33 protein-coding genes and 1 pseudogene are annotated in these 47,170 nt (G+C 57.5%); 15 read left to right on the forward strand and 19 right to left on the reverse strand.

Annotation, left to right across the window (positions count from 1 at the left end):
- Positions 1-107: 107 nt before the first annotated feature.
- From JZX87_RS28460 to JZX87_RS28470, 3 genes are all read left to right on the forward strand, one after another.
- Positions 108-1,169: an RHE_PE00001 family protein gene (locus JZX87_RS28460; protein ID WP_206829177.1), complete on the forward strand. Its 1,062-nt coding sequence runs from the start codon at positions 108-110 to the stop codon at positions 1,167-1,169.
- Between the two features lie 105 nt (positions 1,170-1,274).
- Positions 1,275-2,222: an aminotransferase gene (locus JZX87_RS28465; RefSeq protein ID WP_206829178.1), complete on the forward strand. Its 948-nt coding sequence runs from the start codon at positions 1,275-1,277 to the stop codon at positions 2,220-2,222.
- A 9-nt stretch (positions 2,223-2,231) separates the two neighbouring features.
- On the forward strand, positions 2,232-5,843 hold the full coding sequence (locus JZX87_RS28470; RefSeq protein WP_286195151.1) for a DEAD/DEAH box helicase: 3,612 nt from the start codon (positions 2,232-2,234) through the stop codon (positions 5,841-5,843).
- Between the two features lie 93 nt (positions 5,844-5,936).
- Here the strand turns inward: JZX87_RS28470 and JZX87_RS28475 are convergent, their stop codons facing one another.
- The 6 genes from JZX87_RS28475 to JZX87_RS28500 form a co-directional block, all read right to left on the reverse strand.
- Positions 5,937-9,104 carry a UvrD-helicase domain-containing protein gene (locus JZX87_RS28475; RefSeq protein ID WP_206829180.1) on the reverse strand — a complete coding sequence of 1,056 codons (3,168 nt, stop codon included), beginning with the start codon at positions 9,102-9,104 and terminating at the stop codon, positions 5,937-5,939.
- Entirely contained in the window at positions 9,101-11,770 is a 2,670-nt protein-coding gene (locus JZX87_RS28480; RefSeq protein ID WP_206829183.1) for a PD-(D/E)XK nuclease family protein, read from the reverse strand. Before JZX87_RS28480 ends, JZX87_RS28475 begins: the two co-directional genes overlap by 4 nt.
- Before the next feature lie 338 nt (positions 11,771-12,108).
- Positions 12,109-12,843, reverse strand: coding sequence for a DUF6602 domain-containing protein (locus JZX87_RS28485; protein WP_206829185.1), 735 nt, complete (start codon positions 12,841-12,843; stop codon positions 12,109-12,111).
- Positions 12,840-13,784 (reverse strand): AAA family ATPase, encoded by a 945-nt coding sequence (locus JZX87_RS28490; RefSeq protein ID WP_286195152.1) that lies wholly within the window; start codon positions 13,782-13,784, stop codon positions 12,840-12,842. Before JZX87_RS28490 ends, JZX87_RS28485 begins: the two co-directional genes overlap by 4 nt.
- An 8-nt stretch (positions 13,785-13,792) precedes the next feature.
- Positions 13,793-14,305, reverse strand: a complete 513-nt coding sequence (locus tag JZX87_RS28495; RefSeq protein ID WP_210349139.1) for an HORMA-1 domain-containing protein — start codon at positions 14,303-14,305, stop codon at positions 13,793-13,795.
- An 8-nt stretch (positions 14,306-14,313) separates the two neighbouring features.
- Entirely contained in the window at positions 14,314-15,279 is a 966-nt protein-coding gene (locus JZX87_RS28500) for a CBASS oligonucleotide cyclase (protein ID WP_206829191.1), read from the reverse strand.
- A gap of 116 nt (positions 15,280-15,395) precedes the next feature.
- On the opposite strand from JZX87_RS28500, the gene JZX87_RS28505 reads away from it, so the two are divergent.
- On the forward strand, positions 15,396-16,289 hold the full coding sequence (locus JZX87_RS28505; protein ID WP_033184384.1) for a helix-turn-helix transcriptional regulator: 894 nt from the start codon (positions 15,396-15,398) through the stop codon (positions 16,287-16,289).
- A gap of 111 nt (positions 16,290-16,400) precedes the next feature.
- Here the strand turns inward: JZX87_RS28505 and JZX87_RS28510 are convergent, their stop codons facing one another.
- On the reverse strand, positions 16,401-17,288 hold the full coding sequence (locus tag JZX87_RS28510; protein ID WP_206829192.1) for a hypothetical protein: 888 nt from the start codon (positions 17,286-17,288) through the stop codon (positions 16,401-16,403).
- Positions 17,285-18,556 carry an AAA family ATPase gene (locus JZX87_RS28515; protein WP_206829194.1) on the reverse strand — a complete coding sequence of 424 codons (1,272 nt, stop codon included), beginning with the start codon at positions 18,554-18,556 and terminating at the stop codon, positions 17,285-17,287. Before JZX87_RS28515 ends, JZX87_RS28510 begins: the two co-directional genes overlap by 4 nt.
- 116 nt (positions 18,557-18,672) lie before the next feature.
- Here JZX87_RS28515 and JZX87_RS28520 point away from each other — a divergent pair, with 116 nt between their 5' ends.
- The 3 genes from JZX87_RS28520 (at position 18,673) to JZX87_RS28530 (ending at position 21,592) form a co-directional block, all read left to right on the forward strand.
- Positions 18,673-19,779 (forward strand): T6SS phospholipase effector Tle1-like catalytic domain-containing protein, encoded by a 1,107-nt coding sequence (locus tag JZX87_RS28520; RefSeq protein WP_206829196.1) that lies wholly within the window; start codon positions 18,673-18,675, stop codon positions 19,777-19,779.
- A gap of 92 nt (positions 19,780-19,871) precedes the next feature.
- Complete coding sequence (locus JZX87_RS28525) at positions 19,872-20,675, forward strand: hypothetical protein (protein ID WP_206829198.1); 804 nt, start codon at positions 19,872-19,874, stop codon at positions 20,673-20,675.
- Positions 20,672-21,592 (forward strand): hypothetical protein, encoded by a 921-nt coding sequence (locus tag JZX87_RS28530; RefSeq protein ID WP_206829200.1) that lies wholly within the window; start codon positions 20,672-20,674, stop codon positions 21,590-21,592. Before JZX87_RS28525 ends, JZX87_RS28530 begins: the two co-directional genes overlap by 4 nt.
- Positions 21,593-21,644: 52 nt before the next feature.
- On the opposite strand, the gene JZX87_RS28535 is transcribed toward JZX87_RS28530, so the two are convergent.
- Entirely contained in the window at positions 21,645-23,039 is a 1,395-nt protein-coding gene (locus JZX87_RS28535) for an AbiJ-related protein (RefSeq protein ID WP_286195153.1), read from the reverse strand.
- Between the two features lie 436 nt (positions 23,040-23,475).
- Here JZX87_RS28535 and JZX87_RS28540 point away from each other — a divergent pair, with 436 nt between their 5' ends.
- The gene (locus JZX87_RS28540) at positions 23,476-24,456 is read left to right on the forward strand and encodes a 3'-5' exonuclease (RefSeq protein ID WP_206829202.1); all 981 of its coding nucleotides are present in this window, start codon (positions 23,476-23,478) and stop codon (positions 24,454-24,456) included.
- A 92-nt stretch (positions 24,457-24,548) separates the two neighbouring features.
- Here JZX87_RS28540 and JZX87_RS28545 read toward each other — a convergent pair whose 3' ends face one another.
- The 5 genes from JZX87_RS28545 to JZX87_RS31630 form a co-directional block, all read right to left on the reverse strand.
- Entirely contained in the window at positions 24,549-27,512 is a 2,964-nt protein-coding gene (locus JZX87_RS28545) for a C-terminal helicase domain-containing protein (RefSeq protein WP_206829204.1), read from the reverse strand.
- A complete protein-coding gene (locus JZX87_RS28550; RefSeq protein WP_206829206.1) occupies positions 27,509-29,317 on the reverse strand; it encodes a phospholipase D family protein in 1,809 nt (602 codons plus the stop codon). The genes JZX87_RS28545 and JZX87_RS28550 overlap by 4 nt, the downstream gene beginning before the upstream one ends.
- A complete protein-coding gene (locus tag JZX87_RS28555; protein WP_206829207.1) occupies positions 29,314-30,510 on the reverse strand; it encodes a DUF6361 family protein in 1,197 nt (398 codons plus the stop codon). The genes JZX87_RS28550 and JZX87_RS28555 overlap by 4 nt, the downstream gene beginning before the upstream one ends.
- A 517-nt stretch (positions 30,511-31,027) precedes the next feature.
- Entirely contained in the window at positions 31,028-31,651 is a 624-nt protein-coding gene (locus JZX87_RS28560) for a plasmid pRiA4b ORF-3 family protein (RefSeq protein ID WP_206829209.1), read from the reverse strand.
- Between the two features lie 31 nt (positions 31,652-31,682).
- A complete protein-coding gene (locus JZX87_RS31630) occupies positions 31,683-31,901 on the reverse strand; it encodes a hypothetical protein (RefSeq protein ID WP_286195154.1) in 219 nt (72 codons plus the stop codon).
- A gap of 106 nt (positions 31,902-32,007) precedes the next feature.
- On the opposite strand from JZX87_RS31630, the gene JZX87_RS31635 reads away from it, so the two are divergent.
- Positions 32,008-32,328 (forward strand): hypothetical protein, encoded by a 321-nt coding sequence (locus JZX87_RS31635; protein ID WP_286195155.1) that lies wholly within the window; start codon positions 32,008-32,010, stop codon positions 32,326-32,328.
- A gap of 519 nt (positions 32,329-32,847) precedes the next feature.
- On the opposite strand, the gene JZX87_RS31955 is transcribed toward JZX87_RS31635, so the two are convergent.
- Positions 32,848-33,018: an NUDIX domain-containing protein gene (locus JZX87_RS31955; RefSeq protein WP_404946470.1), complete on the reverse strand. Its 171-nt coding sequence runs from the start codon at positions 33,016-33,018 to the stop codon at positions 32,848-32,850.
- 202 nt (positions 33,019-33,220) lie between these two features.
- Here JZX87_RS31955 and JZX87_RS28575 point away from each other — a divergent pair, with 202 nt between their 5' ends.
- The gene (locus JZX87_RS28575; RefSeq protein WP_210349140.1) at positions 33,221-34,672 is read left to right on the forward strand and encodes a CYTH and CHAD domain-containing protein; all 1,452 of its coding nucleotides are present in this window, start codon (positions 33,221-33,223) and stop codon (positions 34,670-34,672) included.
- A gap of 495 nt (positions 34,673-35,167) precedes the next feature.
- Here JZX87_RS28575 and JZX87_RS28580 read toward each other — a convergent pair whose 3' ends face one another.
- Both JZX87_RS28580 and JZX87_RS28585 read right to left on the reverse strand, forming a co-directional pair.
- A complete protein-coding gene (locus tag JZX87_RS28580; protein ID WP_206829213.1) occupies positions 35,168-35,527 on the reverse strand; it encodes a hypothetical protein in 360 nt (119 codons plus the stop codon).
- 42 nt (positions 35,528-35,569) lie between these two features.
- A complete protein-coding gene (locus JZX87_RS28585) occupies positions 35,570-36,022 on the reverse strand; it encodes a DUF995 domain-containing protein (RefSeq protein ID WP_206829215.1) in 453 nt (150 codons plus the stop codon).
- A gap of 457 nt (positions 36,023-36,479) precedes the next feature.
- Between JZX87_RS28585 and JZX87_RS28590 the strand changes: the two genes are divergently transcribed.
- From JZX87_RS28590 to JZX87_RS28610, 5 genes are all read left to right on the forward strand, one after another.
- Positions 36,480-37,391, forward strand: a complete 912-nt coding sequence (locus JZX87_RS28590) for a helix-turn-helix transcriptional regulator (RefSeq protein WP_206829217.1) — start codon at positions 36,480-36,482, stop codon at positions 37,389-37,391.
- Positions 37,392-37,554: 163 nt separating this feature from the next.
- Positions 37,555-38,304, forward strand: coding sequence for a polysaccharide lyase family 20 protein (locus tag JZX87_RS28595; protein WP_206829219.1), 750 nt, complete (start codon positions 37,555-37,557; stop codon positions 38,302-38,304).
- A 570-nt stretch (positions 38,305-38,874) separates the two neighbouring features.
- Positions 38,875-39,918, forward strand: coding sequence for a helix-turn-helix domain-containing protein (locus JZX87_RS28600; protein ID WP_206829221.1), 1,044 nt, complete (start codon positions 38,875-38,877; stop codon positions 39,916-39,918).
- Between the two features lie 486 nt (positions 39,919-40,404).
- Positions 40,405-41,034 carry an outer membrane protein gene (locus JZX87_RS28605; protein WP_206829223.1) on the forward strand — a complete coding sequence of 210 codons (630 nt, stop codon included), beginning with the start codon at positions 40,405-40,407 and terminating at the stop codon, positions 41,032-41,034.
- A gap of 307 nt (positions 41,035-41,341) precedes the next feature.
- Positions 41,342-45,532, forward strand: coding sequence for an autotransporter domain-containing protein (locus JZX87_RS28610; RefSeq protein WP_206829225.1), 4,191 nt, complete (start codon positions 41,342-41,344; stop codon positions 45,530-45,532).
- A gap of 164 nt (positions 45,533-45,696) precedes the next feature.
- Here the strand turns inward: JZX87_RS28610 and JZX87_RS28615 are convergent, their stop codons facing one another.
- Positions 45,697-46,794 carry a LysR substrate-binding domain-containing protein gene (locus JZX87_RS28615; protein WP_206829227.1) on the reverse strand — a complete coding sequence of 366 codons (1,098 nt, stop codon included), beginning with the start codon at positions 46,792-46,794 and terminating at the stop codon, positions 45,697-45,699.
- A gap of 186 nt (positions 46,795-46,980) precedes the next feature.
- Positions 46,981-47,094: pseudogene (locus JZX87_RS32110) on the reverse strand (IS630 family transposase); the annotation flags it as partial.
- Between the last annotated feature and the right edge of the window lie 76 nt (positions 47,095-47,170).

Consider the following 47,170-nt stretch of genomic DNA (forward strand, 5'->3'; position numbering starts at 1 on the left):
CGCTTCGTCATGAAAGAAGAATCTCATGATTTGCAGAAAACGGGAATCCCTCCTGCCACCGGATTTGCTCCAGTTACCTGTTGCGGCCGATTTCGGACGTGGGCTCAATGTTGACCCGTCTCGATGAGCGCATTGCCAGTTCGCCGGTCGGCGAAGGATGGATCGAGCGCACCCATTTCACCGACGCCTGCGCCTCGCTGTGGATCGACGGCGAACTGGTTCATCTCGAAGACCTCGTCCTGCATGACGCCACGAAGGATATTCGCACGCCCACCCACGAGCTGACAATCGCCCGCGACGTTTTGAAAACCCGCCGGCGCATCGCCGCGCAGCTACCCGGCTGGGCTTTATCCGCCGACGGCCTCCGCAGCTTGCGCGGCCTGGCAGCGACGGTGGCGTCGGATGGCACCGCGACGAGCAGTGAAACCGCGCCGGCTGTCGACGAGGTTGCCGGAGGAGGGGAGAGGGACGAGGTCGAAGATGGTGTAGGCCCGCTCGACGCCGAATTCGCCGCCATTGATGTGGTGCTGGCTCGCGCCGACGCCGCGATCAAGCAGGCAAAACTGCCCGGCCGCGCCGGAGCCTCGGAAAAGGACCCGCTCGTCTATGATCTCGACTGGGACGAGGACGAGCGGCTGGAAGAATGGCGCGGCGTGTTGCGGCAGACGCAAGACCTACCCGCAGTGCTGCAGGCGGTAGTCGCCCTCGATGCCTGGAATGATTTATCCGTGCTGCAGCATGCACCATGGCTCGGTCGGCTTCTCGCCGCATCGATCCTGCGTCAAGCCGGACTGACGACGGCGGTCCATCTGGCCGCCTTCAATTTCGGCCTGAAAGCCATTCCGGTCGATCGGCGCCGGCATCGCGACCGCGAAACCCGGCTGCTGGCCATTCTCGGCGGCATCATCGCCGCCGCAGAGCTCGGACTGAAGGAACATGACCGTCTGCTGCTTGCGCGAAAAATGATGGAGCGCCGGCTGGTCGGGAAACGCATATCGTCAAAGCTGCCGGAACTGATCGAGTTGGTGATCTCGCGGCCGCTGTTATCGGCTGGGATGATCGCGAAGGAGCTCGAGGTCACGCCGCGGGCGGCACTTCGGATCGTCGAGGAGCTGGGCCTGTGGGAGATGACGGGGAGGGGGAGGTTTCGGGCGTGGGGGGTGTTGTAACGACCAAATGCGATAAACGCTCCGGCCTTTTTCAGGCCGGCGTAGTTGTGGAGTTTGTAGCTGTTCTCGTGTAACTCCAGAGTTGCAACTTCCTGTCGAGATATCATGCATAAACAAGCACCGCCAAACGCGACATTGAACAAATGGCTCACCAGCTATCCCGCGTCGACAAAGGGTTACGGTCACATCCTGCTGGAACAAATCGTTCCGGGCGACGCAACGATACGGGAGGGGTTGCGTCCCTATTTTGAGTCTGCACATTCGGATGCGCGTCAGTACTTTCATGGCTATGCGGGGATGAGCCTCCATCCGGATGCCGGTGCTCCGGGATTCAACGCGAAATATCCAAACTGCCTTCCCCCGAAGGCAAGGCGAGGCGTGTTCGGAGAGGTGATGTCGGGGCTGATGACCGAGGCGCTGGACTTCGTCGGCCATCACCAGTGGGTCGTCCCGGTCTTTCTCTTCCGCAACCAGGAAGACGCAAGGCAGTATATCTATGTTCTGTCGCGTGACACCCTTCGCACAAGAGAGATTCTCGGCCGCAAGGGCGACGACTTCATCGGCATCGTCGTCAACGACGACGGCTCGGTCAGCCGTTTCATTGCCGGCGAAGCCAAATGGCGCAAGCAATGGATCCCGTCCGTTCTCGACGAGGTCATGCTTGGCAAGAAGGTCGAGGTGCCGAAAAAGTCCGGTAACCTTGTCCATGATGGCAAGGGTGTCTGGTTCGAGATCAACCGCGCCCTCGATGTGCCGATTGGCGTCAAACAGCTGCAGGACATCCTCCAGGAGTTGGCGCCCGATGAATACGCCGACGTTATACTCTCCCTGGACAGGATCCAGCAGTTGGAAAATCCGGCGCCATCCCAGCGTACCGATCTTATTCTCCTGGTTGGGGGCAGCGCCGCCGGGCGTAGCGCGGGACAACCGCTGCTAGAACGGGGAAACAAACCCGTCCAGCACCAGAAGAACAGAGACCTTCAAGTCGTAGAAGTCATCTTGTCCGACGGCGATGCACTGATTGACGCGCTTTATGACAGTCTGTGGACCTGAGGGACATTCATGCCGATCACCGATCCAGAACGCATAGCAATCGCAACACGGACTCGGAACGCCATCGGCCAAGATCAGCTCCTGACACCGAGGCAGGCGAGGGCTTTCGTCAGGGCGATACAGACCACATGGGATGTCGAGACCATCTATTGGTCGCAAAGCGATTCCGCAGAAACCTTGGCGGAGGCCTACAGGCTCATCCATGCCGGCGGGGTGCTTCAGTCGGTCGCGGGCGGAAACCAGATGGACGCGAGCCTTGCTTTCCGCCGGGCCGGCGAGCTGTTCGAATGGCTGGCCCGTTCGAACGATAGCCTAGCTGAAGTCGTGCCGCTGGCACTGTTTGCGGCGGGATCCTACCAGCTGGGTGGGTTGCCTGCGATGGCAGCGGGGCTTTTACGGCAGGTAAAGTCGAATGACGACGGCATTCTCCTCTTCGCCGACTTCCTCAGTGCCGATTTCGACCGCGTGCTTGAAAGGGTTGCCGCCTTCTGGAACGCCAATCCTCAAGCGACCGTGCCGGACGCGTCCAACGCGTTTTTCAAGGAAGATATAGACTCCGATCTCGCGTGGTTGACGACGCTCGAGCTGATCAGGTCGGTCGGCCTCGCGGCTGACAGCCTGCGCCGGGGCCAGTTCGACAGGCTGGAAGCTGCAATGACGCATCTTCGCCAGGTCGAGCGCTTTCTAGTGCGCCTCGCCCCCGAAGATGTCGCGACGCTGGCTTTCTTCATCCGGTCCGCCTGCGAGCGTTATGCCAAGGCCACGATCTATCAGCCTCTTCGGCGATTGGCCGCAATGCGTCCGGGGCATTTGGACTATTTGGACGGTTTTGCCAGGCGGCAATATGCCAGAGGACGCGGGGTGCTCTGGCAATCACAACATCAGGGCATCGAGCGGCTGCTACAAAACTCCTCCTTCGCCCTGTGCACGCCAACCGGATCGGGAAAAACGCTCGTCGCAAATCTGGCAATCGTAAAAGAGCTACTTTTGCGGGGCGACGGCCATCTGGCGCCGCTTGCCCTCTATATCGTTCCCTCTCGCGCGCTCGCTGGCGAGGTCGAGTCAAAACTCACTGGCGAACTCGGCCGCGAATTCGTCGTCACTGGGCTCTACGGCGGCGCCGACTGGGGCATCACCGACGCATGGCTCACAGCCGATACGCCGACCGTGCTTATTGCCACCGTCGAAAAAGCCGATGCGCTGATGCGCTACCTTGGACCCATGCTACTTGCGCGGTTGAAGCTCCTCTTGGTGGATGAGGCCCACCAAGTCGTCATTGAAAATACGGTTTATGCCCAGGAAGCACTGGCGGGACATACCAGCCGCGCGGCACGGCTCGAGGCCTTCATTTCCAGGCTTTTGGCCCGCAAGCCAGATGTGGTCAGGATTGCCCTAACGGCCGTCGCGGGCGGGGCAGCGGGCCCGGTCGCTCGATGGATCGAAGGGAATTCGACCGCTGAGGCAGTCGGGTCCTATTACCGCAGCTCGAGGCAGGCGATCGGCACATTCGAAGTTCGCCCGGGCGCTGCCCCGGAAATCCTCTTCGACATGCTCAATGACCGCGTTCTCGCGGTGAGAGGCAGAGATGCGAATGTCTATATGCGACTTCGAATTGCGCCGATGCCACAGGCACCGGCGGTGGTCAGGGGTAGCCTCAACCACAATACGCAATTGGCGGTCTTGTGGACGGCGCTTCACCTGACCGATAGTGACCGGCGTATCCTCGTCTCTGTGTCACAAAGCCCAGAGGACACTATCAAATGGTATGCAGACGCTTTTGCATTAAAGGGGTGGGACGCGGCGCCCGCTTTCGTGCCGCCGGTGGAAGGCTCGGACGTTGAGCTGTTTAAGTCTGCAAGAATGGTCTGCGCCGACTATTGCGGCCAGGATTCCCACGAGTTGAAATTACTTGAGAGGGGGATAGCGACCAACCACGGTCAGATGCCGCAGCGCCTCAGGCGCATGATGGTTGCCCTGATCGAGCGTTCGATCTGCCGGATAACCGTGGCAACGGCCACTTTAACCGAAGGCGTCAACCTGCCCTTTGATCTGATCTTCTTGCCGTCGGTGATGAGAAGCTCCTTCGATGTCGCCACGCGAACGCGAACCGAACATCCGATGTCAACGGCGGAGTTTCGCAATCTCGCCGGCCGCGCCGGCCGCCCTGGCGCCGCCAAGGGAATGGAAGGCATGACACTAGTTGCGCTTCCTGTGGCGGAATCAACCACGGCTCCAGGTCAGCGCCAGATGCAGCGTAATCAGATCGGCGCGCGTCGGGCGGAATACGACAATCTCCTTGGAGGTTTGATTGCCGACGCTGCAGGCGGCGGCGAACATCACAGTCCGCTCGCGGTGCTGATGCGTTCGATATGGCAGCGATCGTTGCAGCTCGGCCTCGTGACTTCTGCCGACTTTTTGACCTGGCTGGAAGGTGCTGTGCCGCAGGAACTGTCCGGCGAGGCCGGGACCGCCTCGCCTTCCGCGACAGCTCGACTAGCAGATAGTATCGACGAGCTGGATGGCATCATCCTGTCCGCGATCGAAGAGCTGCAGGCAATCGACCCGGTCCAGTTGACACAAGCGCAGATCGAGGCGGCTTTAGCCAAGGTTTGGCAGAACACCTTCGCCAGGGTGGCCTCGGCCTATGAGAACTGGATGGAAGTAGCCTTCATCCAGAGGGGCAGAGGTTTAGTCGCGACGGTTTATCCCGACGCGTCGGAGCGAAGGGTGCTCTACAGCTTCGGCTATACACCTTGCATTGGCCGGCGCTTTCGCCCCGCGGCAGAAAAGTTGCTGGACATATTACACTATGCCGATGGCTATGGCGGCATGCAGGACGACGATCGCCTGGCCTTGTTCCGGCAGATGGGCGACGTCATCGCCGACGACCGGGGTTTTGGCTTTGCCGTGCGCGACACGGTGATCGGTCGCGCGCTTTACGCCCGATGGCACGAGGTTCTGGCATGGTGGATGTCTGCTAACGATGCTCCGCAGCCGCCAACCGACGATCTTCGCGCGTGGCAGACCTTCGTCGCGGATAATCTAGAATTCCGTCTTGCGGTTGCCATCGGCGCCGCCGTTGCCCAGCGCTGGACTGAAGAAAACCCCGATCCTTTCGCGACCCCTGCCCTCAACACGTGGAAAGAAACGGCCGATCTCCCGTGGTTCGCATTCTGGGCAAAGGAATTGCTGCGCTGGGGGACACTCGATCCGTTTGTGGCGTTCGCCTTGTCGCAGGGCATCGCTCGCTCCCGCGATGACGCCATCCCGCTGAGACAGGAGTTCTTGGACTGGATGGATGATCGCCATGAGCCAGCGGCGGACGACGAGGATCTGATCGATCCGCGGAATTTCCTCGAGTGGTCGCGCAGCAGGCGAAAAAGCCCGACCGACCGAGTGGTAACCCGATCGCTGCAAGCCGGTCTGTCCGGTACTACCGGCGCAAACGGAAAATACTCCGTCATCCCTATCCGGGTTGCCGATGGCCTACGCTGGATCGATCCGGCCGGCTTCGAGTTGGCGGTGTCGACAGACAGCCCGACCATGCTAGGCCCTGACATTTACGGCCAAGATTTCGATCTCCTGACCGGCAAAGGGACCGAGATTGTGAGAGTGTTTTAGGTCAAGATTCAAAGGTCGGCGCATTGTCGCCACGCCGATATCCCTTCACCGGGATGGGCGGTGATCACAAGAATTGTAGCGTGCCCGTCACCTTTACTCTAGCTCGATACGGGTCATAACTGCTGCAATCGGCTGATGGATCCAGTATTCGAAGTGGCCTTTGCCAGTGATCCGTTGGATTGCCCGGGCGTAGAGGTTCACCTGTCCGGCAAATTCGCGCAGCCGCAACTCGTCCAACCCTACCGATCCCGGAAAGCTCTTATGATCGATGATCGCAAATCCGTCGCCAATGTCGATCAGAAGATCGAGGCGGCCGCCGACGATTTGGAGGCCGTCCACGGCATGGATAGGCCATTCCTTCAATTGGGTGGCGCTTCCGAACCGGCGCGTGATGAAAGACTGCAATCGATCCGAGATCGCGACGGTGTCAGCGGCACTTAATTGTGGAACGCCCCAGCGGGCAAGAGTGGCGGCAGCGCGCTGCGTACGCATTGCCGTTTGCGCGTCTGGATTGTCTGCGGCGAGAAACCGATGAACGGCTTCGCCAAGCATCTGAAGATCGGGATGTCCCACCAAGGGAATGCGATCGCCGATGGTTTCTGTTTCTGCAATCGTGACCTGCGCGCCGGATAGGACGGCGTCGCTGGGTCGAATCCTGAGAGGCGGGTAAGCTGTGGATGTTGCAGCCGGTCTCACATATTCCTGCGGCGGCTTGCTGCGTGACTGCGGCGTCGGCAGGGCCTCGGGAGAGGGACGGCTAGTAAACCTTTCTACCCCCACGCTGATGGTATCTCCGGCATCCCTTACGAGCGGCACGCCTTCATCGCTTTGCAGTTCATCGAGCCACGGCTGGGCACCGCCGGTACTCGTCAAAACCAGATAGTCGCGGGCGCGAGTGAGTCCGACATAGAGAAGGCGTGTCCGCTCCCGGCGCTCTTCTGCGAGCGCCGATATACCTTCAGGGCTCACTGGCGCCCACACGTCCAGACCAACGTCCTTCTGTTGCTCCCCGTATGGCCAAGGCCAGAACCGCAAGACGCGCGTTGCAAGAGGGGAACTCCAGTCCGGCGCGCTTTCGTTCTCGGCAACCATGCCGAACGGAGAACCCTTGGCCAATGCATCGAGCTCGGTCAATAAGACGATCGGCCATTCAAGACCTTTGGCCGCATGATAGGTCATGATGTTCACGGCATCTGGATGCCGGCTTTGCGGCTGGCGAGCGTCGTCGCGCGACATGATCCACGCGCAGGCGCCAGTTAAGGTTGACGCCTGTCGCTCAGCACGTTGTTCGTCTTGATAGGCCTCGACCAGGCCGCGGAGAGCTTCCAAGTTCTGAAGCCGCTGCTCGGCATTACCCCAACTGAGGAGCGTGTCAATGATTGTCGGCGCATGGAGTAGTGCATCAAAAACCTCCACTGGCGTGAGCTGAAGCGCTCGGTCGCGGATCTCGATCAGCGCGTCGACAAAAGGAACCCGCGCGATCAGCCCGGCTTTTGCGTCGTTATCAAAAATAGCGGCGAACCAATCATTGTTGTCAGTCGCAAGCCTGGCAAGTTCGGCGAGTGCGAGTGTATCGCTACCGTCGGCGATCCATCGGAACGCGGCGAGCGCGAGTTCGATCTCGGGCTGAGCAAGGAGTCCCGATCGCTCCACCGCGACCCGGACGCCATGTTCTGATAAAGCCAAAGCGAGCTCGCCGACCTGTTGATTTCCGCGACACAGGACCGCGATGTCGCCACCACGGGACTTTCGCGGCCAGCCACCTTTTCCCGAGACGGGCCACTCAGCGGGTTTGGCAAGTAGTCCGGCGATCTGGGCCGCTAGCATTGCGGTGCGGTCATCCTTTTTCTTGCCCGTCATTGGCCAGAATGACAGGCCAGGTGGTGTGTCCGTATTCTCGGTCCGCTCGCATCCGTCGAACCTGATTTCTTCATCCTTCATGCCGACCCGCGCCATATTTGGCGTGATCGCCGCGTTGACGAAGTCGGCAAGCTGTGGGCGGGTGCGGTAGGAGCGACGTAGATAGCCCGTGATGCCGCCTGTGGCTTGGGTGATGGCAGCGGAGGCGGCAATAGTTAGCGCGGGGTCGGCGTCGCGGAAGCCGTAGATCGATTGCTTGGGATCGCCGACCCACAGATTGCGTTTGGCGATTTGCGATAAGGCGGTGAAGATTGCGATTTGGATCGGGCTCGAATCCTGAAACTCGTCAACGAAGACCGCGCCGATTAGTTCGCGAAGGCGCTCCTCGTTTGCCGGATTGGTGATGATGTCCAGCGTAAGCATTTCCTGATCGACGAAGTCGAGGAGACCACGTTCGCGTTTATAATTGGCATACGCGCTGATGCATTTGGCTGCGCAATCGAAGATCAACGCGATATAACGCTCGATATCAGCCCTCAGGCCCGGATGTTTTGGATGGGCGGATGCAGCCGCGATCACATCCGCAAAGAGCGATGCATCCGTTTTGGTCGCTCCGAGTTTGGCGAGTTTCGCCCATTCAGGCCAAGATATCCGCTCTCCGCCATGCAGGGTGCGGACAGCCTTCTCAACAGTCGGGACATCCTTTGTTAGTGTCCCGCTTTTCAAGCTGGCCCGGTTCTTCTCGATATTGAACATACAGGCCTCAATAGCTGATGCGAGCGCAGCGTCTGTAGCCTCCGTTGTCTGACCGGATGTCTCGAGTGGCAGGAGCGCGATCAGGCTGGCGCTTGACCGGGCTGCACAATGGGTGAGGCGTTCTTTCGGAATACCGTTTGAACGCGCCAGATCAACTGCACGCCGAACGTCGTCCTGCCAGCCACGGATTGTTCGGCCATGTGCCGAATAGCTTCGTGCTTGAATACCAAAACGTTCCGCAATCTCTGAGATCGCAGGGCCACATTCCTCCATCACCAACCCGGATGCCCTTCCGAAAATCGAAGACTGTCGGTCCTCAGCTATGACCTCCGAGATTGGCGATCGTCCGAGCTCGAAAGCGAATTCCGAGATCAACGCGCCGCAAACTGAGTTCACCGTGCCTATCCGGGCAGACAGCATCGCGGAGGCAAGCTCTGGCCGACCCCTGTCGATCAATGTGGCTCGAATGCGACCTGCAAGTTCGGCAGCTGCTTTCTTGGTAAAAGTGGTCGCGAGAATCCTGTGCGGAGCTGTGCCAGCACAAACCTCCGTGACAATGTCCTGCACGAGCCGGTACGTTTTGCCGGTGCCAGCACTGGCAATCGTTGTGTCAACTCGGTTTTGTGACGTCGTGTCTTCTGTCATGCGATAGCCCTAACCCGACAGAGCGTTGAATAGTCGCAACGCTCGCAGTGCACCTCACGCGCTATGGTAAGATCGCTTGGGAGCAAGTTCGCCACCCCTTCCACACCCGTTGCGAGAATCTGCCCGCCTTCGGTCACAGATCGCCAGCTCCTCCAGGCGGCGATGATCGCCGTCCAGGTATCCGGCAACGACCTGTTGCCCTGAACAAGGCGGCCACTAAGACCGCTCCCCTCCAGTGTCGCAAACTGGCGCTGGTTCAGAAGGAAGTAGCCTGCACGATAGGGCTGATCTCCGGCAACGAGTGCTCCATAACTGGCCAACTGGACGGCGCCGCCATTGGCGAGTTCATCGACGCGTGTCCGATCGCTGCGGGTCCATTTGAGATCGACGATCACGGCTTGTCCCATTTGGTCACGGGTAATGAGATCAACTGCACCTCGCATGGAAAGCACGGCTTCAAATGTCCCGCTGACCTGTTGTTCCGTTGCCTCGACGGTTAGATGATTGTCAACCAGGCATCGTGCCAGGCTAGCCATCGCAGCTGGCAGCCGCCTGCGCGCGAAATTGAGCTCCTCGGCAAATTCTGGATGCCGTAGCGGGGCCGCGAGCTGATCAATCTTACTTTCAAGGAACGAGGTTGTTTGTTGCGCGGCGGAAGTGGGATCGGGCGGGACACCAGGCACGAAGATATCGCGGGCGATAGCATGCGCGAGATTACCAAGAAGCTGATTTGCGTCGGGGATTGAGCGAACTCGACCTGCCCTAAGCCTTGCGACGTGTCGGAGGGCCCACATAAGCTGGCAGGATAACAGGCTTTCCAGCGAGGTTGCCGATTGAGTAGCTTCCGCTAGGCGCGTGTTGAAGTTTGCCGGGGTTGGCCAGGAAAATTTTGCTTGCGGGAGAAGCGCCGGGGCAATCGCATGCCTTCCAATCACCGTATCGCCGATACTGATCTCGGAAGCGCGCAGCGCTGTTTCAAGCTGGAGAACCGTGCCGACCTTATCGAGCGCCGGCTTCAGGCGGTGTGCCAGCGGATGTAAACTGTCCTCGGCATCGCTGTCGAGCCCGGCAGCGATCAGGAGAACGGAGCGGCGCGCGTTCAAGATAGCGCGCTCCCAAGCGGCGCTCGCTGCGCGTGCCCCCATCGCCATATCGTCGGCGGGACAGTCCGCGGACGCAAGTTCCTGTTTTTCGCGCTCGCTCCACGGTGAACGTAAGGACCCTTCCCGCGTAGCGCCAAAATTCCACCAGACCACCGTGGAAACAGGTGCCCAGATGGAGCCTGGATGCGGTACGCTCCGCCAGCTAGCGGCTTCTGCCCGCGCGTTCGGATTGGCTTCGCCGAGATCGAGGGCCTGGTCAATGATGCGTTCGACAAGAAGCCGGGGCAACCGGTCTCGACCCAGCGCCGCTAGCGCTGCCCGGACCTCACCTGCAAGGATGGAGGTGGCGGAGTACAGAAAATCATTGGTCATGGCGTATCTGCGTGAAGCCCAGACCGCAACCCGGTCACAGATCGCCAATGCCTGTTGGAGAGGGATGCCAAGAATTGGGTCGGCGGTCTGAGGTTCGGCCCATTCCCGCCAGCGTGAAAGCCGCCGATTGGCAGCCTCAAGCTCGCCGGTCTCGCCCTGTGCCCTGAGACGTTCGTTCTGGTCAATCTTGGTCCAGGCTTCTTCCCATTCGATCCCTCCTCGGCCTGGAGCCTGTTCAAGCGCTGCGGCCAAATGCCAAGCCGCGCGCGGAGAGACGGGCGAATTGGGGAAAACCAGGAGCTCCATCAGCGCGCGCGGGTCGAATGGTGCCCAGACGATCTTGAAAGCAAGTAGCAGAAGTTGCAGCGATCCCCGATGGATCGAGGACCGGCTGCGGCCTGCGCGCGGCGCACCGGCGCCGGCCAGTCCATGGTCGAGAAGATCCGTGTCGCCGTCCTGTGAGACGAGCGCAATCGTGGTGTTCCCCGTCTGGTTGGCAAACCATTGCCCGACAATTTCGGCGGCGAGCGGCTTGCTGGCCGACGATGCCACCGTCACGCTACCGTCTGCCCCTTCCAACGTTCCGCTTGAGTTGAGCATCCATCGCTGTAGCTTTCCGAGCGACGTCTCTACCGGGGCCGCGGCGGTCGACTTGATCGCCTCCATCACACAACCGAGATTGCTAAGCCGTTCAAGGAGACGGCGAAGTGGCGACGGACATAAATCGATTGGATCGATTAGTCTTATTCGGGTAAGCGGACGCATGCTGGATGCCGCCAGTTCGTTGATGATGGCGGCGATCCGATCGGACAGACCGGACGGCAGCTCGATGGCTGCCCGAGACGCGGCAGCGAGGTTGCTTAGCCGTGGCTCTCGCCAGGTCTGGTCATGCTGCCATCCAAACCCGATCAGTTCGTCGCGCCATCCAAGTAGTGTTTGCGCGGTAGACCACGGATCCATTTGAAGGGACGAGGTCCAGAAGTAGTCTCCATCGAGGCTCTCTAAGGTCGCTTGGAACGATGCGATTCTGACGACCTGCGGCTTACGCGGACCCCCGATGCCCAGTATCGTCTCCAGCGTATCGACCAGACCGGCCGGTCCAAGCACAGGTTGTCCCATAGAGCCGCCGCCATCACCACCATGATCCGGGACGGAGCCAGCGTCAGCCCAAAGTCCAAATACGATGTCCATGAAATTCGTTCCCCCAGAGGCAACATGTCATATTAAGCGATGGTGTTTCAATAGAATGCAATCAAAGGTCGTCGCTTTTTAGCCAATCTGGATCCGTCCAGGTCTGAAGTTTAGATTATCCCTAGAACGAGCGTGGCAGCTTATCCCCAAAACATCGGACACCAGACTTACGCCACCCAGCAATGAGAGCACGCTCCCTTCTAGCCGCAATGCCGGAGCCGTGAAAAATCAGCGCATATTCTGCAAATTTATCGCCCTTAGGTCTAATCGTTGAAGTCTTTCCTCTCCAAGTAAAAAAGGGTGACCGAAGTGCCCGATGATGTCTATTGGCAACGGCCTTAGGTAGGTAAATCAACATCAAGCCAACGCGCATATGCCCGGATGTCAATCATAGGAACTGTGGCTTTTTCCTGCAGTCGAGCAATCAGCTCAAAGAGGAATGCAGTTGCGGGCTTTCGCATAGGGGTGAGCATGTCGGCCCCTTCCAGATCGCGAGCAAAGATGCCGTGCGCTGCCACGCAGCCTAGATCGAGCCGGTCAGCTTCGCTGCCGTCAGTCAGCGCACTGGAGAGCGCTACGCCGAGTCCGGGTGACCAGTCGCTCTCCAGCGTCAACAAACCTCCGATAATATTCTGCAGCGGCTTGGCTGGGTATGTGCCACCCGCATGAGGAATAGGAAGGCTCGTGCGATGCAGAGATCGGACACTCGCAACTTTCTTGCGGGCATATGCGACTTGTTCTGCATTGATAGATTGCTTGGCCTCAAAGACCGCATACACGCTCTCCGCGGGAATGACGGTTTGCCCCTGAAAAGAGAAGATAAAGGGCGAATATTGGCGATCGAAGACGACCACGTCGATTTGGTCGCTGAATGCTCCGGTGCTGTCGACGACATGGGCAGATGCTGCCTGATAACGCATAGGCAGATAAGTTTGCATCATCTCAAGCCAGACAGCTTCACTGGCGTCGCCCTTCGTTCCTGGATGGCCGAAAGCCTTTCGGGCACGCCCTAGTCGCTCCTGAATGTCGTCATGCAGCTCTGAAAGGAGCGTTTGGATAGACCAAGTGCTCATCGGGTAACCTCTGTTGCTGCGACCTCATCGCGAAAAGCTGGCGTCGGATGCATCGCCTTTGCGATCTGCAGTGCGCGTCCTCCCTCAACCGGCTTGTGCGGGTAAGCATCAAGCGCGATTGCCGGCAGGAGGCGTTGGGTTAGGTCTGAAAACGTAAAACCGGGAGCATCTCCCGTTGCCCCAGTCGCCAACACCAGCATCTGCAACTGGCTTGCGGTGATTCCAAGCGGGCCGAGACGAAGCGAAAGGATGTGCTGTCGCTGCTCGTTGCTGGGACGAGCAAAAGCTAATATGTCCGCAGCTCGGCGACGTACCGCGGGATCGAGGGCATTGAGGCGATTCGTACACATGATCACCGCTGCAGGAAGCCGAAGATTCGCAAGGCGGTCGATACCCCGGATGAATGCGTTGACGCCAGCGCGATCCTCATGGTGCATCTGCGAGGATTCACGTGACTGTGCAAGGGCGTCGGCTTCATCGACTAGAAGGATGATGCCGCCTTTGGCTTTTCGATCTCCCCTGAGCTTGCTTGCCGCCTGAACCGTGTGCTCGAATGCCGCGGAAAGCAGCTGTGTCATTTCACCGACACGGCCCTGGCCGCGTGTGGCCAGACTGAGTGGAAACAAGGTGATCTCAATGTCTTCCTGGCGCGCTACCGCGTCTCCGATAGTCTCGGCGAGCTCGGTCTTGCCCGAGCCCACGTCCCCTGCGAGGACAACAAGTGGCGGGCGACGTAAGATGACATCAAGCAAGGCACGCGCTTCAGCTGCATGAAAACGGGCAGCCCACTTTTCGAGCCCCTGCGGATTGACCATGAGGCCAAGGATTTTGGCCAGGCGAGATTTTTGGTCATCGAGACCGACTAGTCGCGCGAGCCGCTCCTGAGGCTCGAAGTCAGGGTAAGTTTGACGTCGCTCAAAAAGCTCGTCCAGTCCGGGCATGTTTTGCATCAGTAGCTCCTTACGCATGAGCGATCGAGTGCCCGACCGCCAGCAGAATAGGTGTGATCGGAGGCGAGATATCCATTTACCGGCGGCTCAGTTCCGGTGGAGCGCTGAAAGGGAAGCGAGCTTTTAAAGGCATCGCGATCCCCTTGAGGCAGAGCAAAAAACGCGTCGGTGTAATTCATGAAGCTGGTGAATGAGGCGTTTGATACATCTTTCCCGGGGCGAATTTTGCCGGGATCATCATCATTCGCCATTCCGTTAGCGAGATCGCGCGCCGTGTACTTAAGCGTCGGTTCAATCCATGAACCGTCGCGCTTGAAACCATAGGTGACAGACGACAGATAGCCAGCCTTCATCATAGCGACGGCTTCAGCCTCATAGTCGGCAATGGTCTGGTCAGTTGGCTTACCGTAGAGGCGTTGAATGCGTTTTAGGTCCGTCGCGATCTTAGCCGCCATATGACGCGCATGAGTAACGGTGAATGTAGCACTTTCTGTGTAACTATAGCTGGACATCACCGCCCTCAAAACTGAAACGTGGAACCAAAGACCTTCTGCCAGTAGCCGACGGTCAGTTGCTTGTTAGGAGCCGCTAACGCGGCGTCGATTGCATCGCCTGCGTCCAGTGCGGCATCCACGATGTCTTCCATGTTGCCGCTGGTATAGAGTCGCGAAACGTTATTTAGTGCGTTCACGGGATCGATAATCCGCATAGGTTCGGGAAATGAACCGATAGTGGAGAGCGGATAGTAGTCAGAAAATGCGATCCGATCTTTAAGGCCGCTCGTCGCAATGTAGGTGAAGAAGTGCTGCAGCGCTTCGGGATAGTCGGACAAATCAAGACCGTCATCGCAAAGCTTGGCCAGGATCAGCTCGATCATGAACGACTTGAAACGGAAACCATCGCGCTCCTGTTTTTGGCGGCGAGCCCAGAATTTGACAAGTCTGACGACCTGGGCGAAATGCTTCTCCTGAGCTTTCTTGCGTTTACCTGCGAATTCGAGGTGAAGGGGAATACTGGTCTTCAGGAATGATCCGTCATCTTGGCTCACAAGGTTTCCGAACCACTGTGCATCCCCATCATAAAGAATAGGCACAACATCGACGTCTAACCCGGACCCTCGAAAGGAGACGGTTACGGAGTAGGTCTGGGGGGTCACCTGGTCGGCCGTGAAGTTCGGGAATGCCTTGCGCAATCGCTCCGCAAGATATGTGAGCAAGGTGCTGACTGACTGCGGCGCATCAGCGCCGCTGATGTAGCAAGCCACGTCAATGTCATTCAGCGATCGCAGGGCAGTACCCTTTGCCAAGCTTCCTGAGAGCATCATCTTGCGAAGAGTAAAATCGGGATGTTCGTCGAGATAGGATTCGAGCTTTTCGCGCAGCCGTCGCGCTTGTGCTCGATACTCATGCGCTTTGTCCTGAGGAAGGTTCACACGATCCTCCGCAAAACTCAAGATCTCCCGATGCCCCACATGCTCACGGCTCATGAATTCTCTCCAACAACCACGTGTTTGTTGACTTCGCAGCCAAGATGCGAGACTCCTAGGAAACCCGCTAAAAACTATATGGGTATAAAAATGATACCCGTCAAGGAATTATATGCATGACTGATGAAAAACGTCCGTGGATGCAAAATCGCCGTTTCGAGTTCATCGAATGGAAGCTTTTTTGGGAAGGTGCACTCAACAGAAGTGACCTTGAAGAGACGTTTGAAATTTCCACCCCACAAACATCTATCGACCTTAGGCGCTACAGAGAACTCGCCGGTGACAACATCGAATACGATGCAACTGATAAAACCTTCAAACCCACGAAAGGGATGAAACCGTCATTCCTAAAGGTCTCAGCTGATCGGCTGTTGCTCCAATTGCGTGCTTTGCTGACGGGTGCGCTTCCCCGGAAAGAGATATGGTTTCGTGAGATGCCGCCGATGGATATGGCGCCCGATATTGTGAGGAATGTGGATCCAGAATGCCTTCGACTGGTTCTTGAGGCGATCCGGCTAAAGCGTTCGGTCGAGGTGCGCTACCAATCCCTGACAAACTCGCGTGTTCGTGAAATTGCCCCCCACGCTCTGGCGTTCGATGGCTATCGGTGGCACGTTCGAGCGTGGGCGTGTGATCGTGATGATTTTCGCGATTTTGTTTTAACGCGTATCGATGACATCAAACCCGGCTCTTTGGCAAACTATGATCCGGAAGACGATGTGGAGTGGACGACTGTCGTAACCCTTGATCTTCGGCCACATCCTGGTCTTACTGAGGAGCAGGCTCTCGCTATTCAGCGAGACTATTCCATGAGCGACGGCATGCGAAAAATCGACGTGCGATTGTCGATGGCATACTATTTTATCATGCGGATGAACCTAGACCTGGAGGACCTCCCTCCTGCACGCGCTCAACTTTCCCTGCACAATATCAGCGATATTCGGAAGAGTATTTCTGAAGCAAAGTCAGAGTCAAAACGTAGGATAATTGCGCGCCAAAACAAGGATTAAACGATAAGTTTCAAGTTTTTCTCGCGGCTTGAAAACCGTGATGAAGGAGCGAGGTTTCGATGGTAGTTAGGTGATCTGCTCCTGAAGACCGCTTAGCATTTCAATTGCCTTTTAAAGATCGGGAGGCCCGGAGCTATCACCACCCAGAGCGTATGCCCTGCATTTTTCGTAAATCTGCCGGGCAAGCTCTTTGTCCGTAGCCCATGACCGCTTGAATGCCCGCAAGCAATTGGAATGCGGTAAGACAGGCGAATCCATGCGCGCTATTACCAGTTGATCTTGATCCGTCGCTTCTCCTTCAGCATCTGCCATGAGGGCGCTACCGCACATTGCGATCATCCGGGCCCTTTCCCGATGTAATTGCTCGCGCCCATTCAAATCGAAAAAGTCGATAATCGTCTGCCCACGTCGCTTCTTAAAGTCATCTGATGCAGTTGGAACCGCCGTTGTGGCAACAAACGTCATCAACGTCTCAGGATCATCGTCAAGGTCGCCAAATGGGTAGCAGAGATAAGGTTGCTCATTTGAAAGATCATCGACAGTCGCTAAAACGCTCCCCCGGTCGCCTGCTATGGGGAAATAATTGAGTTTGAGCGACGTATTGCAAACCTTGCACGACGCCGCATAGTTTTCCAATTCATAGGCAAGCCAATAGTACCCAGTCGCATATGGGGCGCCGGTTCCAAAGTCGTATTTCAGCTTTGAATGACGCACTGGATCTGGCCAAGTCACCACCGATGACTTCGGGCGAAAATGCTCAACGTCGAACTCGATCGTACCGTAGTCTGGGTTCTCGAATTGCCGCTCGCAGAAAACACATTTATTCTTTTGCAGCCTCATAAAAGTGGGCTTTATCTTGCTCCAAACGGATGTCTTCTCGGCGAAAGAACCGAGCTTAACGATAATTTTCGTGCGTTTTTCGGCCTTGTTGAACCATCTCGGATCCACGGCGCGAATGTCGGCTTCGACAACAGTTCTATCGAAGTCGTACCTGATCATTTGGCGCCATTCCGTTTAGTCGGTGTCGCTGGTGCCGAATCTGAGGGCACCGTCAGTTGGTCCAGATATGTAAGCGCCGCTGATGCGTCACCCTTCGCTGCTTTCTCGAACAAGGTCTCCGCCTGGCGATTGAAAGACTCTGGTCGTGTCGACTGAAGACCGAAATACGAGGAGAGCAGAAGCTGTTCAGCGCCAAGCCCATACACCCGCTCTAAGAGCTGCTTGATGGTGGCCGTGCCGTCCTCTGCGACGTCGGTGACAAATACGTTTTCGCGGCGAACCGTACTGGCTACGAGCGGGCTGTGTGATGTGAATACAAACTGGATCTTTGGAAAAGCACCCGCAAGTGCCGGCACAACGCTGCGTTGCCATTCCGGATGAAGATGAAGATCGATTTCATCAACAAGCACAATACCGGGCAACTCGGCAATACTACGCCCGTCTGTCGCAACATCGGCCATGTGACCGATGAGGTCACACACCCACCCCACGAATGCTTTGTATCCGTCCGATAGTGCAGAGAAGGGCGTTGGAACGCCCTCAAACTCAAACAAATATTGCTCTTCTTCATCGTCCCGCGCTCCAGAAAACCTTATGTTGGAGGGCAGAACTTTATTGATATGAGATAAAACGAGTTCGTATTGTTTAGGATCCTTCGATAGTAAACGAGGCAGCCACGCCTGCATTGGGCGCAGCGCTACATGATCTTCAAACAAACCCGCGATCCGCTGATATCTAAGCGCACGGGATCGTTGCGCACTGCTTGGTGAAAATTCACCGTTTTCCACCCGGCGCGTCGCACCATAGCCGACGACAAAATAAGCCGGTGAATAATCGTCAAACAAGATCTCGGAGATTGGAGAGTCGGGTGTGCTTTCCAGATGCAGCCGGTCGAGATTGCCGCGACCCCTCGTCTGGATTCGCGCGATGAGCTCGAGCTTCTTCCTTCGAGAGACATTGGGGAGGATTTCATTTTTCTCCGGCATTCCTTCCACCTTGAGGAATGCCGTTTCGACCTGAGTGTCGCCTGGCTTTACACGGCGCACAAGACGATAGGGCACAAATCCAGAGTCAAGAAGCGCTGGCGCGAGAACCGCGATGGCGAGGGCACGAAGCACCGAGGACTTGCCACCGCCATTGTCACCAAGAATGAGATTGACGTTTCCGAGCTCAGATACCCCTTCACCCGACCGGCCGGGATACTGCAGGCGCAGCTCTGCTTTTCTGAAGCATTTGAAGTCGTAAATATGAAGGGACTTTGCGTACAACTCTTCACCCTCATATGGTGCAGCTCGAAAAGTGCAAACGCACCGATAAATTGAAGACTGATACTACCCAGTTTTGCTGCTCTCGGCTAGCCTGTTGGTAAAGCTAGGGGCTGAGCATGGGAAAGAACATAGTCGTGCTATTCGACGGCACAGGCAATGAAATCGCAACTGATGAAACGAATATTCTTCGTCTAGCTCGTGCCATCTTAAACGACAGCGAGAAGCAGATCTTTTTTTACGATCCAGGCGTTGGAACACAAGGGGCACCATCTGTCGATTTGATGAGTCGTCAGGAGCTGATCAAGTTGCTGGGTCTGGGCATCGGGCTTGGCGTCTATGACAAAATTGGTTCTGCCTATAAATTTCTGATGGAGACGTTTGAGCCAGGCGACAAACTTTTTCTCTTCGGTTTTAGCCGGGGTGCTTACATCGCTCGGGCGCTTGCCGGTATGGTGGGCAAGCTTGGTATTATGGAGAAGGGCCGGGACAACCTGGTCCCCTATGCCGTCAAACTCTACGCCGATCCACTCAACCTGGAACTCGCCAGACGGTTCAGCGGCTCGTTTTGCAAACGGGAAGCCGAGATAGAATTCCTCGGCCTTTTCGATACCGTCAAGTCGGTCTTCCGTTTCGAGCCAACAGTGCCGCAATTCACCTCTGTCGTGCTGCCTCGAACTTTCAGCAATCCTGCGGTTCGTACGCTGCGCCACGCCTTGGCGATTGATGAAAAGCGGCGCTTCTTCAGAACCAATATGTGGAAGACAGACGAGAACGACTGTCAACGCACTGACGTCAAGCAGGTTTGGTTCGCCGGGGTTCACAGCGATATTGGTGGCGGCTACCCAATATCGGAGGCAGGTTTATCTCTGTTCGCGCTCGAGTGGATGTTGAAAGAAGCTTCCATGGCTGGCCTGCAGATAAATTCAAGCCAGCACCTGCTGCAGGCGATTTCTGGAAGAGATCGCATGGGTCTCATTGATCAGCCGCTTATGAAAATCCACCAGTCACTTGGGGGGTGGTGGAGAATTGCGGAATGGGTGCCAAAAATCGCGAAGCGCGGTCCGTTAGGAAAAACGCAAACGCGGGCGTATTTGCCTCGCGGTGAGAGCCGGTTCATCGCAGAAGGTTCGACGATCCATCAAAGTGTTGTCGATCGACGCGACGGAAGCGTGGGCTACAATCCGTTAAACCTCCCAAAGGCGATGTCTATCGAACCGTACTAAAGTTCCGAAAGAGATGAACAGTCGGCTTCAAAACTGTATCTATTGCTTGCGGCCGATCTTGCCCGGTTAAGATGATAGTCGGATTTTCAACCATGTCGCACAAAATGAGCATCACGCCTTCGATCCGACCCATACTCGAGCACAAGATAGCGCACTGGCTACAGCGGCGCGCTGCCGCCGACCTGAAAGGTCGGGCGCTTGCGTGTGCCGTTAACGCGAGAAATTTTCTGGCCCGCGCTGAGATGATCGCAAAGGATTCGACGATAGTCTCTTATTTTTGCGCTACGCATGCGACCGAAGAGGCTGTTGCCGCCTTCGTCTCGGCCTGCAAATCGGCCGGATATCCTGAGGCGAAAGCGATAAATCTGCGCGATCACAAGGAAAAAGCGACGGTCTCCGCCTTCGCGCAATTTATTTCGGGCCACTTGCATGATGCCGGGCTTAGCGTTGAGCATGAGCCTGAAGAGGACGTTCTCGTCGCCCGGGTCCGCAACGGCGACGCGGTCCAATATTATCCCTTCGGCCTACATCTCTTTACCTTCAACGAAGACCGTCAAAGCGAAACCCATATTGATGCGTTCGAGGGCTTTTCGGCGCTCTTCGGCTCGCCGGAAGACATGCGGCGCCATATCGCCACCCGATCGACGTTTCGCGACAAGGCGCTCTATGCGTCTAGGGGCGGAGCGCCCGCAATGTCCGAAGATATTCTTGTGCTCCAGCTTCAGGATCACGCCTTCCTGACGCTCGGCCTGATCTGGGCTGCCATCGACGTTGTCAATCACAGACAGCGCGAGCCATTCGTCATCCAGGTCCTCGGCGCCATCAACGAAGTGAATGCCGGCTTCAAATCCAAACCACCCGGGCCGTGCACGGACGCGGAGGAACAATCGCATTGACGATCCACCAGTTCTACCAGCCGCCGCTCCACTGGCAGCAATTCGAGGAGTTTGCCGTACAGCTTCTTGCCGAGGTCTATGACGTGCCGACGGCGCAGCCATATGGTCGCCCTGGCCAGGCACAGCATGGCGTCGATGTCTACGGCCGCTCCAGGAAGCACGGGCTGATTGCCATGCAATGCAAGAGACTGTCGGGTCTGGATGCGAGCAATCAGCCCCTTCCCGGTGGCCCGATATCGCGGAAATTCTTCTTCGATGAAGCCAAGGCCATCGAGGCTTTTCCGCATGCGATATCCATCTGGATCCTCGTCACGACGGTCAGACGAGACACGCGCGTCCAGGGCTATGCCGAAGAGGTGAACGAGCGATGGGGCAAGAAGGGGATCGACCGGACGGCGACGGTATGGTCATGGGACGATTGCGTCAGCCACCTAAATTCCTATCCGGAATTGCGAAAACGCTACTATCGCGACGTCATCCAGGTGAACAGCGTTGGCGATCTCGACCAGATGGTCTTGGAAACGATCTCGATGGCGTTCAACAGGACAGCCTTTGAACTGCCATTGCATATCGAGACACCGAACGAATTCCTACAGGCTCTTCAGGACACCCAGCGAGCCCTGCGAACCGGCGCGCTTCTCGACCGAAAGAGCGGGCACGTCATCCGTAAGGCGATCGGCGGATGGCGGCAGATCCATGACCCTGAATGGCGATCCGCGCTAGGAAAAATCGACAGGAACCTGCGGACTCTAAGGACGCGCCTCGAACACGGATTGAAGGACGGTACGATCCGGCGAACGAACAATTATCTCGATTTCACGACCTTGCGGCAACTCCAGGATCTGGAGGAGCTTCGCGAACGTTGTGTCCGCGACCTGACGGATGTTCTGATCAACGCGCGGCTGCCGGCGATCTGATGGCCCATTTCGCTGTCTCGCCGCTTCCTCCTTCCGGCCGCGCCGAGCCGGGCTACCCCGGATTGATGCCATGGAACCTGAAGAGGCGTTCGAAAAACACTATCAGGCGCTCCGTGTAATTGCTGCCCACCAGCTCGTTGGAGCCGAACCGGAAGACTTCGTATCCGGTCAGCCTGAGATCTCTATCGGCGGCGACCATATCCGCATAGATGGCTAGCGAAGGCTCCCCGTTCTTGCTGAAATGCTGGCTGCCGTCGACTTCAATGACTATCCGTTGCCGTTGTGGAAGGAGTAGCAGGAAATCCATGCGCTGACGTGGCAGTACCAATCTGTTCGATGGCAACCTGTCCCGCAACTGCTTCATCGTCGCCGGATCGTAGTGAAGATAAACCTGTGGGATGAGCGCTGGTAATGCCGATCCCATCCGATCTCGGAAACCCTTGAAATAGGCCGAAAAGAGATTGCGTTCCCCCTCCGAGGCCAATGATTGTTGGAGGCGGGCGCCCAGGCTCTTGGCCGGCTCCTCGCTCTTGCATTCGGGATGGCTGCGCCACCAATCCACAAGCTCGGACCAGAGCACTCCCCCGGCGCCCAGCGGCCGATCGTAGATTAGGCAGCTCTCCTTTCCCTTCAGGATCACAATGTTATTGTTGATTGCGTCAGCAAAGCCGAGCTCCGGCTTTGGGCCGCATGAGGCAAAGATTAGATTCTTCGCCTGTCCCTCGACCCCGCGCCGTATCGGTTGAAGTTTGTAGATTGGATAGCCCGATTCTTCGCCGCTGGCGACAAGATGGTAATGGTCGCGAGCGAGGATACTGTTGAGCCGCTCGACCATTGCGGTCTGGTCGTCGCCCCGCCGTGCGAGGGGATGAACTGCCTCTTCTATCAGTGCCGAGAAACGTGCGCTGGAGCACTGAAGCGCGCCGATTTGCTCGAACAGGAACTCGACGGTCCAGTCGGTATCGTGATGGACCATATGACGTATGATCTGGCCGCGCAGGCTGGCGGCGGACCGGTCGATGAAGTCATCGAGGGGCGAGCTGATGACGAAGTGACGCTCGATCATGTCGATCAGGGGTCGATCGCCGGCGATATCGTAGCCGAAAGCCTTGGCTATATCGCGACGTGTGATTTCGGTGATGGAAGGCGCGCCCTGTTCGAGCATTGCCTGTGCCGCCTCCTGCAGGGGAATGTCGTCCAGTTCCGAGGCCCAGACAACTGCGAATTCGGCCATCGCCTTTTTAGATAAATTGCCAAGGGCAGCATTGATGCGATCCCGCTTCGACCATCCCTCGCCCATTGGAATGGTAAAGGTGGTCTCCCTTGGAAGACCATTGGAAAGCTGCTCATGCGTCATGCCATGCAGCTTGTTAAACAGCAGACTGTAAAGGCTCTCTGCCATATTTTTTGGTTGCTTCCCCACACCTGCAAATGCTTCCGTCAGCAATCCAGCCAGCGGATCCAGAAAAGGTAGCAAACCCGAAGAGGGGCAGCAATCAAGGGCTGCGTTCGGATGAGATGTGAAAGCGAACTAAATGTTGGGAAACACAAGTGGCGCATCCATTTCAAGCGGCCCCCCGCGCCGGGTGCTGTCGGTCCCGGTTTCCGGCATTGCCGTCGCTCTGCTAAACCTCCTGCGGCAACCCTTTTGACCGGTCTTGCGGGAGGCGAACGGCTTTCGCAGTTTCTGCTACAGCTGCTATGCCCTTCCTATTTTGGATGCTTCTGCCCGAAAGCTCAAGAGTTGTCATCCCGTGAAACTTAGTAATTGCAAACCTTGCTGGCCAGGTTAGCTGACATCGCACTCCGACCAACAAGGTTGATCTGCCGATCGTGCCGTGTTTTGAAGATGGAAGATGGGCGGCGGGGGTTTGACAACAGGAATGGCAGAACAGTTTGACATGTTTTCGGAGCAGGTTCCGCGCGACCATATGGTCGTGCGTGGGCCCCCAAAATCCGCTGAACCGGACAAGCATGCCATCCCCATGAGTGAAGAGGACATGGTCCGGCATCTGTCGGAGACTGGTCGATATCGTATCCTTCAGAAACTTGTGCCGCGCGCAATCGCACCATTCGTCCGGCCAGGGTACCCCCTCAGGGGCATCATTCTCGACACTGAGACCACGGGCCTCAATGCTCGCAAGGATGAGATCATCGAGATTGGCGTGATCGCTTTCACCTTCGATGCCAAAGGAAACATCGGTGACGTCACCGGGGTCTATGGTGGACTTAAGCAGCCAAGCGTTTCCATTCCTCCCGAAATCACCAAGCTCACCGGGATAACGGACGACATGGTCGCCGGGCAAACGATCGACATGGCGGCGCTAGAGGCGCTGATTGAACCTGCTGATATTCTTATCGCCCACAATGCCGGTTTCGACCGGCCATTCTGCGAGGCGTTTTCTGATTTGTTCTCCGGCAAGGCCTGGGCTTGCTCCAACTCTGAGATCGACTGGTCGTCGCGGGGATATGAAGGCACCAAGCTCGGATATCTGATCGGGCAGGCGGGCTACTTCCACGATGGTCATCGGGCCGTCGATGATTGTTTTGCGCTTTTGGAGGTTCTCGCCCGGCAGGACGATGGATCTGCGTTCTCCGCTTTTGCTGAACTCCATGAGGCTAGCCAGCGGTCGCTTGTCCGGATCTTTGCCGAGAACAGTCCCTTCGAAATGAAGGATCACCTTAAGGCGCGAGGCTATCGCTGGTCCGACGGAAGCGACGGTCGTCCCAAATCCTGGTGGATCGAGGTTGGCGAAGAAGCGTTCGATGATGAACTCCGCTATCTCAGGGCCGAAATCTACTGCTATCCAGACGCCGATCCACCAACCAAACGCCTTACTGCTTTCGACCGATTCCGGGCTTGAAAGCTCCCTTCAGCCCATCTTTTTATACTTTTGCGAATGGCTGACCTCGGACTCATGCCGGACTAACAGGCAGGCAAGGGCCTGTAAATGTGTCAGACCTCGTCGGACCGTTGCGCTGTAAGCTTGACCCGTGAAATCGCAGAAAGATCAATGGCAAGACTGCGGGCGTCCTCTGCCTCCGCTCCAATACGGCTTAGCATCCCAAGAAAAGCGTCCGGGTCCGGTTGGCCGAGTGCCAGCCGGTAATAAAGCAGATCCTTGAGCATCTGCTCCCTACGGGTTGACCGAAGGCTGAACCGCCAGTCAAAGCTTACACTGATAGGCCGCCCCTTTTCTGGCAGCCACCACCGTTCGAGCCCGGTCGGGCCTGAGGGCTGGCGCCTTGCAATATCGAGCAGCCTGGCGAAAGGACTGCCGGCTGCCGAGGTGGCAAGTGCCTCCCTGGAATGCGTCTCCGCCAGCGACTGACGGACCGCGAGACTCGCATAGCGGGCGATTCGCCCCTCGCGTTGCTCGAAGTCCACCGGATCGCTCGGCAGGTCCCAATGCACGATCCGTCGGCACCATTGGTGAAAATCCAGGCCCTCCTGACCAACCGAAGTCGTGCAGAGGACATGGGGCCAAAATGGAGAATTGAAAGCCTGGCGCAGTGTATCGCTGCGTAGCCGTCCACCCTTCTTCTTTTTCGTCTTCCGCTGCTCGCCGCCGGAGAAGGGCGTTATTGCCTGTGCAGGTACTCGGAGCTTTCGACTTTTTCCGCGCCTGAATTGTATGAGACCCGGACGGTCAAGCAAGCAGTTCGCCAACTGCTCGATGATCTCGAACCCGCTTGCGTCACCCAGCTGACCGAGCAGCACCATCTGCTCGTCAAGGACAGCTTCAAATCCTCCCTTCAGCATCGCCTCGCAGAGTGCTTCGGGATAGCGGGTGCGCTTTGAAGAACTAAGGATGAGGCGAGCAAAGGTGCGGTTCCCCAAATATCCACGGAGACGATTCCAACCGAAGTCGAAAACGCGGAGCAAGTGGCGTTTCTCTGACAGCGGCATACCATGTCGCCTCGCGCATCGGGCAGTGATGGCGCCGGGTGAAGATAGCAGGTGGTTTGTCAAAGCCTCGAGTTCAGGCCGCGAGATCGTGGATATCGGCTCGATGGTTCTCCAATCCCGGGCTTTTGCGCTTCCGCGAGCGGGTAGTGCGATACTCGCGATGCGATTGAACCCGCTTCTTGTAACGTGGCGCTCAACCCCGCATGCCACGATCCAAGTCGGCCTCTTATCCTTTCCACTGATGGAGATTCGATGACGCAGGAGGAGATCCTCGAGTTGTTTCTCGGCATCATGCTTCATGGCGGCGATCGATCGGCTGGCCTGCTTGATCGGCTCGATCGCGTGAGACAGAGTTGGCCATGGCATAAAAAGGGCGACCAGCGCGCCGTTTTCCGTACCGCCGGATCGAAGCAACGGTGGTTTTGGTTTTGATCCCGGTAACTTCATTCCTCCCATCAGGTCGATCGAAAGCAGCGCGGAGATGGACGTGGGGGCTCCCCTCCATTTGCTAAAGAGAAGCGATTTGCCCTGTCGCGACTTACCGGCCGACCAGGGTCCTTCGAGCCGCCACCAGTTGATGGTCGGGGGTTGCCATGGCAGGCTGAGCTCTGCCGCGCCACCAGTCATCTCGGCAAATGATCGCAGTTGTGGATGAGCAAACCGACCACGTCCGGATCCGGCCTCGAACGGCGGCGCCTTCGCCGCACAGATCGGTTTCCACATCGCGTAGTTGTGCAGCGTTTGGGCAGGGTAGGGAATCGAGCTCCACATCTGCGGCGCAAAGCCGGCGAATTGGCTGCCGCAACTCTCGGCCAGATGCCGGAACAGCTTAAGATCCTGGGCCTCGATCTCGACTTTCGGCATCGCCCGTTCGAATAAATCCTCCTTGTGCACCAGCGCGCGCTCGGTGCGGGCCATCAGCGGAGAAAGCAAATCCTCGAGCCGAACCTTTGCGGCTAGTACAGCGTCTCTCACCGACTGCGCCGTGCCTGCAGTCAACAGCGCGTCATGATAGTTGCGCATGGCGACTTCCACGACGTCGCGGCATGAGGGATCTGCGGCCAGGAACCCCGCAAGATCCACCAACGCTTTGTAGTGCTCGACCGGATGCATTTCCTCGCCGCTGAGACGTCTCAGTCGATACGGGGTGGCGGAGAGAAGGAGTACGGCGGGAGGGTTCTCGCCGCCGAGGAGCCCATCCACCAACAGTCGATGCACTCGGCCCCGTTCGATTTTCAGCGGCTCACGCGCCCCGTCATGCTTCGGCAAAATAAGATCGGCATAGCGATGGAATTCGTCGAGAATGACCAGGTCGGGTCGGATTTCTCGCGACCGCAGAGCCGCAAGTGCCAGCACAGAGCGGAACCGCCCAATGAATTCGCCGATATCGACGTCACCACGCTGTACCCACGCGACGATCGACTTCTCGACGTTTCCAATCGGGCAGTCGAAGACGTCGCGCAGGGCTCTTTCGATACCGGCAAACGTGTAGCCTTCCAAATTTGTCGCACGCTCGTCGAGGAGACGGCGTGCGTCCTTCGCATGCCTTTGGTCCATGCGAAGGACAATGGGTCGGAGCCGATCGTAGCGATCAAGCAGCGAACGGATGAGCGCCCGCTCCGCTTTGCGGCCCGTTCTGGGCCCAGGCTTCCATCCAGGCAGGCTGGTTTCCGGGGTAAAGGTGAAGATGCGATAGCCATTGCCCTCGTCGGGCGGCGACCCCGGCACGAGGGCCAGTCGGTCTTCGCCGGCGCCGTAATCCTTTTCGGCGATGCCGGTGAGCGAGACGAATTTCATGCGGTTCTGTCCGACGATCTCAAGGCTCGGGCAGAGATAGACGACGTTTAGCCGTCGACGTTTAATTCGCAGGCCCTCGGCCACCGAGCGGGCGACAATCGTCTTGCCGAGGCCAACCTCGTCCGCGACGAGAAACCGCCGGGGACCGGACGCCTCAAGCCGTTCGAGCGCCGCCTCGACAGTCCGCCTCTGGAACTCCGCCAACTCGGTCATGTCGGCTTTCCAATAGCGTCGTTGATCGCTGTGAGAAACGGTCTGACTTCTTCGAGATCGTTCAGTGCAGCCTCGCGCTCCCGCTCGTCGGGGATGGTATGGAAAACCTCGGCGAACGACGTCAACATCGACATCATTCCTACCACACGGGCTTCAAAGGCACTTGGGTCGCGCGCCCAACTTGCGAGTACCGTCTCAAGCGTGAAGATTTGACCGAAATGATTGATCGGATCGCGACTGCCTGGTTCTCGCTGGGTATCGGTCCATCGCCGGCCGCCCGTTGCGTCGATGCCATCGAGAAGCGACTTCAGCCAGTCGCGGAAGCGGTTCGCGCCGACATAGCGTGCAAGCAGTGCCCGGTCGCGCCGTTCAACATCGAGCCCATCGATCTCCAGGGCCTGGATCCAAGTGCGTGACACCCGGGGTTCACCATTGCTGGTGGCTCGGAAGGTCACCAGGCTCGTCTGCTCGCTGAGAACGGGAGGTCTCGCGAGCAAACGCAATGACCTTGCACCGGCACCAATTGATACCCACGCCTCGTCCTCCAGGAATGCCGAAGCCTCGAAACGTGCCAACGTCATTATGTGGTTGACTGAGTCGCCCAGGTCCAGGTGTAGTCCGTCCTTGTCTGAACGGAGAGAAAGACGAGCTTCAAGGAACCTGCTGATAAGTCCGTCCAGTTCCCGCTTGGCACGCTCCTGCTCCGCGGCGCTTGCGTCCGGCTCGGCCGCGACGAGATCAAGCCCCGCATCGACGAAGGCGTACAACGATGCCACCAGCGCCTCATCGGCGATGTCAAGAAGAGCGACGGCTTCTGCATTGGGTCCGACCAACCCGCGTCTCGTCAGGTTGGCGCTTCCAAGCAAGGCCGCAGTCCGATCACCCTTTGAGACAACCAGAAGCTTGGCATGAATACCAGTCGATGCGGGTTCCCCGAATTCGCCCGTCGCGCCCGCTTGCTGTTGCTCAACGGAGACTGCGGCGGTCGGGTCTGGAGGTGTGTCAACCAGAAATTTCACCTTGTCATGGGGCGCATAATCCATGCCGGCCAGTTCTGTCGTCAGCAATGTAACATGGCTAGAACCAGCCTTTAGTACTTCGTCAAGACCGCCACGATCAATGAAGGGACTGACGGCGCATGCTCGTTCGGCACGGGGTATCATCGCCTTGGGCAGGAATGATTGCATCTGCCCGTGCCGACGCCACAAAATGTTACGGACGGAAATACCCGGCGGCGTCAGCCATCGCGCCGCTTTGAGCTCCTCGAGTTCCGATTGCGTTACCTGTGCCTCCTTAAGAAGGTCCTCGGCCAAAGAAACGATATCCGGAATCGGCCTGGCGGCCCTCTCCCTGGTCGAAACCAGGAGGAGGCCGGCGTCCAGATCTGTCGAGCCGGTAAGGTTGCGGCTGCCGATCCAGAAGCGCCACTCGACCAACCGCGGCGCCTCGTAGCGAACCAGCGCGAGCTTGGGGTGCCAGCTCGCGCTTTGCTCGTTTGATTCTATGGCCCGCACCATCGTATCGAGCAGCGGCAAAATCGATCGATGTTTGCTGGGGGCTACAATACGCCCGAGTTGGTGGAGGACGACGAGGCGGCCCCGCATTCGCTCGAAGGCTTTTACCAAACCGAGCGGCGAGTTCTCAAACTCCGCTTCCGGATCGCCCCCCATGGAAAGGACAAGGCCCAGCATGGCGACGAGATCGAGCGAATAGGTTGCAATGATGGCTCGTGATACGGTTTGGTCGCCGGTCGGCTTAAGCGCGCCCAGAATTGATTTGCGGTCCTCGTCGCGCCCGAATGTCAAGAGGAATTCCTCACGCCGTCAATCATATTGCGAACGACCGGCCACCGGTAGTCAAGCGGTGTAGCCAGTGACTTTCGCCAGTCCTTGCGCCGCTTTTCGCTGACGAGGTACGCGCGATCGTCCTTCAGATCCCTTTCGCGAAACGTCAGCACCTTGGAAATCGCTCCGAGTGAGCCCTTATCGCGCAGCCACACCAAAAGCGCCTCTATGAATTTTACGAGGTTCTTGTCGATGCCGGTCTCCAGCCGTAGCGCCTCGACGTCCAGCGCGAGCGCAGTTTCCCTATGCACGGAAATCAAGCTTGGAAAAGCGTCCGCATGTCGAGTATCGCTGAGGCCGCGCTCCTCATTGCGGATTGTTTCAACAAGCGCGGAGTGGGCGGCCCGAGCTATGCAGGCGAGCGATGCTGCGCGCTCGGCTAAAAGCAGCGCCAACCGCTCTTCTGGAACGGCAACGCCACGGACTTCTGCTGACCAGAGGGATGTTGTGGTGACACCTGCCTCTGTCAGTCGGCTTAGGAGTGGTTGCGTTCCACCTTGACCGGCCACCTGCCATTTTTGTCGGAGGTATTGTGCCTCGCCCCGCTGCAATGTGAAGTCCAACTTACCTGTTTTGTTCTTCCATCCCGGCGGCGGGTTCGGGAGGCCCTCGAACAGCGTTTCTATCAAGAACTTACCGTCATCTCCGTCACTCCGCGTCGTCAGTTGTGGCCACATGCTTCGAAGGTGGACCTCTGTCGGAGGCGACTTCAATCCTCCAACTGGGCTTGCCATCCGCCAGGACCGCAGCGCAGTCCAATAGATCGTGCTGGCGCGGACGAGGGGTCGATCGCCGACTAGGTATTTTGTCCATCCTGAAATACCTGAATTTTCGAGTGCTTTCACACTCTTCATCAAACGATTCGAAAAACGCCGTTCGATATCGAACAACTCATCGACCGAAAATCGTTGCCCAGCGTTGCGGTCCAACAGCTCTTGGTATGCCCAGGCCACGAAGAAGACATACCGAACTTGGGCGTGCTGGACCGACGTGCCGGGAAAAAACCGATCAGCAAACGCGAAGTAGATTGGAGCGAACCCAAGCTCATCTCGTGTCCCGTCCGATGCAAGTTGGGCCAGATATCGGTTTGCGGAAGCACGATCTGCTTCCGATAGCATGAACCAGCCGATCGAGGGCTTGCCGTAGGTGCTCATAAGGCCGCGACTAATTGGTATTGAAAGCTTTCGCTACCGAACGATGTCTCAAGTCGAGAACATCGGAGTCTTTTTGTCCAGTAGCCTGCCATCAGATCTCGCGACAATTGTATTCGTTGTGCGAGCTTATGCCCGGCGGTTGTATCAGGTCAAGCATCTCAGTGGTCCTTGGCATGCACAGGGGCCACACCAACGACGCGGTGCATCACCAGGTAGAAACGGCCATTGGCCGATTTCTCCATAGCTGGGTTCAGCAGCATGGAGGTTCACAGAAAAATTAGACAGGATGGGTCGAGTGACCGGAATTTTCGTTTGCAAGTTCGTTGGCAAGCCGTAACTATTCAACGAATTGAAATTCACATAACATGGAATTATGTGAATTTTCCATCGGGAGGCGGAATACCCGCAGCAGCCGGACCGCGTTATAGAAATCCAATAAATTCAGATATTTGCACGCTTGCTTTGGGGTGCCACGGGTTCATATCCTTTCAAGGCGATCACGTTGAACCTAGACAACTTATTTCTTCGGAACGGCTTTCGGCTTCGGTTGATACAAGCGTCGTCTGACGTTCGAGCGCAGAGCATTGCGAACATCTTTGTCCACGATCGACAGGTCGAACCATTCGGGATCGAAGTGGCCACCGCACCACCGAATGGTTTCGGCATATTCAGGGTCTTCCCGGTCGGCGACGATCTCCAGGAACCGCTCATATCCCGACACGCCACCAACATCTTCGGGCGGGCGCGCCCTTTCGCCGGCGATGCAGCTCCCGTGTTTGGGTGTAGCAGTGAGCGTCAAGAACTCCTCGACCACAACGGTGGGCCGCCAACCATCCCCGAAATCATAGTGGTAGCTGAAGACGGCACCTTGATCGAAGTCCATCAGGCGAACCTCGCTCTGATCGAAGACCCGAGGATCGTCCTCGGTCGCATCTTCCGTGAGGATCTCAACGTCCCCGTACCGGAGACCACCGATGCGGAAGTCATAGAGATGATAGTTCCACCAGTTGAATGCGGCCTGAATTCCGAGATGCAGATGCTCTAGGTTCCAAGGGATCGGCAGGACCAGACGACGCCAGATGCCCGGCTCGATGGCGTCGATGGAAACTCTGATCTGCACAGCGTTTGCGGCTTTGAACATTGGCCGAGTGAACAAGGTTGGCGAAGGATCGTCAAGACGTTCGCTCGCGCCGAATGGCCAAGATATTTTGCGGCGTCGTACGCTCGTCCGTCATTGCGCGAGCGAACGCAACGAGCTCGTCGCCGTCAGGATCAATGAAGGCGAAGACCGGACCACCGGAGGCCAAGGTTTTACCGTGCAGGATCTCGGCTATGGCGGCCTCAGCTTTCGCGAGCTCGCCAAGGATGTCGGCATCAAGAGCGCCAAGCATTCACTATTACTCCGCGACCAAGGGCGAACTGGGTGCGGCACTCGCCAGCATTACGGGGCTGTTCTCGAGGGAGATGCTAACGCAGGGGCTCGACGTCGAGACATGCATGGCGCGTTACACCGAGGTCTTCGCCGACACCCTGCGCGCCGACAACCGCCTGTGCCTTGCCGGAATGCTGGGCGCCGAGCGGAACCAGCTTCCGGAAGAAGTCCAAACTGAAGTTGTCAAATACGGCGAGATGAACGAACGATGGCTTGAACGCGTGCTGGCCATGCGCGATCCCGACAAGACAGAGCAAAACCAGCGTCGGGCAAAGGCCATTTACGCCGCTGTCCAAGGCGCGCAGTTGATCGCCCATACCAGAAACGATGTCTCGCTGTATGAGGAGATCATTGCGACATATCGGGAGAGCGGACTGCTGCCCTAGTGTGTTGATGCCATATACCTCTATGGCCATTCATTTCGAGATATTGGGTCTGTCTTTGCGTTGGACCCTTAGAATTATCGAAATGAAGCTTGTGCCGTGAACCGGCATCTGTGCGATGCCAAACGGGCCGGACGATGCGTCGGCTGTTTGCGGATGCTCATGGAGATCCCCGTTGGCTTCCGGACGGGGCAAGTTCACCAGTCTCGCCTTCGCAAGGGCGCTGTTCGGCACAATAGCTGGATCACGCTGCTTTGAAGGTCAGCGACGTATGGAAGATTCATTTCATATCCGGCAAGCGAAAAGCACCGGGACCGCTGACACCACTGAAGCGGAAGTCAGTGACTCTTTCCGGCTAATCGGATCGCCTCTGGCAGGCATGACATGTCGCGGTCCTAACTCAATGTTTGCAGTAGGTCGCGCAAACCTTCGTGGCCCACGACATTCGCGGCGTCTAAGACTTTAAACCACTGCCTGGCTCTGAGCCCCTGTTCGGGGTAGTCCTCATCAATCGAGGTGACGCTAAAGCCGATGCACGATCACCCGGTAGCGGTTCGGGCTGCTATCTTTCGAATAGAAAAACGATCCGACAACCGTTTGGGATATTTCGCCACGGACGCCTGCCTCCTCATATGCTTCCTGCGCGGCGGCTTTATGCGACGATTCCCCGGGTTCGATATGGCCTTTCGGCAGTCCCCACCGTCCGTTGCGACGGCTACCGACAAGAAGGACCTGCTGCTCCCCTTTGGGCGATCCACGAAGGCAGAGCGCGCCATCTCATATATCCGTCTCAGGCTTTTGCGGGGTCTTGCTACAGTCATAGCGATTACAGGAAGATGAACTATATCGACCTGACGGGCGTTCAATCGCGAAGATCACACCAGGGAGCGTGGAGTTGGCTGAAGTCGAATTGAAACTTGAAATTGATGCTGCCGGTTTCGAGCGTCTTTCATCATGGGACTTGCTTGGCGATCCCGATGAGACGATCGAGCAGACCTCAACCTATTTCGACATCAACGACAATGCATTTTTTGCGGAGGGCTTCACGCTCCGGATCCGTAAGGTCGGCACTGCGAGGACGCAAACTGTTAAGGCCACGGGTCCGAGCGCTTCGATATTCGCGCGGAGCGAATGGGAAACTCCGGCGACGGGTGACACCCCGGTGGTCGACCACACAAGCCCGCTGGTCAACGAGTTTGGCGATAAGGCAAAGGATGTGCGGCCCAGGTTTGAGGTCGTTAACGAGCGTCGGATCTGGAACGTTGAGGAAAATGGTTCGAATATCGAGGTCGCGCTCGACCGGGGATCCGTCCGCTCTATCGAACGCGAAACTCCCATCCTTGAGCTGGAACTTGAACTCAAGGACGGCAAATCGAAGGACCTTTTCTCGCTTGCCCGAAAGATCGAAGACATCGTCCCTTTCCGGTTTGGAGTCCTCTCCAAGGCCGAGAAGGGTTTTCGTCTGCTGGAGGCGGAGCGCGCCGTCGTCAAAGCCGACCCAGTCGAGTTGGATCGTGAGGGCAACACCTGCGAAGCTTTCCAGACGATCGCCCATTCATGCTTCCGACAGTTTCGTTTGAACGAGACGATCCTTCGCAGCAGGAAAAACGAAGAATCGCTGCACCAAGCTCGTGTCGCACTCCGGCGCCTGCGCTCGGCGATCACCCTGTTCAAGCCAATGCTGCAGGACGGTGAGGCGAAAAGACTGTCGGCCGAGTTCCGATGGCTGGCCGGCGTTCTCGGGGAGGCGCGAAATCTCGACGTCCTTCTCCCGAAAGCCAAGGCAGGTGAATTACGCGATAGCCTCACCGAAAAAAGAGCCACCGCCTATGCCAATGTTATGGAGGCGCTTGACAGCTCCCGGACGCGGGCGCTCACGCTCGATTTCAACGAGTGGCTTCACTGTGGCGACTATTTGACAAATGCGGCAACGAGAGACGTGGGTGAGCGTCCGGCTACCGAATATGCCGTTGAGGCGCTCGACAAAGCGCGCAAGAAGCTCAAGAAGCACGGACAGGATCTGTCCGGGGTCGATGACGAGCATCGTCATGAGGCCCGCAAGGATGCAAAGAAACTTCGCTATGCTACCGAGTTCTTCCGCTCTCTATTCCCTGACAAACGAGGCGTGCGGCGGTACAAGGGTTTCGTTGGCGCGATGGAAGCGTTGCAGGACGAACTGGGCGCACTGAATGATTTGGCAACCGGACCAGAAGTCCTGGAGGGGCATGGTTTGCGTGGTCTTGCCGGAGCAGATGACCTGATCGTTCATGCCGAGAAAGCGAAGCTGATCAGAATGGCGCAGGACGCACTGGACAACGTTCTCGATGCCAAGAGGTTTTGGCGCTGAAGCGAGTAAGATGAACCGCTGAAGTTGGCAGCGCGTTTGCATAGAAGGAGGGATATGGCAGTCGCCTGGCGAGAAGGTGAAATGAAATCGCGTTCCATAGCTGTTCGAGTTTCGTGGCGTTTCCCCAAAAACAGCGGGCTTGCCAGGCCGGACTGACGATTTCCCCGCGTCATCGACAAGCTTGCACGAGGGTGCTAGTCCCTGATTACCGGGGAACCCTTTGAACGAAGTACAGCGTATTGATCTGCCGCAAAACTTCGAGGACGTAATCCTGGGCGGGAATAGCCACGCCGTCACCGCACAACGCTCTGAGGCGAAGGCACGCGCAACCGGAAAACACCGCCAGAGATGAAACGAAATCAATAACAACTGCAACCAGGCTAGCGGATTCGACGGATCCTGCTGTTCGCGCCTTGGCGAAATGCTGGCCCACGCCTGACTGTCTGAATTCATCGAAATTCGCATATCCCTCGCGCCCACGAAGGACCTTGAGAATTATTGCTTCTTGACCAGGATTGTCGTGTCTTTGATATTCTTAAAGCGGAAGTTCCAGGATAACTTGTTTTTCCCGGCCGGCGATATTGTGATCCTGGCATCACCGCCGTCCACAGGAACGACGAGGTCAATATTCTTGCCCGCTGTCTTTGCGCTGGCCACCTTCTGTCTTGCACCATTGAATGTGTATGAGGGAATTCCGCTGTTCGGAATTGTAAGGATGACCTCTCCCCCTTGTTTGTTCTTGCCGGAATAGTTACCAGCCAACTCGCCATAGTCATCTGACAACGCCACCGATGAGTTCGCGAATGCCGCAATGCAGACAGTCGCCAATATTAAAGATGCCCGTACAAATTTCATGGTTTTCCTCCAGCTACTTCTCCAAAACAACTCATTTCGGGATTACTTTTTGATCGATAGGAAATCTTGTGAAACCTGATCGCCGCTGACAAGACGACTAGGCTCGTCGTCGCGATACGCGTCCTTCTTGTCCTTATCCCCGGACCAAAGCATATAGTACTTCGTGCCCACTTTGTGCCACGCGTAGCAATCCTTCATCGGCTCGCGCTTGCCCTTCGCAACATCGACCGGAGTGATAGTCAGGCACATTTCGTTCTCTTTTACCGCCCAATGGCCTTCACCATAGGCCTTCTTATCCTTTCGCACGAGTTTGGCAGACCCGTCAGGAGCGAAGAAGACGCGAACACTTTTCCAGTCCGCCGATTTACCCTCATACATGACGCGAATTTCTTCCTTCGTAAGCCTAGTTGCCCCGGCGGGAAGGGTGGCGGAATTTGCGGGACCAGCAATTCCAGCAAATACAGTAGAAATCGCAATAACGTATATTTTGATCATTATTTTATCCATCTCATGGGGCCGTGAAGACTGTATCTAAACTGGTATTTCAGCATCGTTGATATTGTAAGAGTAAGTTTTACCTATCAAGGATCTAGCAAACGCACCTTTGCTGAGGCCTTGAATCCAATTTCCATACTTGTGTGTGATAACAAACAGGAAGACACGCGGACACTCCCACTTGGGAGATGCCTTCTTGAGTTGCATATTATTGTCTGGCTTAATGCTGATGTTTCAACGTTGAGGGGCGCCCATGAAGTCAGCGCATGAGTTGTCTCAGGTATGCGAAGACATCGCGTCGGTGGTGACCGAGGCTTCAGCGGGCCTCCGTAGCTGGTCAGACTTGTGCTCCACTTTCACGGATGCATTCCCGGGTACATACGCAGCCCTGTTGAGCCAGAATTTTGTACGGCCTGACGTCGGGTTCGTTGTATCGGATGGTCTGGAGGAACGACACTTGCACTCGTTCGTCCACCACTATTCCTACGTCAATCCGTGGCGGAACTTCTGGCAACACGCCAGTAACGGCGCGATCCTCGTGGCGCAACGCGACGATCCGGCCGGGCGATATCATGGAAGCGTTTTTTACGAGGAATGGATGAAGGCTGTCGGGGACTTCGATGCTGCTGTCGGGCTGCGTCTGCAGGTGCATGACGAGGAGGTCATCTATCTTCCAGTTCATTTTCCGGAGAGAATGTCATTTGCCTACGAGCTTCCACTTGAGGCGGTGATGCAAAGTACGCGCCGAAGCCTGGCAAATGCGCTCCAGATTGCATCTTACTTTTCTAATTCGTCTCGATCTTCCATTGCAAAAGCGGCGCTGAGCAGCTTGCAAAGCAGGATAGCGTTCGTAGTCGATGACCGCATGAAACTGGTCGATGCAAACGATCGGGCCTTGACGGCCTTCCGCAGCGGCTTCCCGGTTGGCTGTCGACAGGACGTCGTCCGGTTTGCAGATCGGGCAACGACGACTGCGGTTGTCGGCGCATTGCGGAACGGCCCTCGCGATCTTACCTCGAAACATCTAATGATGGCTGGAGAAGAGCGCTGGGTGATCTCCGTCAACCAACTCCCCTCCGCATTCAGCAACCAGTTAATTAGCGGGCGTAGCCAGTTCCTGATCCAGGTGCATCGGATCGGCATCCGATTAGACACATTCGAAGGCGATCTTCTCCTTCGCGCATATGGTTTGACGGCTTCAGAGCTTCGGCTCTGCAAAGCGCTGGCAAGTGGCTTGATGCTTGCAGACGCCGCATCTCTTTCTCAGATCAGTTATGAAAACGCGAGACAGAAACTGAAATCCCTCTTCAGGAAAGTTGGCGTATCAAACCAAGCCGATCTACGGGCTTTATTGTACTCACTGGAGTAGCCGTAGCTCATGCGAGGCTGCTGTTTTTTGCGGAACGCGCAGCTTTGGACGCCCTACGACCCTTCCTCAATCGGGATCGTTCCCCACTCCCACCTGGGAGGCGCAATCCGGTCATCCAATCTATATATGCTGGATAGCTTTCACCGCTCTTCGGAGGAAAACAATGAAAAAGATCAGAGCTTTGCTCTGTGCTGCCCTGACCGTATACGCGCACGATTCGTCTGCGGGCGGTTTCAGCAGTTTCGAACTTCAAACGGCCGGGAAGCGATATGCTTATGGAAAATCGAAAGCTCCCGATGGCTCTGTGGCGGAACGATTTGAGCTGCACGCTGGTGATTGCCCGAAGATGACGGGAGATTGCCGCGCCGACAGGGAGCGGGTTGAAAGGTCCGAGCAAATGCCAGCGTCAAAGGTAGGCTCGGAATACTGGTACCATTTTTCTGTTTTCGTCCCTAAAGATTGGCCGAGGACGGGTCCGGTCAATACAAAGCTCGGCCAATTTCATCAAAAGGGTGAGGGAAAACCGCCGGTTCTTTTTCAGCTTGACGACAATGCTTACGGGTTCGAACTCTCCAATCCAAGTCTCAAACAAACCGATCCGATGAACCCGGTGCGGCCGCTATCCAACATCACCCTGAAGACAGCCTCTCAGATGCGTGGCGCCTGGACTGATATGCTTGTTCACGCCAGATGGTCCACGAAGCGAGACGGCTTTATCAAGGTATGGGTCGATGGACGGCAGAAGGTCGACCTTTCGGGGCCAAACGTTGACAGAGATCAGCCCGTCTATTTCAAGTACGGCATTTATAGAAGCTTTGTGAGCCGGTATCGTGGGAAGTCTTACCCCACATTGATTGCGTGGTTCCGGGATATCAATCGCGGAACGACGCGTGCGTCAGTTGAACGGCGGTGATAATTTGTCGCAGGTCGCCAGCGGCCTCATCAATATGGTCTTTGACAAAACGTCTGGCCGCACTGCATCTGGCGGTGCTCATCTCGGGCGGTGCACTGATCCTGCTGCTGACAGCTCCATCCGTGCCCGGACCCGGGCGACGGGCCTGATCCCATAGCGCTCGCCAGCAACTCTCGGTGAAAGTGACTTGCCCACGCCGTCAGTCGTGCTTGGGCTCAAAGCGGCCATCCCAAAACTTCGGCGGAGTCGTTCGGCTATCTTCTTTGGTGGCGGAGTTGGAGAACTGGTGCGGATGAGAGTGCGGTGGCGCTGGCAGCTGGGTGCCGGGGTGCTTTCTAGTCTAAGATTCGTGCACATCATGCTGGAGTGGCAGTGTTTTCGATGTTCCCGATATGATAACCGGTCCAGCAGGCGGCTCTGTCTAAGCCGGTTCGGGTCGTTTCCAGACGTGTGGTATGGCCATCTTTTGTCAAAAAGCGATTGCCTCCTCGCGGCAAAAATGAGCAAAATCGAAACGTTAGCAGCTATGAGTAAACGCTTTTTGGCTGCAACCAACCTGGTGAGGCTGGCATGAATGAGAAAGCAAGTAACCAGGAAGAGACGGGGAACGGTCCGGCTCTTCTGTTTAAAACGGACACCCGCAACTTGCCCTTGGGACGAGCTATTGAATTCTGGCAGGAGACCGCAGGCTCTCTTTATGATGTTAGTATTTCTCAACCCGAAGCATTTTTTACGACGCATTGTACCTTCCGCCTGGGCGCGATCTTGCTCACTTATTGCGCCAGCGTCGGACAAAAACTGAGCCGTTCCAGCTACCGTGCCGGAGCGGACGGATATGATCATTTCGAGGTTCAGTTTTATTCGGCCGGCCGCTGGAGCCGCCAGGACGGACGACAGGAAGCTCAGGCAACGCCAGGGGATCTGATCATTCACGATGCGGCACAGGCGCACGCGGGATCTGTCGGTAATTTTACCAATCTGACCTTGTTTGTGCCTCGACCGCTGCTCGCGCCGCTGCTCACCAACCCCGACGAACAAAACATGCGGGTTCTCGCTGCTGATGAGCCGATGGTGGGTTTATTGCGGAGTCACGTCGACAATCTCTGGCGCGCGCTTCCGCTTCTGAATGCCACGCAGGCGGCGGCGCTTGCAGCCCCGACCGTAGAGCTCGTCGCCGCGACGCTGAACGGGGTACAAAGAGAGGACGTATCGCGGGGAATATCCGTTGCACAACTGGGTGAAATTCGCCGGTACATCAATGCGAACGCGCTAGATCCGAACATGTCCCCGGCCGGTATTGCCGCTGCCTTTGGCATTTCGCTACGCAAGCTCACCTATCTTTTTTCCGGCGAGGGCGGGGTGTCAAACTACCTTCAGAGACGACGCCTGGAGCTAGCGCGTGCGGCGCTGCGCGATCCGTCGCAAGTTCACAAATCAATAGCCGAAATCGGGCTTGAGCATGGTTTCGTTTATGCTCACAATTTCGCGCGCGCGTTCCAGCGTCTTCATGGGCTCACACCGCGTGAAATCCGGGCCGTCGCTCAACGGAATTGGGCTTTGGGTTCGCGCGAATCACAAAGCTGGTTCGATCGCGCCTCCCTGTGGGGACAGTAAGGGATCAATCTGCCTGGTCCGCGGCTACCGTGCGCGCTACGAGTATTTTTGCCTAGGCGATTTGCGCGCTCGGATAGATTCGCCTTAAACCGCTTAAAGTTTCTTCTATCCCGCCCAAAGATCTGGTTTTTGAACCCTGATTTTCGGAGCAACGGTCGCGTCCCATAAGGCGCCGGACTTTATGGGATGCGCTGCTTCGGTGACGCGTGGATAGGGAGTTTTTCTACGATGCATTGCTTGCGTTGATGGTCGTCAGCACGCTTTCAGGCCGCCGAGCATCAAGGCGCTTCGCCAAAAGCCTGTTTAGACTCAACGACCCGCCGACTACCTCGGCTTCGATAGAAGTGCGGCCAATCCTCTTTGCTTGGTACGGGTCAGCGCCTGATCGGGGCCACGTCTCGCGCCGTCGAAGGACTTTTTTGCGGACGGCCAGCTTGCCCATGCTTTTACAACGAAACAGATAATCCGCAGTTGGAGTACGCCATCATGAAAATAGTAGTTCTTTCCGCGCTCGTCGCGCTCAGCACGTCCGTGGCGAAAGCAGCAGACGTCGTTGTCGAGCATTCGCCGCCGCCGGCTGCATATCAACCGCCTGCCTTCACCTGGACAGGCGCATACCTTGGTATCCAGGGTGGCGGCGCTTGGGCAACCGGTGAGTTTTCCGGCTTCGGCATATCCAGTTCGGAAGATGCAAACGGTGGGCTTCTCGGAGCTTTCGCGGGTTACAACTACCAGTTCGATAATAACGTCGTCATCGGTGTCGAGGGCGATGTCGAGTATAACTGGAATGAGGCGGAAATCTTTGGTGCTGAATTCGGGACTGACTGGGCAGGTTCGGTACGGGGTCGCCTGGGCTACGCCTTCGACCACGCTCTTGTCTATGCCACAGCGGGCTGGGCGGCGACGCAGGGCTATGTGGATGTGCCAGGACTTGGCAAGGACGAAGCCACCTTCAGCGGCTACACAATCGGAGCCGGACTTGATTACGCCTTCACCAGCAACGTGTTTGGCCGTGTCGAGTACCGCTACAATGATTTCGGCGACCAGGATCTTCAGGGTGTCAACGTTGATGTCGACCAGCACGCCATCAAGGTTGGCCTCGGCATAAAATTCTGACAGCGTCCAGAAAGCCGAAAAGCGGAAGATCATCCCTTGTCGTCTTTTTGGCCTTCATACGGTCTGCAGGCTTTAATCCGCAAATCGACGCACTGGCCCGTAGCGAAGTCAGATCACTCACGCACATCGAAATCCGGAGTTCTTGCAAATTGCTGCGGCTTCATCGCGATACCTGCGCCCTGAGGACTAAACATTGATGTCGAACACGGAATGCATGCTCATGCCACCGACGCCTGTAAGAACTGGAGCGTCCGGCAAGCCCGAGCTATCATTGTTTCCAAGCAGGCGACTGAGGTGCCTGCTGTCAATGTCGACGGCGGTCATCGCCTCGACCGCGGTTGGTCTGACGGATGTGCGAGCGCAGGAAACCTCCGCGTACTGGAATTCAGGCACGGACGGGAGCTGGTTCGCAGCGGCCAACTGGCGGGATGGGCTAGCTCCTTCCGGCGGAGATGTTGTCGATATTCGCGGTGGCGGAACAGCCTATATCGACGCCCCAGGAGCGGCGGCATATCACGTTTACGTGGGAACTCTGGGTGCTAACACGCTGAAGGTCGAGGACGGCGGCACGCTTGGCGTAGCTGGGCAATTGACGCTCGGTTATTTGCCAGGCTCCTCGGGCACCTTGATTGTGGACGGCAATGGCTCGGTAGCGACCGTTGGAACGTTCACGACGCTCGGTTGGCAGGATGGTACCAGTCTCCTTGCTGTGGAGAATGGCGGGAAGTTCCGTACCTCGATACTAACTGCAGGCGGAGGCGCAGGTAGCGGTACAATATCCGTCTCCGGTATGGGTTCCCAGATTACGGCCGAGAATAGCGCTCGTCTCGGAAGCTCCCAAGGCGTTCCCTGGGAACTCAGCATCTCTGATCAGGGTCGGTTTACCGCCAATGTTCTCGACCTCGAAAACACCACCGCGATCAATATCAGAAATGATGGCATCCTCGACGTCGCTGATATCAACGCGAACTCCGGCACTGTGACATTCGGCTTGAACACCTCTGGGGTGGATACGATAGGCGCGAACATCCGGGAGAATGGCGGCTTCAACATTTTGAACAAGTCGGGAGCGGGCACACTGATCCTGACGGGCGACGGTGAATTCTCAGGCGGGGTAACGGTCGCGGATGGCGAGCTTCAGATCGGCGACGGCGGCGTAGCCTCATTCGCGGCATCCTCGGTCAATCTCAACGACGCCGCCACGCGGTTGACGATCGACAATGATGACACTCTTGCCTTGTCCATGCCGATCACCGGCGGCGGAGAAGTGGAAAAACGCGGTGCAGGCACAATGACGCTCTCCGGGAGCAGTGCTGGCTTCTTCGGCGGTCTGGTGATCACCGAGGGCGCTGTCGACCTGACGGGGCAACTTGGGTCCGCCAACGGTACGGGAAGCTCAGCATCGGTGCACGGCGGCAGCTTCCAGGTGAACGGCCTCTTCGGCGGCGATGTTGCCGCCTCTGACGCCGGACGGGTTGAGGGTCGCGGTGCGATTGAGGGCAGCCTGACGCTCTCCAACGGTGGTATTCTGTCGGGCCAACAGGGACAGTCCCTGTCTATTAACGGTGATCTGAGGCTCGATAGGGGCAGCACGATTGATGTCGCGCTGGGAGGAATCTCATCGCCGGCGCTCTTCGACGTCGGGGGCAACCTCACACTCGACGGCAAGCTTCAGGTCACCGATCAGGGCGGGTTCGGTGCCGGGGTTTACCGACTGTTCGACTACGCCGGAGCATTGACGGACAATGGCTTGACCATTGGCACGACGCCGGCCGGCGTCACCGCGGACGATCTCTCCATTCAGACCGCGGTCGAGGGTCGGGTCAATCTGGTCTCAACCGCCGGGGCGGAGCTCGGTTTCTGGGACGGCGGCAACGCAGCATTACACGATAATGATGCCGTGGATGGAGGCTCCGGTACCTGGACGGCCGTCGGGCGCAACTGGACCTCCGACAATGGCTCGGTCAACGGATCCTTCAAACCGAATCCGACTTTTGCGATCTTTCAGGGAATGTCCGGGGCAGTCGCGGTCGATGATACCGCAGGCGCGGTCGGCGTCACTGGCATGCAGTTTGCCACCGACGGATATCGCGTCTCGGGCGATCCTGTCGAGCTGCTTGGCCTCAGTGGCGAGACCATCATCAGGGTTGGCGATGGCGGAGCTTCAGACAGTGGAATGGCGGCCGGAATATCCGCAACGCTCAGTGGCGCCTCCAGTCTTGTAAAGACCGGCGCCGGGTCCCTGGTCCTGACCGGCAACAACGCCTACACCGGCGGTACCCGGATTGCCGCCGGGACGCTATGGCTGTCGTCGGACGCCAATCTCGGCGCGTCGTCGGGTGGATTGATCTTCGATGGAGGAACGCTGGCCACGACGACTGGCTTCAGCTCCGGCCGTGCAATCGCCCTTAACGCTTTCGGCCGCGTCGATGTTTTCCGCGATCGCGAGCTTATCCTGTCCGGTTCGATTTCAGGGCCAGGGGGTTTCGAAAAGCTTGGCGACGGTACGCTGAAACTGACAGGAGAAAACTCCTACCTGGGTAACACGCTTGTGCGGGCGGGAACTCTGGTCGCAAATACAAATGCCATCCACGGTTCAATCGCCAACGCCGGGGCCGTAATCTTCGATCAAGCCAGGAACGGGTATTTTGCCGGCGATATCGCTGGCTTGGACGGCGCCGGCGGCGAGATGATCAAGCGTGGCGCAGGAACGCTCACCCTTGGCGGGGTATCGATGCTCGACTGGACCGTGACGGAGGGCGGTATCGTTTCGGCGACGGACCGCTTCGCAGGCGATCTCAATCTGGCATCTGCGACCCGCTTCACTTTCAGCCAGGACTACAACGGGACCTATGGTGGAGCCATCTCTGGTTCGGGAACCATTGCCTTCGATGGCGGAGGCCGGATCGCGCTGACCGGCGACAATTCCGCGTTTGCAGGCCTGAGTCAGGTTTCGGGCACGACGCTTGTCGTCAACGAGGCACTCGGCGGCTCTGCGTTGATTGGGAACGGCGGGCGTCTGCAGGGCGCAGGCACGATTGGATCAGGAACGGGATCGACGGTGACACTGGCTTCCGGTTCGATCCTGGCACCCGGCAATTCGATAGGCACGCTGACAGTTGATGGCGATCTGGTCCTTGATGCCGGCTCCCGCTACGAGGTCGAGGTCGCTCCGGGCGGCAAACAAAGCGACCTGATCAAGGTGACGGGGTCGGCCACCCTCAACGGTGGCACTGTTGCCCATATCGGCATGACCGGTACATATGATCCGGCGGCCACCTACACGATCCTTTCGGCGCAGCATGGTGTGAACGGTTCCTTTGACGCGGTTACCTCCGACTTCGCCTTCCTCGATCCCACGCTTGGCTATAACGGCAATGATGTCACGCTCTCACTGACCCGAAACGACATCGACTTTGCCACGGTCGCCGAGACGCACAATCAGATTGCCGCTGCGCAAGGATTGCAAAGCCTGCGCAATGGTAACGCGCTTCACGACGCGGTCGTGCAGCTCGACGAGGGAACGGCCCGGGCCGCATTCGACCAGCTTTCGGGTGAGATCCACGCATCGGTGGTGACAGGGTTGATCGAGGATTCACGCCATATCCGGAATACGGTCAATGATCGGTTGCGCTCAGCCCTTGGCGCTGATTCAACTCCCGGGACGGCCTCGTCTGGTCTTGCCTTCTGGGGCACGGGTTTTGGTTCATGGGGGTCAACCGATGCAAACGGCAATGCCGCCAGTCTCGATCGCTCGACCGGGGGCTTTATCGGAGGCGCCGACGCAATGGTCACCGATGCCTGGCGGCTGGGCCTGCTGGCCGGCTATAGCCATTCGTCCTTTGATGCTGATGACCGTGCCTCGTCAGCCTTGAGCGACACCTATCATGTTGGGCTCTATGCAGGGGCAGAATGGCAAGCCCTGTCGTTCCGCTCGGGCGTCGCCTATGGCTGGAGCGACATCAACACCAGCCGCTCTGTCGACTTCACCGGCTTTGCGGACCGTCTGTCGGCAAGCTACGATGCCGGCACGTTGCAGGCCTTCGGCGAACTTGGCTACCGGATGGAGACGCCGGCCGGTCACTTCGAGCCCTTCGTCAATCTTGCCCATGTCACCGTCAAGACGGATGGCTTCAGGGAAAATGGCGGCGCTGCGGTTATTGCCTCCACCGGCGAAACGACAGATACGACCTTTGCCACTCTCGGAGTTCGCGCCGAAACAGATGTGTGGATCGGAAGCATGCAGATGGATCTCGCCGGCATGCTGGGATGGAGGCATGCCTTTGGAGACATCACGCCCACCGCCATTCACGCTTTCGCCGGTTCCGATTCCTTCACCGTGTTCGGCAATCCGCTTGCAAAGGATGCAGCCGTGTTCGAGGCCGGTGTCAATGTCGATATCGCACCAGACGCTACCCTCGCCATTGCCTATCAGGGGCAGTTTGGCGATGGCGCCCAGGACCATGGCTTCAACGCCAAGCTCGGTGTCAGGTTTTGAAAGACCAAGGTGTATAACTCAGATCAGCGGGCGGCCTGGGAAAAGTTCGGCGGCTACTGCTTAAATAGCTGTCCGGTATTTTCGCCTGTTCGATGTGGTCATCATCAAAAGCCCGTGCCGTTCTCGGGTAGCGCTCTGGATGACGCTGCTAGATTTTGGAGACTTCACTGCTTTATGAAGTCGAGGAAGGCGCGGAGCGGCGGCGGCACTAAGCGGCGACCGGAATAGTAGAGGAACGGCCCTGGAAAAGAAGACCACCACTCGGGAAGAACCGGCACGAGGTGGCCCGCCTCGATATGCGGTTGCAGCCATTCCTCGAACAGTCCGATGATGCCGACACCGGCGACTGCCATGTCGACGGCCAAAATTATCGCGCCGCTGATGCTCACGGTGAGCGGCCCCTGCGGCTCGATGCGGACCGTCTCGTCACCGCGTTCTAGCTCCCAGGGACTGAACAGCGTCCCGTTGTCGAACCGCCCACGCAGACATCGGTGCTGCAGCAGGTCCCGCGGATGCTCGGGGACGCCCATCGTTGCGAAGTAGGCAGGCGCAGCCGCCATGGCGAACCGCTGGGCCCGGGGCCCGATCGGCACTGCGATCATATCCTGCTCCAGCTTCTCTCCGTAACGGATTCCGGCATCAGCTCCCGCTGCGAGCATGTCCACGATGGTATCCTCGGCGACCACCTCAACCTGGATTTCCGGGTAGAGGCTCAAAAACTGCGGAAGAAGTCGCGGAAGCACTAGGCGCGCGACACCGACAGGCACGTTGAGCCGGAGAATGCCCGCCGGCTTGTCGCGCAGGTCGTTGAGGCTGGCAAGCGCCGCATCCATTTCCGTGAGCAGCGGAGCCAGTCGCTCGAGGAGCCGCCCGCCAGCTTCGGTTGGAGAGACGCTGCGCGTCGTGCGGTGAAGCAGGCGAACGCCCAGCCGTTCCTCCAGCCGCCGGACAGTTTCGCTTAGCGTTGTCGGGCTGACGCCGAGCGATCGTCCAAATTCGCCTGGAGCGGCGCCGATCTGATCAGCAACATACTTCAGCATGGCGCGAGGCGGAGTTTCTTCTGCTCCAAGCACTCGACCCGGGTATCGCATCAGACATAGCTGGATGGCAAAGCCGAGACGATTGTGATTACGTCTCCGCAGTTCAATCTCCAGGCGATCCGCCGATGACAACGAATAGTGGCGGATGAAGCTGTCCTCGTCGACTGGGATATCGAAAAGCTTCCGGCGATCTTGATCTTTGAGAAGCTTGCGCTTTGCCATCGCCCGACTCCATTAACGACCAACCTGTGTGAAGCGTTGTCGAGTCGGACCGGACAGAGAAATCAAAACTGGCGCATGTCGACGGCAATCCACAGAGATCGGATGCTGCACATCCGATCTACAGGATCGTTCCGGTTTCGTTCGGCCTTAGCGTACGATTTCGGACTGCTCTTGTTCCGACCCCATACCGCGATCATTGAAACGCACCACCCAGTCGCGAACGATCTGAACCGTAACGCTGCCGAGCCGGGCTGCATCGCCCCGCGAGCCGCCGTCATAGATCGATGCAAGCGCAAGAAGGATCGTGTCCCAGGGAGTGGTGTAGCTTAGACGGCCACGGCTCATCCCAGAGGGCCGGATGAGTGTCAGCTTGCTG

Origin of the sequence: Agrobacterium sp. Ap1, assembly GCF_017313375.1 — a bacterium.
Classification (GTDB): domain Bacteria; phylum Pseudomonadota; class Alphaproteobacteria; order Rhizobiales; family Rhizobiaceae; genus Neorhizobium; species Neorhizobium cellulosilyticum.

Excerpts from the sequence above, each read along its gene's own strand:
- JZX87_RS28505 (WP_033184384.1), top strand. The coding sequence starts at position 15,396 with ATGACTGATGAAAAACGTCCGTGGATGCAAAATCGCCGTTTCGAGTTC.
- JZX87_RS28460 (WP_206829177.1), top strand. The coding sequence starts at position 108 with ATGTTGACCCGTCTCGATGAGCGCATTGCCAGTTCGCCGGTCGGCGAA.
- JZX87_RS28495 (WP_210349139.1), bottom strand. The coding sequence starts at position 14,305 with ATGTCCAGCTATAGTTACACAGAAAGTGCTACATTCACCGTTACTCAT.
- JZX87_RS28525 (WP_206829198.1), top strand. The coding sequence starts at position 19,872 with ATGTCGCACAAAATGAGCATCACGCCTTCGATCCGACCCATACTCGAG.
- JZX87_RS28615 (WP_206829227.1), bottom strand. The coding sequence starts at position 46,794 with ATGGCAAAGCGCAAGCTTCTCAAAGATCAAGATCGCCGGAAGCTTTTC.
- JZX87_RS28470 (WP_286195151.1), top strand. The coding sequence starts at position 2,232 with ATGCCGATCACCGATCCAGAACGCATAGCAATCGCAACACGGACTCGG.
- JZX87_RS28605 (WP_206829223.1), top strand. The coding sequence starts at position 40,405 with ATGAAAATAGTAGTTCTTTCCGCGCTCGTCGCGCTCAGCACGTCCGTG.
- JZX87_RS28500 (WP_206829191.1), bottom strand. The coding sequence starts at position 15,279 with ATGAGCCGTGAGCATGTGGGGCATCGGGAGATCTTGAGTTTTGCGGAG.
- JZX87_RS28595 (WP_206829219.1), top strand. The coding sequence starts at position 37,555 with ATGAAAAAGATCAGAGCTTTGCTCTGTGCTGCCCTGACCGTATACGCG.
- JZX87_RS28465 (WP_206829178.1), top strand. The coding sequence starts at position 1,275 with ATGCATAAACAAGCACCGCCAAACGCGACATTGAACAAATGGCTCACC.
- JZX87_RS28490 (WP_286195152.1), bottom strand. The coding sequence starts at position 13,784 with ATGCCCGGACTGGACGAGCTTTTTGAGCGACGTCAAACTTACCCTGAC.
- JZX87_RS28600 (WP_206829221.1), top strand. The coding sequence starts at position 38,875 with ATGAATGAGAAAGCAAGTAACCAGGAAGAGACGGGGAACGGTCCGGCT.
- JZX87_RS31635 (WP_286195155.1), top strand. The coding sequence starts at position 32,008 with ATGGCGCGTTACACCGAGGTCTTCGCCGACACCCTGCGCGCCGACAAC.
- JZX87_RS28510 (WP_206829192.1), bottom strand. The coding sequence starts at position 17,288 with ATGATCAGGTACGACTTCGATAGAACTGTTGTCGAAGCCGACATTCGC.
- JZX87_RS28485 (WP_206829185.1), bottom strand. The coding sequence starts at position 12,843 with ATGAGCACTTGGTCTATCCAAACGCTCCTTTCAGAGCTGCATGACGAC.
- JZX87_RS28480 (WP_206829183.1), bottom strand. The coding sequence starts at position 11,770 with ATGGACATCGTATTTGGACTTTGGGCTGACGCTGGCTCCGTCCCGGAT.
- JZX87_RS31630 (WP_286195154.1), bottom strand. The coding sequence starts at position 31,901 with ATGCTTGGCGCTCTTGATGCCGACATCCTTGGCGAGCTCGCGAAAGCT.
- JZX87_RS28475 (WP_206829180.1), bottom strand. The coding sequence starts at position 9,104 with ATGACAGAAGACACGACGTCACAAAACCGAGTTGACACAACGATTGCC.
- JZX87_RS28520 (WP_206829196.1), top strand. The coding sequence starts at position 18,673 with ATGGGAAAGAACATAGTCGTGCTATTCGACGGCACAGGCAATGAAATC.
- JZX87_RS28540 (WP_206829202.1), top strand. The coding sequence starts at position 23,476 with ATGGCAGAACAGTTTGACATGTTTTCGGAGCAGGTTCCGCGCGACCAT.
- JZX87_RS28545 (WP_206829204.1), bottom strand. The coding sequence starts at position 27,512 with ATGACCGAGTTGGCGGAGTTCCAGAGGCGGACTGTCGAGGCGGCGCTC.
- JZX87_RS28610 (WP_206829225.1), top strand. The coding sequence starts at position 41,342 with ATGTCGACGGCGGTCATCGCCTCGACCGCGGTTGGTCTGACGGATGTG.
- JZX87_RS28580 (WP_206829213.1), bottom strand. The coding sequence starts at position 35,527 with ATGAAATTTGTACGGGCATCTTTAATATTGGCGACTGTCTGCATTGCG.
- JZX87_RS28560 (WP_206829209.1), bottom strand. The coding sequence starts at position 31,651 with ATGTTCAAAGCCGCAAACGCTGTGCAGATCAGAGTTTCCATCGACGCC.
- JZX87_RS28585 (WP_206829215.1), bottom strand. The coding sequence starts at position 36,022 with ATGATCAAAATATACGTTATTGCGATTTCTACTGTATTTGCTGGAATT.
- JZX87_RS28555 (WP_206829207.1), bottom strand. The coding sequence starts at position 30,510 with ATGAGCACCTACGGCAAGCCCTCGATCGGCTGGTTCATGCTATCGGAA.